This is a genomic window from uncultured Virgibacillus sp. (assembly GCF_947495635.1).
In the GTDB taxonomy this organism is placed as follows: Bacteria; Bacillota; Bacilli; order Bacillales; family Amphibacillaceae; genus Virgibacillus; species Virgibacillus salarius.
In genome coordinates this window covers 1-55,708 of sequence record NZ_CANMAB010000015.1, presented here as the reverse complement: position 1 = coordinate 55,708, position 55,708 = coordinate 1, and the positions used below count along the sequence as shown (strand labels likewise).

43 protein-coding genes and 2 pseudogenes are annotated in these 55,708 nt (G+C 37.7%); 12 read left to right on the top strand and 33 right to left on the bottom strand.

Features of this window, described 5'->3' with window-relative positions; genetic code table 11:
* Positions 1–317 precede the first annotated feature (317 nt).
* The 5 genes from Q1A47_RS05515 to Q1A47_RS05495 all read right to left on the bottom strand — a co-directional run bounded on the left by Q1A47_RS05515 (position 318) and on the right by Q1A47_RS05495 (position 6,166).
* A complete protein-coding gene (locus Q1A47_RS05515) occupies positions 318–485 on the bottom strand; it encodes a DUF6903 family protein (protein ID WP_162986489.1) in 168 nt (55 codons plus the stop codon).
* On the bottom strand, positions 475–2,646 hold the full coding sequence (gene gnpA, locus Q1A47_RS05510) for a 1,3-beta-galactosyl-N-acetylhexosamine phosphorylase (RefSeq protein ID WP_166530237.1): 2,172 nt from the start codon (positions 2,644–2,646) through the stop codon (positions 475–477). Before gnpA ends, Q1A47_RS05515 begins: the two co-directional genes overlap by 11 nt.
* Before the next feature lie 9 nt (positions 2,647–2,655).
* Positions 2,656–3,537, bottom strand: coding sequence for a carbohydrate ABC transporter permease (locus tag Q1A47_RS05505; protein WP_026679853.1), 882 nt, complete (start codon positions 3,535–3,537; stop codon positions 2,656–2,658).
* Positions 3,538–3,554: 17 nt separating this feature from the next.
* Positions 3,555–4,445 (bottom strand): carbohydrate ABC transporter permease, encoded by an 891-nt coding sequence (locus tag Q1A47_RS05500; RefSeq protein ID WP_026679852.1) that lies wholly within the window; start codon positions 4,443–4,445, stop codon positions 3,555–3,557.
* 371 nt (positions 4,446–4,816) lie between these two features.
* Positions 4,817–6,166, bottom strand: coding sequence for a carbohydrate ABC transporter substrate-binding protein (locus Q1A47_RS05495; RefSeq protein WP_121605763.1), 1,350 nt, complete (start codon positions 6,164–6,166; stop codon positions 4,817–4,819).
* 168 nt (positions 6,167–6,334) lie between these two features.
* On the opposite strand from Q1A47_RS05495, the gene Q1A47_RS05490 reads away from it, so the two are divergent.
* The 3 genes from Q1A47_RS05490 to Q1A47_RS05480 all read left to right on the top strand — a co-directional run bounded on the left by Q1A47_RS05490 (position 6,335) and on the right by Q1A47_RS05480 (position 9,261).
* Positions 6,335–7,180: an AraC family transcriptional regulator gene (locus tag Q1A47_RS05490; protein WP_026679850.1), complete on the top strand. Its 846-nt coding sequence runs from the start codon at positions 6,335–6,337 to the stop codon at positions 7,178–7,180.
* Between the two features lie 137 nt (positions 7,181–7,317).
* Positions 7,318–7,776, top strand: coding sequence for a CoxG family protein (locus Q1A47_RS05485; protein WP_166530232.1), 459 nt, complete (start codon positions 7,318–7,320; stop codon positions 7,774–7,776).
* A gap of 612 nt (positions 7,777–8,388) precedes the next feature.
* A complete protein-coding gene (locus tag Q1A47_RS05480) occupies positions 8,389–9,261 on the top strand; it encodes a YitT family protein (protein WP_026679848.1) in 873 nt (290 codons plus the stop codon).
* 816 nt (positions 9,262–10,077) lie between these two features.
* On the opposite strand, the gene ilvA is transcribed toward Q1A47_RS05480, so the two are convergent.
* From ilvA to Q1A47_RS05425, 11 genes are all read right to left on the bottom strand, one after another.
* Positions 10,078–11,037 (bottom strand): threonine ammonia-lyase, encoded by a 960-nt coding sequence (gene ilvA / locus Q1A47_RS05475; RefSeq protein ID WP_121605766.1) that lies wholly within the window; start codon positions 11,035–11,037, stop codon positions 10,078–10,080.
* 75 nt (positions 11,038–11,112) lie between these two features.
* Positions 11,113–11,694: a 3-isopropylmalate dehydratase small subunit gene (leuD, locus tag Q1A47_RS05470; RefSeq protein ID WP_026679846.1), complete on the bottom strand. Its 582-nt coding sequence runs from the start codon at positions 11,692–11,694 to the stop codon at positions 11,113–11,115.
* A 12-nt stretch (positions 11,695–11,706) separates the two neighbouring features.
* The gene (gene leuC / locus Q1A47_RS05465; protein ID WP_166530236.1) at positions 11,707–13,113 is read right to left on the bottom strand and encodes a 3-isopropylmalate dehydratase large subunit; all 1,407 of its coding nucleotides are present in this window, start codon (positions 13,111–13,113) and stop codon (positions 11,707–11,709) included.
* 17 nt (positions 13,114–13,130) lie between these two features.
* Positions 13,131–14,237 carry a 3-isopropylmalate dehydrogenase gene (gene leuB, locus Q1A47_RS05460; RefSeq protein ID WP_026679844.1) on the bottom strand — a complete coding sequence of 369 codons (1,107 nt, stop codon included), beginning with the start codon at positions 14,235–14,237 and terminating at the stop codon, positions 13,131–13,133.
* Between the two features lie 27 nt (positions 14,238–14,264).
* A complete protein-coding gene (locus Q1A47_RS05455; RefSeq protein ID WP_166530231.1) occupies positions 14,265–15,809 on the bottom strand; it encodes a 2-isopropylmalate synthase in 1,545 nt (514 codons plus the stop codon).
* Positions 15,796–16,839 carry a ketol-acid reductoisomerase gene (gene ilvC, locus Q1A47_RS05450; RefSeq protein ID WP_026679842.1) on the bottom strand — a complete coding sequence of 348 codons (1,044 nt, stop codon included), beginning with the start codon at positions 16,837–16,839 and terminating at the stop codon, positions 15,796–15,798. Before ilvC ends, Q1A47_RS05455 begins: the two co-directional genes overlap by 14 nt.
* An 18-nt stretch (positions 16,840–16,857) precedes the next feature.
* Entirely contained in the window at positions 16,858–17,376 is a 519-nt protein-coding gene (gene ilvN / locus Q1A47_RS05445; RefSeq protein WP_026679841.1) for an acetolactate synthase small subunit, read from the bottom strand.
* The gene (gene ilvB, locus Q1A47_RS05440; protein ID WP_166530230.1) at positions 17,373–19,094 is read right to left on the bottom strand and encodes an acetolactate synthase large subunit; all 1,722 of its coding nucleotides are present in this window, start codon (positions 19,092–19,094) and stop codon (positions 17,373–17,375) included. Before ilvB ends, ilvN begins: the two co-directional genes overlap by 4 nt.
* Positions 19,095–20,375: 1,281 nt before the next feature.
* A complete protein-coding gene (gene ilvD, locus Q1A47_RS05435; protein WP_026679839.1) occupies positions 20,376–22,061 on the bottom strand; it encodes a dihydroxy-acid dehydratase in 1,686 nt (561 codons plus the stop codon).
* A gap of 466 nt (positions 22,062–22,527) precedes the next feature.
* Positions 22,528–23,358: an aldo/keto reductase gene (locus Q1A47_RS05430; protein WP_166530235.1), complete on the bottom strand. Its 831-nt coding sequence runs from the start codon at positions 23,356–23,358 to the stop codon at positions 22,528–22,530.
* A 538-nt stretch (positions 23,359–23,896) separates the two neighbouring features.
* Complete coding sequence (locus Q1A47_RS05425; protein ID WP_162986491.1) at positions 23,897–24,166, bottom strand: hypothetical protein; 270 nt, start codon at positions 24,164–24,166, stop codon at positions 23,897–23,899.
* 192 nt (positions 24,167–24,358) lie between these two features.
* Between Q1A47_RS05425 and Q1A47_RS05420 the strand changes: the two genes are divergently transcribed.
* Both Q1A47_RS05420 and Q1A47_RS20865 read left to right on the top strand, forming a co-directional pair.
* Positions 24,359–24,508, top strand: a complete 150-nt coding sequence (locus Q1A47_RS05420) for a hypothetical protein (protein WP_161629287.1) — start codon at positions 24,359–24,361, stop codon at positions 24,506–24,508.
* Between the two features lie 109 nt (positions 24,509–24,617).
* Positions 24,618–24,815, top strand: a complete 198-nt coding sequence (locus Q1A47_RS20865; RefSeq protein WP_366141112.1) for an ROK family protein — start codon at positions 24,618–24,620, stop codon at positions 24,813–24,815.
* Here the strand turns inward: Q1A47_RS20865 and Q1A47_RS05415 are convergent.
* From Q1A47_RS05415 to Q1A47_RS05375, 9 genes are all read right to left on the bottom strand, one after another.
* A complete protein-coding gene (locus Q1A47_RS05415; RefSeq protein ID WP_166530228.1) occupies positions 24,792–25,652 on the bottom strand; it encodes an ROK family protein in 861 nt (286 codons plus the stop codon). The two genes, Q1A47_RS20865 and Q1A47_RS05415, sit on opposite strands and share 24 nt — an antisense overlap.
* Positions 25,653–25,684: 32 nt before the next feature.
* Positions 25,685–26,644, bottom strand: a complete 960-nt coding sequence (gene manA / locus Q1A47_RS05410; RefSeq protein ID WP_166530227.1) for a mannose-6-phosphate isomerase, class I — start codon at positions 26,642–26,644, stop codon at positions 25,685–25,687.
* Positions 26,645–27,020: 376 nt separating this feature from the next.
* A complete protein-coding gene (locus Q1A47_RS05405) occupies positions 27,021–28,970 on the bottom strand; it encodes a PTS fructose transporter subunit IIABC (RefSeq protein WP_166530226.1) in 1,950 nt (649 codons plus the stop codon).
* Between the two features lie 225 nt (positions 28,971–29,195).
* On the bottom strand, positions 29,196–31,115 hold the full coding sequence (locus Q1A47_RS05400; RefSeq protein ID WP_166530225.1) for a BglG family transcription antiterminator: 1,920 nt from the start codon (positions 31,113–31,115) through the stop codon (positions 29,196–29,198).
* 178 nt (positions 31,116–31,293) lie between these two features.
* Positions 31,294–33,207, bottom strand: coding sequence for a BglG family transcription antiterminator (locus Q1A47_RS05395; RefSeq protein ID WP_299631043.1), 1,914 nt, complete (start codon positions 33,205–33,207; stop codon positions 31,294–31,296).
* Between the two features lie 315 nt (positions 33,208–33,522).
* Entirely contained in the window at positions 33,523–34,905 is a 1,383-nt protein-coding gene (locus tag Q1A47_RS05390; protein ID WP_166530223.1) for a glycoside hydrolase family 1 protein, read from the bottom strand.
* Between the two features lie 23 nt (positions 34,906–34,928).
* Entirely contained in the window at positions 34,929–35,234 is a 306-nt protein-coding gene (locus Q1A47_RS05385; protein WP_026682575.1) for a PTS lactose/cellobiose transporter subunit IIA, read from the bottom strand.
* 42 nt (positions 35,235–35,276) lie between these two features.
* Positions 35,277–36,566, bottom strand: a complete 1,290-nt coding sequence (gene celB, locus Q1A47_RS05380; protein ID WP_166530222.1) for a PTS cellobiose transporter subunit IIC — start codon at positions 36,564–36,566, stop codon at positions 35,277–35,279.
* A 14-nt stretch (positions 36,567–36,580) separates the two neighbouring features.
* The gene (locus tag Q1A47_RS05375; protein ID WP_026682577.1) at positions 36,581–36,895 is read right to left on the bottom strand and encodes a PTS sugar transporter subunit IIB; all 315 of its coding nucleotides are present in this window, start codon (positions 36,893–36,895) and stop codon (positions 36,581–36,583) included.
* Between the two features lie 330 nt (positions 36,896–37,225).
* On the opposite strand from Q1A47_RS05375, the pseudogene Q1A47_RS05370 reads away from it, so the two are divergent.
* From Q1A47_RS05370 to Q1A47_RS05360, 3 genes and pseudogenes are all read left to right on the top strand, one after another.
* Positions 37,226–37,514, top strand: a pseudogene (locus Q1A47_RS05370) (DUF6262 family protein); the annotation flags it as partial.
* 419 nt (positions 37,515–37,933) lie between these two features.
* Complete coding sequence (locus Q1A47_RS05365; RefSeq protein WP_166530221.1) at positions 37,934–38,947, top strand: AraC family transcriptional regulator; 1,014 nt, start codon at positions 37,934–37,936, stop codon at positions 38,945–38,947.
* 127 nt (positions 38,948–39,074) lie between these two features.
* The gene (locus Q1A47_RS05360) at positions 39,075–39,869 is read left to right on the top strand and encodes an SDR family NAD(P)-dependent oxidoreductase (protein ID WP_166530220.1); all 795 of its coding nucleotides are present in this window, start codon (positions 39,075–39,077) and stop codon (positions 39,867–39,869) included.
* Positions 39,870–40,225: 356 nt separating this feature from the next.
* Here Q1A47_RS05360 and Q1A47_RS05355 read toward each other — a convergent pair.
* Positions 40,226–41,752, bottom strand: a pseudogene (locus Q1A47_RS05355) (S8 family serine peptidase); the annotation flags it as partial.
* 553 nt (positions 41,753–42,305) lie between these two features.
* Between Q1A47_RS05355 and Q1A47_RS05350 the strand changes: the two are divergent.
* The 4 genes from Q1A47_RS05350 (at position 42,306) to Q1A47_RS05335 (ending at position 45,761) form a co-directional block, all read left to right on the top strand.
* Positions 42,306–43,700, top strand: a complete 1,395-nt coding sequence (locus tag Q1A47_RS05350; protein ID WP_026679745.1) for an NAD-dependent succinate-semialdehyde dehydrogenase — start codon at positions 42,306–42,308, stop codon at positions 43,698–43,700.
* A gap of 425 nt (positions 43,701–44,125) precedes the next feature.
* Positions 44,126–45,205 (top strand): MBL fold metallo-hydrolase, encoded by a 1,080-nt coding sequence (locus tag Q1A47_RS05345; protein WP_026679746.1) that lies wholly within the window; start codon positions 44,126–44,128, stop codon positions 45,203–45,205.
* Entirely contained in the window at positions 45,202–45,462 is a 261-nt protein-coding gene (locus tag Q1A47_RS05340; protein WP_026679747.1) for a DUF3006 domain-containing protein, read from the top strand. Before Q1A47_RS05345 ends, Q1A47_RS05340 begins: the two co-directional genes overlap by 4 nt.
* Before the next feature lie 146 nt (positions 45,463–45,608).
* Positions 45,609–45,761, top strand: a complete 153-nt coding sequence (locus tag Q1A47_RS05335; RefSeq protein ID WP_299631034.1) for a hypothetical protein — start codon at positions 45,609–45,611, stop codon at positions 45,759–45,761.
* Here the strand turns inward: Q1A47_RS05335 and Q1A47_RS05330 are convergent.
* The 7 genes from Q1A47_RS05330 to Q1A47_RS05300 all read right to left on the bottom strand — a co-directional run bounded on the left by Q1A47_RS05330 (position 45,758) and on the right by Q1A47_RS05300 (position 55,410).
* Positions 45,758–47,611 (bottom strand): DUF1343 domain-containing protein, encoded by a 1,854-nt coding sequence (locus tag Q1A47_RS05330; RefSeq protein ID WP_299631033.1) that lies wholly within the window; start codon positions 47,609–47,611, stop codon positions 45,758–45,760. The genes Q1A47_RS05335 and Q1A47_RS05330 overlap by 4 nt on opposite strands.
* Before the next feature lie 53 nt (positions 47,612–47,664).
* Complete coding sequence (gene celB / locus Q1A47_RS05325; RefSeq protein WP_121603728.1) at positions 47,665–48,930, bottom strand: PTS cellobiose transporter subunit IIC; 1,266 nt, start codon at positions 48,928–48,930, stop codon at positions 47,665–47,667.
* Positions 48,931–48,947: 17 nt separating this feature from the next.
* Positions 48,948–49,250: a PTS sugar transporter subunit IIB gene (locus Q1A47_RS05320; protein ID WP_026679749.1), complete on the bottom strand. Its 303-nt coding sequence runs from the start codon at positions 49,248–49,250 to the stop codon at positions 48,948–48,950.
* Entirely contained in the window at positions 49,247–50,566 is a 1,320-nt protein-coding gene (locus tag Q1A47_RS05315; RefSeq protein WP_121603729.1) for a 6-phospho-beta-glucosidase, read from the bottom strand. Before Q1A47_RS05315 ends, Q1A47_RS05320 begins: the two co-directional genes overlap by 4 nt.
* A 290-nt stretch (positions 50,567–50,856) precedes the next feature.
* A complete protein-coding gene (gene ptsG, locus Q1A47_RS05310; RefSeq protein ID WP_026679751.1) occupies positions 50,857–52,905 on the bottom strand; it encodes a glucose-specific PTS transporter subunit IIBC in 2,049 nt (682 codons plus the stop codon).
* A gap of 340 nt (positions 52,906–53,245) precedes the next feature.
* Positions 53,246–54,088 (bottom strand): glucose PTS transporter transcription antiterminator GlcT, encoded by an 843-nt coding sequence (locus Q1A47_RS05305; protein ID WP_026679752.1) that lies wholly within the window; start codon positions 54,086–54,088, stop codon positions 53,246–53,248.
* Between the two features lie 227 nt (positions 54,089–54,315).
* Positions 54,316–55,410, bottom strand: a complete 1,095-nt coding sequence (locus Q1A47_RS05300; protein ID WP_166530218.1) for a nitric oxide synthase oxygenase — start codon at positions 55,408–55,410, stop codon at positions 54,316–54,318.
* Positions 55,411–55,708: the final 298 nt, after the last annotated feature.

Genomic DNA, 55,708 nt, shown 5'->3' with positions numbered 1-55,708 from the left:
AAAATAACTACTTGGCTTAACGCAGTCATTGCACTGATTTTATACTTTCTTAACTTAGAACAAAAGCGCAAGCGCCCAATTAGAGACGTAGCGACTGAAGTGAATCAACGGAGATAAAGGAATCATGGTGGGCTTGTGAGCCGATAATGACTTAGATTAGGACAATTCATGAAGTCGCCTCGTTTCTGGGTGCTTGAGCTGGACAAAGCTCAACACGCGCTTATTTATCACATGGGCAAATTTTATAATTTCCTAGATTATAAACAATACCTTGAGGAAATATATCCTAAAGGTTTTGCTCGCTTTTTACGCCGTGCTTAAGTGAATTTACGATTATAATTCCAAAGCAACAACAATAAACCTGATAGCCCGATTAATTGCGTAAACAATTCCCAATGACCTACTGTTCGCTGACCATTAAGAATCAGATACATACAAAAGAGAAAGAAAACTACCTTTAAGATGCGAAAGACTCTATCTTTCATTTGTGTAATCCTCCCATTTAATCTCACTTGCTTCTAATCGTACTTGATATTTTTCACCATTTTCTATATATACATCTGTAACTTGCTGTACATTTGAATTATTGACAACGGCAAACTTTTTAATTTCAGGGTATACATGTATTTCACAATGGACATTGGAAGTATGCCATTTGTATAAAGCCATCTCCTTATGAGCTGCGTAATACATCGCCCTTAGTAATAGTCTTGTATTCTCATGACTATAGGGAAGACCTGCAATGTACACACTACGCCCTTTACCGAAGGCTGTACTAGCGAGTTGCAACCCCTCATTCGTATGTTCAATAATATCCGTAACTTCCCTTAAGGCATACACATTTTTCATACCTTCTCCGAAATCAAATGCCTGTATATCCTGGGAAATAAAATGTGATTCGTTCTTTTCCGTAAAATATTTATTTGTCGATAAGCTAAAGCCTAATTCCTTTTCTACACCTAATACATCTGCTAGTTGAAAGTAGCGTCCTTCACGATGATAAGCAGTCGGTTCTCCAATACCGATAAATCCTCCTCCATGATAAACCCATTCTCTTATAACAGAAAGTAAGTCCTCTTCTTTCCATCGTTCTCCACCAGAGAATGCTGTACCAGCATCTCCGGCATTAATAAGGACATCAACATCTTTAGGCACACCATGCTGTATGACATCGTCAAAACTAATAAAATCTACGTCTACCGCTGAACCACTAAGAGCCTCTAAAACCCCCTGATATGAATAGGCCTGTTTATACCACTTTCCATGTGCTACCATATGGGTCTGCCATGTACGAATCCTTCCCCATGTATTTAAAATTGCCACCTTTAATCCAGTATAAGGCTTCACGCCATTTATAGTATCGTAAATTTCACGAAATTCGTCTGTAATCTTTTCTACATAAGCTACAAAATCGGGGAATTTATATGCCAAGCTTAGATATCCGCCATAGCCAATTCTGTCCAAAGGTTTACGCATTAGAGCTCTTCTCGCTGTCAGCCAATTGCTATTTGCTTCAATTACTGGGTTATTCTTATCATGAAACGTATCGGGAAAGAAGTAAGGTAGAAAACGACCTTCCGTATACTTCACATCTGGGATATCAGAAATCATTCGTAATGTTGCCCCATCTCCAACACTTCCAACTACAGCATCCATACCTGTCTCTTTGAAATAGGCTCCGTAAGGCTCTGTCCCTATCCAATTATCTCCCAAAAACATCATCGACTCCTTACCACTTGCATGTACAATTTCAACTAATTCTTTTACTTCCTTAGCAACAAATCGTTGAATAAAATCCATATAATCTAAGTAAGCTCTGGAGGGAATTCGAAAGGTAGAATTATAATAGCCTTTATCGACAATATCTTCTGGTCGCAGACGATATCCTTTTTCTTTTTCAAATGCTTCTAAAGCAGCTACAGATACACTAGCACCGTAACCGAACCAGTCAACAAATTTTTCTTTACCTAGATTGTTAAATACTAAGGTAAAGTGATAAAAAAACGTCGTAAAGCGAACAACATCAGTTGCTGGATTTTCTGCTAGCCAGGTTTTTAAATAATTGCGCATAAATTGTTTAGAATGAGGCTGCCGAACATCGAATGGAATTTCATGTGGCTTATCTCTCCAATCGTTCGTTATATGATTATACATTTGTGTCGGATCCCATTTCATAAATGCTAAGAATGAAACCGTATATTCATGCCATGGTTTGGCTTTAAATATAAGTAAGCTATTTGTCTCCTTTTTTACTATCCAATGATTTGCTGGCACAACCTCACCAGTAGTCCTATCGATTACTTCCCACCACTTTTTAGGGTCATGCAAATAATCTGGTTGAATCTGCTCTTCAAAATATCCTGTCAAGAAAGACACTTCCAGCTCAGTGTCTATTGCTGTATTATATTGTGACATTAAATATAGCTGTTGCATTTCCTCTGGATGCTGTTTAGCAAAGTCATTATGACTACGTGCTACAAAGTAAGTCGTGTAGATTTTCGCATCTAATTGTTTGATTTCTTCATCTAATTTTGTCCCATCACTATCTCGAAGCGCATCTGCTCCCCAGCGATCCATTAATTCTTTTGTTTCCTCCAAAAAATTCTGTTGACTCGGTAGCGTAACTCTTCCGGTTAACTTTTTCAATTGTGACACCTACCCTTTCACTCCTCCTACAGTCATTCCTTGTGTTAAGCGCTTTTGCACGATAATATATAAAATTAATGTCGGTAACATAACAATTACCATTCCCGCATACATTGGACCATAGTTAACAGCTGATCGTTCAGCAGCCATTAAGTTTAACAAACCAACTGGCAGCGTTTGATTCCCTCCTGGCATTAGTGTAAGTGCCATAATATATTCATTCCAAAATAACAAGAAATTAAAAAGAATGACGATAACAATACTTGGCATTGCCATCGGCAACATAATGGAAAACATGGTGCGATAATATCCTGCACCATCAATACTAGCGGCTTCTTCAAAATCAGAAGGCAATGTCTGAAAATAGCTTGATAGAAGATAAATCGTAAATGGTAAAGCAGTTGCGGCATAAACGAGTGCAAGTACAGCACGATTGTTTAATAAAAATCCATTATCTATTAAACTCTTTAATCCCATATCCAAATCTAAGAGCATTAAGAAAATTGGCACAGTAATATAGCTGACATTAATGAATAACCCTGCTTTAACAATCATGTTTAATAATTTATTCCCTCTAAAACTAAACCTGGATAAGACATACGCCGCTGGTAAGGCTATTACTAGCAAAATGAATAAAGCTAATACGGTAACCATTATTGAATTAAACAGATATTCTCCCATTCGCGCTTCCTGAAATGCTTCTATAAAATTTTGAAAATGAAAACCATGTGGTAAGCTCCATGGGCTTCCATAAAACTCGACGTTTTCTTTAATAGCAGCAAGGAATACCCAGGCAACTGGTATAACAATTGAAACCGCTAAGGTAATTAAAGCTACATAGATAAATAGTTTATATAGAGCATCGGTACTCCGTTCCTTTGAATCTTTCATGAGATATTAGCACCCCCTTAATACTCTAAGACGTCACGTTTCGTGATGTGACTTACAATCGCTGCTAAGGTAAAAGAAAAAATAAACACTACTACACCAATTGCCATTCCATAGCCAAAGGTAGAATTACCATAGGCTTGGTCATACATATAGGATAGGAATACTTCTGTTGATCCGTCAGGTCCTCCACCTGTCAATGCCTTAACTAACAAGAAGCTTAGATTAATCGTGCTGATGATATAAAATGTTAATGTTGTTCGAATATTATTCCATATCAATGGTAATGTAATGCTGGTAAATTGTTTTAATTTACTTGCTCCCTCCAATGACGCCGCCTCATAGAAGCTAGCTGGTATACTAGCCATACTTGACATATACATAACCATATAATAACCAATGGCTTGCCAGACTAGAGCACCCGCAAGACTATAGATAACTATTTTCTGATCACCTAGCCACATTTGCTGAAATGTATCTAATTGAAACATTCCTAAAACACTATTTAACAATCCATTGGAAGGATCATATATGGCTGAAAATATACCAGCTATAACTACAATGGATAGTATATTTGGAATATAAAAGATGACTCGAAAAAAGTTTCCTCCTCTGACCTTCTCTTTTGTTAGAATAGCTGCAAAAAACACTGCAAAAATAAATGTAAGAATTGCTACTACAACTATTAAGAGAATAGAATTCTGAAATGATCGAATGAAATTCATATCATTCCATAGAAGTCTAAAATTATCCAAACCGACAAATTGTTGTGTATTTGAAAATCCACCCCAGCGGTACAAAGACATCCGAAAAACCTCAAATGTTGGTATAAACATAAAAATAACCATCAAAATGAGAGCTGGTATTACACATACTCCGATAAATATATTTCGTGATTTCGTTTTACTCAAAAATGTTCACCTCTTTTTGGTCCCAACAAAGTGAAATTCATTCAGGCTAAACATCTAAAAAATAATAAAGGGAAACTTCAATTAATGGGATTTTGTCTATCCCTCACTGATTGTTAATAACATAAGGGTATAACCTAAAGGCCCTTGAACCAATCGGACATTTACTGGCAGTTGATCCTCCCCTCACCAATATTGGTTTCGCTTTATTACTTGAAGTGGGATCTTACTGCCAGTTACATGCGGGGTAAACTATTTCTTACATCCATTTCTCATGATGGATTCATCTAATAAAAACGGTAAGAAATCAAACAAGCTTACCGTTCTATTATCATCAACTAATAAGCGATCAGAACCCCCTATATAGCTTTGGATTAGTTCATAGCCGGTCTTAGCTTATCACTTACTTCTTCCATTTCGGCTTGCCACTCTTCGAAAGAAGTTTCACCACTCATTACACTGTCAATTGTTCCGTACAGTGTATCCCCCATGCTCGCTCCTGGTACAGGTTCTGTAGAAGCAAATGTCCCCATTGCTGGAAGCGCTCCTTCCTCTTCATAAATGCTATAAAATGTTTGTTTCTGTCCCTCTAGCTTTTTCGTAATACCATTAATTGGTTGTACTGCACCAGCATCAAGGAAGATAGATGCTGCTTCATCAGAATACATATATGTTATAAATTCCTTCGCTTCATCCTTATGTTTAGCTGCAGCTGGAATCCAAATTTGTTCAAAGAATGTGAATGCATAACGATCACCACTTTTCTCAAATGCGGGTATAGATGTCATCCCCCATTGGAAATTTTTTGAACGTGGAGCTTCTTTCATTTCATCTACAACCCAATTACCGTTCGGCATAAATAATGCTTTGTTATCTAGGATGAATTGCTGGTTTTTTGTGAAATCATTCGGATTTGCATTTGCAACAGTGTCCGAATGCGTATACTCTGCTAATTTTTCTATCGTTTGTAATACTTGAGATGCCTCTTCTGTTTCCCAAATTCCGTCCTCATAAGTCATTGCAGCATTGTAAAACTCCGGACCACCTGCAGCATAAAGCATGGAGCCAACTAAAGTATCAAAATACCCTGTTGTAGGATACGTAAACAAAGAGATACCTTCTTTTTTCGCTTTTTCACCTAGCTCCCACATTTCATCCCATGTTTCAGGAACTTTCCAGCCTTTTTCTTCAAATAGTCCAGCATTAAAGAATAATCCAGTTGGACTATAGAACATTGGAGCTAGATAGGTCTCACCATTAGCATATGGATTAGTTGCAAGCGTATCGGTAAATCCATCTAAAAGTTTTTTATTAACTGTCACTTTTTCGGTTGGTATGTTCATATTCAATACATCGCTTATATTTTCTAGACCATTTTCTTTAATTAATGTTTCCGTCAATGCCTCTGGTCTATTGGTAGCCAGTAATAATACGTCTGGATACTCACCTGCCTGCATATTAGGTCGAATTACTTCCTCTAGATTCTTTTCAATTGTTAATTCAATATTAATATTTTTATTAGCTGCCTCATACGATTCAGCAATCTGGTCCCACATTTCAGTTCCATAAGCTGACTCTAAGGCAGCAACATGTAAGGTTGTTTCTTTGCCACCTCCACTCTCCTCTGATTCCTTTGAATTAACATCCTCTCCTCCTGAGCAAGCCGCTAAGATAAGTCCTACAAATAGAAAAGAGATTAATATTATCGATTTCTTGTTTTTCACGATACGTAAACCCCCTTATTTAATAATAATATATCTTTATCGTACCTATATTAAAACGCTTACACAATCAACATCTTGTTGACTTTTTTATAAATATTGCTTTTTAAGCTTTACTCCTATAAAATTAATAATTGATAGAAATTTCAAATAATAGTAAGGGGTGGAGCAATGTCCTACGAAGTTTATAAAGTGAAGGAATTTGCTACAAGAAATGTGCCATTTAAATTACTTTATATCACACATTCAGAATACGACCGAGGCTGGCATAGTACAAAGCACACCCATCACTTTACAGAATTATTTTATATCGTTAAAGGTAAAGGATCATTTCTGCTTTCCAATCATGAAATTCCAGTTAAAGAAAATGATTTAGTAATAATAAATCCAAATGTTGAACATACCGAAAAATCCAATCTGTACGACTCACTTGAATATATTGCTCTAGGAATTGAAGGACTAACCTTTGCTCATGTTAAAGAAAATAGTTCGCAAATGGGCTTATATACTTATCAGGGCGATCGTGAGAATATTCTCTTCTACCTGCATAGTTTACTTAACGAAGTGCAGCAAGGGAATGAAGAGTATGAAGTTATCTGCCAAAATATCATTGAAATCTTGATGGTAAAGCTTCGAAGAGGCAAAATGTTAGAAATTCAAAAAACAGAACCCAAAAATATCAACAAAGCCGCCGCATTTATTATGTACTATATAAATCAGAATTACAGAGAACCAATCACCCTTGATACATTGGCAGAAATCGGGCATATCAATAAATATTATTTGGCACATACATTTAAAAAAGATATGGGAATATCACCAATTGAATATCTAAATCAAGTACGTATACGAGAAGCAAAAATACTATTAGATACAACAGACTATCACATTGGTAATATTGCTGAATTCACCGGCTTCTCTTCTCAATCGTTTTTCACACAAGCATTTAAACGGGCTACAAATCAAACACCATCCGCTTATCGTAGACAGAGGAAAGAAACGTTGGTCGTTAAATAGCAAGCAAAATATCAGGTGATCTGTAATACGAATATTTGGATTCACTAAAATGGAAGCTTTTATTCTAATTAAGGAGTTATTGCATATACTTGAAAGGGTGTATCATCACTTTAGGTTTATGGGGAGGTAATGTTGCTTTGCCAAGCAGTATTTGTGAACGAAAGGTAGATATTCCTATTGAAGAAATATGGGACTTTGTTAACGATATCAATAATTGGGCTAGCCTCGTTCCAGGATATCAGCAACATACGATGATAAATGCTAAACAATCGATTTGGATATGCAAAGGAGATATTGGCTTTATGGAAAAAAGTGTTCGATTATCATTATCCGTCACGGAATGGCAAAATCCGAATAAAATAGCATTCACTTTAGCTAGTACGAACAACCATGTCAAAGGAAGCGGCTATTTTCAAGCCCATAAACTAGCAGAAAATCAAACGAAAATGACAGGTTCACTCTCTATAACAGCTAAGGGCATTGCTGGTTCGATGATTAACTCTTGCTTAAGACCATTTTTATCCAAAGTAACGGCTGATTTCACAGATAATGTCATCGAACATATTCAGACAAGAAGGTCCGCGGTTATGCAATAATAGTTATTATTCCACTGCTTTTTATCGTGAGCTTGCAGGAGTTTAGATTTACGAACGGGCGATGAAAAGTATACCCGAATTCCGTCAAAGACTGGGAATCGCTAAAGAACAGTAGAGAAGCAGGAAGCCTTCTCAAAAATGATCTAGGCATTTTCTTCGTGCCATGTCTAGCAGAGCGGTCTTCCTCGCCCTGCTGGAAAAGCAATAGCGAAACTCCGTAAGAAGCCATGTTTGTTCTAAACGTGTATATCCACTTTTACCAGGGGTGAAAAATAATTAAAACTTTGTTAAATATGTAAAAGAAATTTCCAACGTGAGAGTACTCCTATAAAGTGAAAGCTTCAATAAGTTTGGGGGTTTTGTTTATCCCCACGGATGGTTAGTACCACAAGAGTATGACCTAAAGGCCTTTGAACCAATTGGACTTTACTGGCAGTTAATCTCCCACTTACCAATAGTACTTTCACTTTCTTGTTGAATTGGGTGGTATTACCGCCAATTAAAGGTGTGATAAATACTTAACAGACTATTTTCTATGTCAAAGTTCGACAGTATAGATCCTTCATGATAGAATAAATCCGTTACTAGGCTATCAGGAAAGGATCTTTTGTTATGTCAGGAATTACAAAACACATAAATAAAACCGTATTATCTTATGCGCAAATTATTTTTGGAGCTACACTTGTTGCTCTATCCTATAATTTATTTTTGCTACCCTCAAAGTTAGCTGCAGGTGGTATTTCTGGGATTAGCACAATTCTCTTTGAAATGTATTCCTTAAGCCCAGCTTATACGCAGCTTCTAATAAATATCCCTATCTTTATTATCGGCTGGCTAACACTTGGAAAAGATTTCAGTTGGAAGACATTAGTAGGAACATTTTGGGTACCGTTTATAATATGGGCAAGTGCTAATATTCCGTATACGATAACAAACCCAATTCTAGGAGCTATCTATGGAGGAATTATTCTCGGAATAGGTCTAGGCATTGTTTATAAAGGTAATGGTTCTACTGGGGGTACAGCAGCAATTGCTCAAATTGTAAAGAAATTCACAGGCCTATCAAGCGGTTATTCACAACTCATTGTTGACGGTTTTGTTGTTATCTCATCCATTATTGTATTTAACCTAGAATTAACCCTATTTGCGCTCATGTGTATTTACATTACAAGCAAAACGATCGATATTGTGCAGCTACAAACTTCAGCTACCAAACTAATATTAATTATTACGGAAAAAGAGCAACATATTCAGTCACTAATCCGTGACGAAATTGATCGTGGGTTGACAAAGGTTCGTTCAGTTGGAGGGTATTCACATAGCGATAAAACAATGATACTTTGTGTAGCTGAACAACAAGAAGCCTTTCATTTAAAGAAAATTTTACAAAGAGACGAACCGGATTCCTTTGTCATCTTTATTAATGCATCGGAGATTTTAGGTAGAGGCTTTTCTTTGGATAAGTATTATGGTCAAAAGCTTTAACGATACCTTCAATAAAGGAATCATGATAAATCTTCAGGTTGTCAAAACGTCTCGATGGCCAGCTTTTATTTAAATTACGGGGATTACATGTTTCAATCCAAAAAGATATCGTATAACATGTAACGATAAAGTGAAACTTCAATCGGTTGAGGGTTTTGATTATCTCCACGGATGGTTAATACCACAAGAGGATGACCTAAAGGCCTTTGAACCAATCGAACATATACTGGCAGCTATCCTCCTACTACCAACATTCGTTTCACTTTACTGCTTGAAATGGAGGTCTTACTGCCATTTATAGGTGGGATAAAAGAAATTGCAGCAAAAGAAACACTTACTTATTGAGCTTAACCACTACATCAATTTTTCGTATAACCCTGAAAAAGCTTGAGGCTAGGACAAAAGAATCTTTAGGAACAAAAGTGCAAGCGCCCGATTTGAAACGTGTGACTGGAGCGAGTCAACGAACATAAAGGAATCATGGTGAGCTTGCGAGCCGATGATGACTTAGATTAGAGCGATTTATGAAGTCGCCTCGTTTCTGGGTGCTTGTGCTGGACGACGCGGCTCAACACGCGTCTATTTATTCACATGGGCAAATTTTATCATTTCCTAGACTAAGATAAAAAACCCAAACCTTATCTGAAATCATTTAGATAAAGTTTGGGTTTTTGTTTTAGAGATAGATAGTTCATTCATCGCTTAGTCAAAATGCTTCGCTTTCCTGCGGGATCTTCAGCTCGTACTTTTGCCGCGGATTTTTTTCGAACAAGGAAAAAATCCCAGAATATATCTACCTCACCCAACGATTTATAATTAAGAATTTACTAATACCGGATGGTGTAAACGATTGGCCAGCTGCTGAATGTTGGCCATTGCACCAATATCCATATTCCCACCACTAACAATTAGCCCACAGTGTCGTGATTTGATTTGATTATTATGGGCAAACAATGCTGCTAATGTTGCTGCTCCCGCTCCTTCCATTAACGTCTTGTTACGCTCAAGCATATAGACAATTGCTGCAGCAATTTCTTCGTCCGAAACAGTCACAAGATCATCAACATACTTCTTAATAAGTGGCAAGGTTCGTTTACCAGGCTTTTTCACAGCAATTCCCTCTGCAATGGTATCCACCGATTTTAAATTTTGTATTCGATCTGAATGAAAACTATCATATATGGCAGCTGCCCCGCTAGCTTGCACCCCAATAATTTTGATATTGCGATTCACATACTTAGCAGCGATTGCTATTCCACTTATTAAGCCTCCACCGCCGACTGGTACAAGAATTGTATCCATTCGATCTTCTTGCCTGAGCATTTCCATGGCGATAGTTCCTTGACCTGCCATTACATCATAATCATCAAAAGGATGAATATAAACCGACCCAGTCTGCATTTGTTTTTTTAATGAAGCTTCATATGCCTCCTGAAAGGTTTCTCCCGTTAGAACCACTTGAGCACCATAGTTGCGTGTTGCATTAACTTTGGCTAAAGGTGTTTTCTCCGCCATGTAAATGGTAGCCTTCGTTCCAAGTTTAGCCGCTGCATACGCAACGCCTTGCGCGTGATTCCCTGCTGACGCAGTAATAACTCCTCTTTTTAATTGTTCCTTTGTCAGTTGCATCAACTTAAACGTAGCTCCTCTAAACTTAAAGGCGCCCGTTTTCTGTTGATTCTCCATCTTGAAATAGACATGTTTACCAACGAAATTATTTGTTGTTTGCGAAGTTAATAGTGGTGTCCGATGCACGATTGGAGTCAGTCGCTGCATGGCGGTGTGAACCTTTTCACCTGTTAAGCAATTCCCAATTCCTTCACTCTCCTTGTATGTTTGCTCGTTGTATGATCAATTATTGCTATTCTCATAGATTTCAATCTTTTCTTCATGCAGAAGCGTTAAGGCGATATCATCCCAACCATTTAATAGTTTCTCCTTATGATATGCGGGTATCTGGAAATGATATTCCTTATTTCCCTCAAATATTTTTTGATCTTCCAAATCTATTGATAACGATAGATTCCCAATGTCTGCTTCTTCAAGCCATTGCTTTACCTGCTCTTCTTCTATCTTAATTAAGATAATTCCGTTCTTTAAAGCATTATTATAAAATATATCTGCAAAGCTTGGAGCGATAATTACTCGAAAACCATAGTCTAGCAATGCCCATGGAGCGTGCTCTCTAGAAGATCCACAACCAAAATTTTCTCCTGCCACTAAAATCGATGCATGTTGATAACGCTCCTTATTAAGACTAAAGTCTTGGCGTTTATTTCCTTCGTCATCAAATCGCCAATGATAGAATAAAAACTGACCGAATCCTGTGCGCTCAATTCGTTTTAAAAACTGCTTTGGAATAATTTGATCAGTATCAATATTTGTTCGATTCAATGGATACACAAGTCCTGTATGGTTTTTGATCGCTTTCAACTTTTTCCCTCCTTACAACGCCACACCTGCATAATTGCGAACGTCTACAAAATGTCCTTCAATAGCTGCTGCCGCTGCCATTTCTGGACTTACAAGATGTGTACGTGCACCATTTCCCTGTCTTCCTTCAAAATTACGATTTGATGTAGAGGCACATCTCCCCTCCGGAGGAACGATATCATCATTCATCGCAAGGCACATGCTACATCCAGCTTCTCGCCATTCAAATCCAGCATCCTGAAAGATTTTATCTAATCCTTCCTGTTCTGCCTGCCTCTTTATGCTAAATGAACCTGGCACAACAATAGCTCTAACATTAGCGTGAACATGTTTTCCTTTAACAATTTCCGCAGCCCTTCGCAAATCACTTAAGCGCGAATTTGTACAAGAACCGATAAATACATGATCAATATGAATAGAGGAAATTGGTTGATTTTCGTTTAATCCCATGTAATGTAGGGCACGTTCAACATCTTGCTTATATTCCAAGTCATTCAAATTTGGAGTTGTTCCACTAACCGGTACACACATTCCTGGATTCGTTCCCCAAGTTACCTGCGGCTCCACTTCGTCACCGCGGATTGTTACTGTCTTGTCATAAACCGCTCCATCATCTGTTGCTAAAGCTAACCAGTCCTGAGCTATAGTTGTGAAGGCTTCATCCTTTGGTACATGAACCCTTCCTCGTAAAAATTCAACTGTAGTTTCATCAGGACTGATCAAGCCAGCCCTTGCACCTGCTTCAATTGACATATTACATACTGTCATTCTTCCTTCCATAGAAAGGTTACGAATTGCTTCGCCTGTATACTCCATCACGTATCCAGTACCAAAACGAACACCAAATTTCGCAATAATTGCAAGAATTAAATCCTTTGCTGTTACTCCTGCACCAAGATCACCTTCTACATGCACATTTAACGTTTTTGGACGTTCTTGCCAAATCGTTTGTGTTGCTAAAACATGCTCTACTTCACTTGTTCCAATTCCAAAAGCTAACGCCCCAAAAGCACCGTGTGTAGAAGTATGACTATCACCACAGACAATGGTTTTACCAGGCTGCGTTAGACCTAGTTCAGGTCCAATAACATGGACTATACCTTGATCTGGATGAAACATATCTGCTAATGGAATATTATTTTCCTGACAATTTTCCTTTAATGTTTCCATCTGTTTACGGGATATCTCATCTTTTATTACATCTCGATTTCTCGTCGGTACATTATGATCCATCGTTGCAAAAGTCAAGTCAGGTCTTCGTACCTTTCGTTTGTTTATCCGCAGACCTTCAAAAGCCTGTGGAGAAGTCACTTCATGAATTAAATGCAAGTCGATATAAAGAAGATCTGGTTTTTCTTGCTCTTGATAAACCACATGTTTTTCCCAAATTTTTTCAATAATTGTTTTTGACCGGCCCATCATTTTACACCTCCATCTCAGGCATAGGAATTACAAATACAATTAGAAACACTATTCGTAGACAGGTTTCCAATCACGATATCAGTCATTTCCTTTGTGCTAACTACTATCCCATCCTCAATGGCCAAATCAGCTGTATAATACCCTTGATCTAGACTAGTCTGTACAGCTCTTTCAATTTCATCTGGCTCTTCGTGCATGTCAAACGAATGGCGTAGCATAAGGGCCGCAGATAAAATCATTCCTAATGGGTTGGCAATTCCTTTACCAGCAATGTCTGGCGCTGATCCATGAACTGGCTCATAAAGTCCAATACCATCCGTACGAATACTCGCTGATGGTAGCATCCCTAAAGAACCAGTTAGCACAGAAGCTTCGTCACTAAGAATATCACCAAATAGGTTTTCTGTGACTATCACATCAAATTGATTCGGTTGGGTGATTAATTTCATTGCTGCTGCATCAACTAATAAATGCTCAACCGCGACATCTGGATATTCTTTACGTTTTGCTTCAACGATTTCTCGCCAAAAACGACTTGACTCTAGAACATTGGCTTTATCGACAGATGTCAATTTTTTGTTCCTATGCTGTGCACTTTGAAAAGCTTTATCAATAATCCGTTCCATCTCAGTTCGGTGATAATATAACGTATCTACCACAGCATTCCCTTTTTCGATTCGTCCCTTTGGCTCACCAAAATAAAGTCCACCCGTTAATTCTCGAATGATTAGAATATCACTACCCTTTATTACCTCCTCCTTTAATGGAGAAGCATGAAGTAATGGTAAAAACCCCTTTATAGGTCTTAGATTGGCAAATAAGCCTAGTGCTTTACGTATTCCTAATAGTCCTTTTTCAGGTCGTTGATCTCCAGGTAATGAATCCCACTTTTCACCACCAACAGCTCCTAATAAAATGGCATCCGCTTCCTCACAAGCTTTTACCGTTGTGTCTGGTAATGGTGTCTGAAATTGGTCAATTGCACTACCGCCAATGGCATGCTCTGCAAAAGTAAACTGATGACCGAACTCTGTTGCAATGGTTTGCAGGACGATTTTTGCAGATCCCATTATTTCTTTACCAATTCCATCACCAGGTAACATAACAATATGTCTCTTCATCATTACGCCTCCTTCCTGTTTAAAAATTTATTTTACTACCTCTGCTTTATTGGAATTTTGATGCTGGATGATAAATCGATTGACCGCATTCAAGTATGCTTGCACCGATGCTTCCATTACATCCTGTGCAGAACCTCTGCCGTTAACCGTTTCTCCATTCACAAGTAACTGTACCCGTGATTCTGCTAATGCATCCTTTCCTCCACCTACAGAATTTAGCTGATAATCAATTAATCTCGTATTTTCTTCTGTTAACGTGTCTAATGTTTTATATAAAGCTTCCACACTCCCCTGACCAGTACATGCTGTTTTAACCGTTTTGCCTGTAGGGGTTATTAACTCAACAGCAGCTGTTGGGATATTATTGGAGCCATATTGTAATTGAAATAATTTTAGCTGGTATTTATCGACTGATGCTGTGTCTGTTTGCACTTCTGTGACAATGGTAAAAATATCATCATCCGTGACTTCTTTTTTGTGATCAGTAAGCTGTTTAAATAAATCAAACGCCTTTTTAATATTTTCTTCAGATACATTTATTCCAAGCTCTTTGATTTTATCCTTAAAAGCATGGCGACCAGAATGTTTCCCTAAAAATAGCGTGTTAGCATTAACACCTACGAGCTCAGGTGTAATAATTTCATAGGTGGATGCGTGTTTTAAAACACCATCTTGATGAATACCTGATTCATGTGCGAACGCATTCCTTCCTACAACCGCTTTATTCGCTTGAATATACATTCCCGTTAGCTTAGCAACCATATCACTAGTACGCTTAATCTCTTGTAAATTTAGATTCGTAGCATACGGATAATAGTCTGAGCGAATCTTCAATGCTACAGCAATTTCTTCCAGAGATGCATTTCCTGCTCGCTCACCGATCCCATTAATCGTGCCTTCCACCTGTGTTGCACCATTTTCGACAGCAGCAATTGAGTTAGCAACTGCCATACCGAGGTCATTATGACAGTGACAGGATAATGTTACTCGGTCGATATTAGGCACAGAAGAACGGATAAATTGAAACATGCTGCCATATTCTTTCGGTGTCGTATAACCAACTGTATCTGGTAAGTTAATTACGGTTGCTCCCGCATCAATCACCCTTTCGATTATCTGAGCCAAAAAGCTCAAATCTGATCGGGATGCATCCTCAGCTGACCATTCTACTTGTGGAAACTTCTTCCTTGCATAGGAGACCATATTTACCGCTGTTTCAATTACATCATCTGGCGTTTTCTTTAATTTGTATGTCATATGAATTGGTGAAGTAGCAAGAAAGATATGCAGACATGGTTCATCCGCACCTTTTAATGCCTCCCAAGCGATATCAATATCCGACTGCACAGTTCTAGCTAAGCCTGTTACGGACGTATGCTTGATGGTATCGGCAATTGCCTTAACAGCTTGAAAATCTCCTTTGGAAGAGGCGGGAAAACCAGCCTCCATTCGATCTACACCAAATCGTTCTAACTGCTTTGCAATTTCCAGCTTTTCAAGTTGATTTAGATTGACACCCGGTGATTGTTCTCCATCTCTCAATGTCGTATCGAAAATTTTAATTTGTGACATGAACCTTCACATCCTTTTGTTTCTTTTGGTCGGTTTGCAATGGCTGTTTAACAAAAGGCATTAACTCTCGTAACTCCTTCCCTACTTTTTCTATTGGATGCTGATTTTCTTTAGCGTTTATTGCTGTAAATTGTGGACGATTTGCTTGATTCTCCGAGATCCAGCCTTTGGCAAACGCTCCAGATTGTACTTCTGATAAAATTTCTTTCATACGTTGCTTTGTCTCATCATTAATAATTCTTGGTCCAGAAACGAAGTCACCCCATTGTGCAGTATCTGAAATAGAATAACGCATATTTTCTAATCCACCTTCATAAAGAAGATCAACGATAAGCTTCATTTCATGTAAGCATTCAAAATAAGCTACTTCTGGCTGATAACCAGCTTCCGTTAATGTTTCAAACCCTGCTTTTACAAGACTTGTCAGTCCACCACATAACACAGCCTGCTCACCGAAAAGATCTGTTTCTGTTTCTTCTTGGAACGATGTTTCCAAAATCCCTGCTCTCGCTGCTCCAATCCCCTGTGCATAAGCAAGTGCTAATTCAGTGGCTTCCCCTGATACATCTTGAAAAACACCGTATAATGCAGGTACTCCTGCTCCTTCCTCATACGTACGACGTACCAAATGCCCTGGACCCTTTGGTGCTACTAGAAATACATCCACATTAGACGGAGGAACGATCTGATTAAAATGAATATTAAAACCATGCGCGAATGCTATTGCATTACCAGCCTCTAAGTTTTCTTCTATGCTTTCTTTATATACAGCGGTTTGCAACTCATCAGGAAGTAAAATCATGACAACATCAGATTGTTTAACAGCTTCTGCAACAGAAAGTACAGTAAACCCATCTTTTTCAGCCTTAACCTGTGAGTTCCCAGGACGCAAGCCAACGACTACTTCATATCCACTCTCTCGTAGATTAAGAGCGTGAGCATGACCTTGTGACCCATACCCAATTATGGCAATTTTTTTCTCCTTCAAAACCTCTGTTTTTACATCTTTTTCATAAAGCACTTTTGACATTTTCATTTCCTCCTCAAATTAAATAGTAAATGAATTTATTTCAGCAACTTGCGAGGGCTGTTGCCCTCTTAAGAAGGCAGTTACACCAGTTTTTGTTAGTTCCTTAATTCCATATGGTCGAAGCAGTGCGATTAATGCTTCTACCTTATCCGGTCTTCCGGTAACTTGAATTGTTAGACTATCTTTACTTACGTCAATGACGGAAGCACGGAATGGTGTAATAATACCTTGGACCTCCGCGCGGAGTTGACCACTTCCACCAACCTTTATCAGGGCTAATTCTCTAGCAACGATGGCCCTCTCCGTTATATCGGAAACTTTTAATACATCGATTTGTTTATTCAATTGTTTCGTTAGCTGTTCAAGCTTTTGATGGTCTTTTACGTCAACAACAAAGGTCATTTTTGAAATTCCTTCTGTTTCTGAGCTGCCTACAGAAATACTTTCGATATTGAATTGTCGCTTATGAAGCATACCTGTTATTCGATTCAGTACGCCACCTCGATTTTGTACTGTTGCAATGATAATACGCCTCATTTGCTCACCCCAATCATTTCATGAATTCCTTTTCCTGGTGCGATCATAGGATATACACACTCCTGCTGCACTACTCGACAATCTACTAGTACTGGGCCATTAAAAGAGAAAGCCTTTTTTAATACGTCTATGACTTCTGTTTCTTTATCAACACTCATCCCATGAATTCCATAACTCTCAGCAAACTTTATAAAATCGGGATTCTCCATAAACAATGATTCAGAATACCTTTCCTCATAAAAGCTTTCTTGCCATTGTCTTACCATTCCTAGTGCTTGATTATTTACAATTATTATTTTGATTGGTAATTTCCGCTCTTTTACAACTGCTAATTCCTGAGCAGTCATTTGAAAGCCACCATCACCTACAATAGAAACCACTAATTGATTTGGTTCCCCCAACTGTGCACCAATCGCGGCAGGGAACCCGAATCCCATCGTGCCAAGTCCTCCAGATGTTACCCAACGATTCGGTTTTTCAAACGAATAATATTGAGCCGCCCACATTTGATGCTGCCCTACATCTGTGGTTACGATGGCTTCTCCTTGAGTTAAACGATGAACCGTTTCTAGCAGCCATTGTGGTGATATTTCTTTATCCGACCGCTCATACCAAAGCGGATAGTCCTGTTTATAACGTGTTAGTTTTACTTTCCAATCTTGATGATCAGGAAAAGTAATTGAACGAAGCAACAATGCCTGCAACGCTTCTTTTGCATCAGCTACCACCGGTATTTCTGTCTGCACATTCTTCCCAATTTCGGCTGGATCGATATCAATATGAGCTATTCTAGCTTTTGGAGCAAAGTGCTCTAAGCTTCCTGTTAAGCGGTCATCGAACCGAGCACCAATATTTATTAATAAGTCACATTCGTACATTCCCATATTTGCTGCATAGGTCCCATGCATCCCACCCATTCCTAAGAACAGTTCATGTGAACCTGGAAACCCTCCTAGCCCAAGTAACGTATTAATAACTGGAAGCTGATACCTTTCCACTAATTCCTTTAATTCCTCTGTAGCTTCAGCAAAGAGGATACCAGCACCGGCTAAAACAAGTGGCCGCTTAGCACGACTCAATGCATCGGCAAGTTTAATAATCTGCAATGGATTTGGCGTTTTATTTGGTTGGTAACCTGGTAGTTCAAATGTTGCCTCATGTACAGCCGATGAAAGCTCTGCCGAAACATCTTTTGGTATGTCGACAACAACAGGGCCAGGCCTACCTGTAGATGCTATATGAAATGCTTCCTTCACAACCTTTGGCAGCTCTGATAGTTCTTTAACTTGATAATTGTACTTCGTAATAGGAGTAGTAATTCCCATTACGTCTGCTTCTTGAAATGCATCTGTACCAATAACATTACTTGCCACTTGACCAGTGAAAATAACAATTGGCAAAGAATCCATCATTGCATCCGTAATTCCAGTTATTAAATTCGTTGCGCCTGGTCCCGATGTAGCTATTACTACCCCTGGCTTACCCGTAACTCGTGCATACCCTTCGGCTGCATGAATCGATCCTTGCTCATGCCGGGAAAGTACATGTTCGAAACTTGCTTCGCTCCGATAGATAGCATCGTAGATAGGTAACACAGCTCCACCAGGATAACCAAAAATCGTATCTACTCCAGCATCGACTAATGCATGAATTAACACATCAGCACCCGTTAATGTTTTTTTTGTACTTCCCACATCATGCTTTGCCTGAACTTTCACTGCTGCATGCCTCCTTTTAATAACTAATTTATAAAGAAATCCTGCCCATCCATACTGGCCAAGGTATTCTTATTGCCTTTTAACCTACTTAAACAAATCTAATAAAGTGAAACTTCAATCAGTAGGGGGTTTGTTTATCATCCACTGATTGTTAGTACACAAGGGTATGACCTGAAGGCCCTTGAACCAATCGGATATTTACTGGCAGTTATTCCCCCTCTTATCCATATTGTCTTCACTTTATTGCTTGAATTGGGGGCTTATTGCCAATTATATGCGGGATAAAAAAAAGACGCCTTGAATCCCCATAACTGCATACATGTTTACAGATTATATGGGGAGAAAAGCGTCTTCTTTTCACGGTACCACCCAGATTCTTAGTACTCTTGCGAATACCAACTCATGGGGACCAATATATTGGCCCCCTTAGATAACAGGTACAGATATTGCACCTGGCCGGCCTATTAAGTAACCCCGTTCAGTCCGGCACTCAGAGATGATGTCAGAATATAGTGTACTTCCAGGCTCGCAGCAACCCTGGATCTCTGTGAATACACAGGTTATATTCCTTTTTTCCCGTCATAGTGTTAACAATATTTTATTTTTGGCTGACCCTTTATTTATCGTGTTTGTTAGGTTTGAATTTTTTATAAGTTAATATTGCCGTTAATAATATACCGTTTTAAACAAAGAGTCAACAGATATTTTAAAGTTTTTTGATATTTTTGATTAGTGAATTTTCTTGTATACGCTTACAAACCTTTCACTTCTGTTTTCTCTGAAATGTTACAAAATGATTACATTCTAATATATTGCATAATATGCCTAAAAATTAACTTTTTATTTTCATAAATCTAAATTAATATATCAGAATGTATTAATTTGCCTTAAATTGCTCTTTTTCCAAATCTATATTAACTAATATATTGATTGGTTATTCACATTTTTACAGAACATCGAATGATTCATATTTGTAGAAGTGTTTTCCATGAGGAAGTCTCGAGGAAAGTGTGTAATATCGTATTCAGGCTGATAGATCAAAAAGCTTGTAGAAAACTAAAGAGCATCTCGATACGCTGGGTTATGACAGAATTTTTAGTTAAAATGAAGAGGGGGGAACGAACAATAATTGTTCCTATCATTGTTCGCTTTTTGCCTCTTAATTACGTTTGTCGAAGCCTCTTTCTGCTGTAAACTTTGTTAGATTTCAAAAAATCTATTGTTTGTCTATACAGGCAAGTGTTTACGCTAAGTCCTATCCACTTTATGCTTCATGTCTTGCTACTCCGTTAAATAGTCCGTTACGGCACCAAGCGAGGAGCAAGAGACATTATGTGCATATTTACCTAACACACCCTTTTTATACAATGGGGGTGCTAACCACTCTTTCTTTCTTGCCTCCAATTCGCTCTCTGTAACCTTAAATGAAATCTCCTTTTTCTCAGAATCTATTGTTACCATATCGCCCTCTGCTAAGAAGGCAATTGGCCCCCCATCTTGCGCTTCTGGTGCGATATGTCCTACCACTAGCCCATGTGTTCCTCCAGAAAATCTCCCATCTGTTAGTAAAGCTACCTTTTCGCCCAAACCTTTTCCTACTAAAATTGCAGAGATTGATAGCATTTCTGGCATGCCTGGGCCACCCTTTGGACCAACGTAACGAATAACAAGTACATCCCCTTCATTAATTTGATTACTCATTACCGCTGCTGTTGCTTCTTTTTCAGTATTAAATACTCTTGCAGGACCACTATGCCGCTTTACTTTCACACCAGATACCTTCGCAACACCACCGCGTGGAGCTAGATTACCTTTTAATACAATTAATGGACCATCTTCACGTTTTGGCTTATTAATAGGCATAATAACATCCTGCCCTTCTGTTAATGAAGGTGTGTCAGCTAAATTCTCAGCAATCGTTTTTCCAGTTACTGTTAAGCAGTCTCCATGGAGATAACCAGCTTCATAAAGTAGCTTCATCACAGCCTGTACACCTCCTACCCGATGAAGATCCTGCATAACATATTTACCACTAGGCTTTAGATCTGCCAAATGAGGAGTTTTTTCTTGAATACGATTAAAATCATCAATTGTTAAATCTACTTCGATAGCATGTGCAATAGCTAATAGATGTAATATCGCATTTGTAGAACCTCCCAAAGCCATCACAACCGTTATAGCATTTTCAAATGCTTTTTTCGTCATAATATCCTTTGGAAATATTTCTTTTTCAAGCAAATGATAGACAGCTTTACCAGCTTCTTTGCAGTCTTTTGCTTTTTCGGCGGATTCGGCAGGATTAGACGAACTACCGGGCAAGCTCATACCAATAGCTTCCATTGCTGAAGCCATTGTATTTGCTGTATACATCCCTCCACACGCACCAGCTCCTGGGCAGGCATGACATTCAATGGAACGCAATTCCGTATCATCAATATCACCATTGTTATGCCTGCCAACACCTTCAAATACTGAAACGATATCAATATCTTTACCATTCACAGAACCGGGAGCAATGGTTCCACCATACACAAAAACTGCTGGTACTCCTGCATTTGCTATGGCAATCATACAACCCGGAATGTTCTTATCACAAGCTCCAATAGCAACCAATCCATCTAAATTCTCTGCGCCAACTACTGTTTCTATTGAATCACCAATCAAATCACGACTTGGCAATGAATATCTCATCCCTTGTGTCCCCATGGAGATTCCATCTGAAACCGTAATTGTATTAAAAATTAAAGGAACACCGCCTGCTTCACGTGCTCCTTTCTTGGCCTGTACAGCCAGATCATCTATATGTATGTTACACGGGGTGACCTCACTCCATGTACTGGCTACACCGATCATTGGCTTTTGAAAATCTTCATCTGATAATCCCACAGCCCTTAGCATAGCACGATTTGGAGCCTTCATTGCTCCCTCACTAAACACGTGGCTTTTAATGCGTAAATCTTTTTCCAATGGATTCCCCACCTTTCTTTCGAATTATTATATGACTAATTATCAAATAGTTCAATGAATTTTTTTAATTATGATGATTCAATGTCGTCATTCAAGTCGTTTTGTGAAAATCCGAAAAACCTGTATGCGAGTGATTATCACAACAGACGGATGCACATCAGTAACAGATTCTTTTTTCTTTTTGCGTACATGGGGATTTATTTTCGATCAGACATATTCTAGATAGGGGAGATAAGATTCTATTGCTTATGGTTGATTAAGTTGGTTGCAAATCTTTTATGTATGAAGCTCCTTTTATTTATAGTGGTTGGAGGACTTTTCTGGATATTATAAATAAATGGTACTGCGCGTTGGAACGGACTATTTCTTTAATTGATCTAACAAGATCGGATTGAGATAGCTTTAATCTATCTAGGAATAATTAAAAAACCTCTTGAAACGATGAATCAAGAGGTTGTTCCTATTATTATGCATCATAGCTATCAGGATTAGAGCCGCTTCGTTCGTTTTTATTTAAACTACTTATTTGCTTCATTTCACCTTCCGTTAACGAAAAATCGAATATTGCCGCATTCTCAATAATTCGCTCTTCTTTTGTAGATTTAGGGATAGTTATAACATCGTTTTGAAGATCCCACCGTAAAATAATCTGAGCCGCACTCTTTCCATATTTTTTACCAATTTCTGTCAATATCGCATCCTCTATTAGTCCACCTCTTTTTAATGGTGACCATGCTTCAAGTTGAATACTCTTGCTCTTACAGTAATGATGTAATTCTTGTTGTGTTAAGTGCGGATGATATTCCACCTGATCAATTACTGGCTTTACGGTACTTCCTCTCATCAAATCTTCCAAATGATGCTGATGAAAATTACTTACACCAATTGCACGAACCCTACCATCTTTGTAGAGCTTTTCCATTGCCCTCCATGTTTCTTTATATAATCCTTTCACTGGCCAATGAATGAGATACAGATCAAGGTATTCCAATCCTAATTTTTCCATACTATCTTCAAAAGCCTGCATTGTGCGCTCATAACCTTGTTGGTCATTCCAAACCTTTGTCGTAATAAATAGTTCTTTACGAGCTACTCCAGATTCTCTAATTGCTTCACCAACACCAGTCTCATTGTCATAAAACGAAGCTGTGTCTATACTTCTATAACCATGTTTTATTGCAATCTTAACAGCTTCTTTAACCGTTCGTCCATCTTGCACTTTATATACACCTAATCCAAACCCAGGCATTTCCACACCATTATTTAACGTTACTGTATCTTGTAAGTGCTTTATCATCATTATTCCCCCATCCTTTTACTCATCTATCATACCGTATACAATGGGATAAAGTGAAACTTCAATCCGTGGGGAGTTTGTTTATCCCACGAATTTGGTAAGTATCACAAAGGTATAACCTAAAGGCCCTAGAACCAATCGGATATTTACTGGCAATTAATCCCTACTCGCCAATATTAGGTTCTCTTTATTGCTTGAAGTGGGATCTTACTGCCAGTTATATGCGGGATAAATAATATTAAAGAGGCTTAGACAAAATAATGTAGAAACAGCAGAAAAATGAACGATAATTACTTGATATTAATTATCGTTCGTTTTTAAAGCCTAGGGAATTATAAAATTTGATTCTGTGGATAAATAGGTGCGTGTTGAGCTGCGTCCAGATCCAACGCCCAGAAACGAAGAACTTCACGAATCGTCCTATGATAAGTAATCATCAGCTGGCAAGCTCACGTGATTCCGATAATACTCCTATTGATAAAAAAGATTATTCGTATTTTGTAAAGTAGCTGTGTTTTGTCTCCGCCTCCGTCACTGTTTAATCGTGTTTTTCACTGTGAACTGTTCCCTCATGAATTGTTTCAGATTTAGCATGATCATGCACATCACAATAATATACAATGGTTTTCAACTTCTGATATATCTCACATGTCCGTTTGTGGCGCATAAAATTTTTCCAATACTTATATTCATGTGTACCTGTTTTTATGAATGACGTTTCCGTATGATATTCTTGCCAGTTATGTTCTGTATGTTTGTCAATTACATCAGGTGCAGCGTTTACCTCTGTCAATTGTACAAACAGCATTAGAAACATTATAAAACAAATGCCTATAGCCCTGTTCCTCATAACATTTCACCACTTTTGTTAGAATAATTTTCCTTTCTTTTTAAGATGGACATATACGGGAAATTTATACCCAATTAAAACCCAACGTACATCTCAACAGACATACGGAGAAATAAAAATTTATTAGGAGAACGTTGGAAGGGCTCTCCTATGAATAAAAATCATATTTATTGTATTACAATTGGTACAGGAATCGGTGGAGCTTATTACCATCACGAACTAATGGACGGATATTATCAACAAGCCAATTCAGTTGGCTATTTATTATATGATTCGGTCACGAAAACCAATTTTGAATAGAGGGCGGCTACTTCTGCGCTTCGTTCAATGATTAAACAAGTATTTGGAGAAGCAACTACACCAGAGAATATTTCAACGTGCAAAATCTGGAGAGCAAGCATGTATTTCTATGATCAATAATTGGGCAAAGCAAATAGCTGCGGGTCTGGCACAAATAATTTTACTATTTGATCCTAAATGTTTACTTATAGGGGGCGGTTTATCACAGCAAGGTGACTACCTGCTTAATTACGTTAAAACTTCTTACCTTCTTGTTCGTCATAACGATAAGCGTTTAAGGTTATTATCTCCCTTTTTCAATTGCTAATGCAATTGCACCTTTAACCCCTTGTTCATCTTTTAATTTAGGTGAAGCTATAAATTGTTCGATATCACCAACGTCTATGTAATTATTCATAAGATTGGTAAAAGCTTTACGAATTAGTTGATATAAACGTTCCTGCTTCATAACTCCTCCACCAATAATCACTCGTTGTGGGGAAAGTATTAAAGAATAATTCATAATTGCTTGAGCCAGATAACTGGCCTCTATTTCCCAGACATCTATACGATTTGAAAGCAAATGACCTTTTTGACCATACCTTTTTTCAATTGCTGGTCCCGATGCCAATCCTTCTAAACAGGCACCATGAGAAGGACAAACTCCCTGAAAGTCATCGTCTACATGTTTTTGTACCAGAATATGTCCCATTTCCGGATGGCTTTTCCCTTTATACGTTTTTCCATTATTTACGAAACCAGCACCTATCCCTGTCCCTACAGTAATATATAAACAGCTGCTCACGTCCTTTCCAGCCCCATACATATATTCACCTAATGCAGCTGCATTTACATCTGTATCCAGATGGACAGGAATCGAAAAGTGCTTTGTCAAATGCTCTAGTAGCTGAAATTCCTTCCATCTTAGTTTAGGCGTATTCAGTATCATACCATAGGTAGAACTTGTTGTATCTAAATCGACTGGACCAAAGCTACCTACACCTAAAGAACTAATGTTGTAGGAAGAAAAAAAGTCATAAACATGCTGTAACGTTTCTTTCGGATCACTTGTAGGAAATGTTACTTTATCCAATACTTCTCCAGATTCATTTCCTACCGCACAGACAAACTTTGTCCCCCCTGCTTCAATCGCTCCAACCAACATAACCTCTCTCCCCCTTAACTGAATCAGTCTTATTACGTATGCGAAACGATTAACTGAGCATTTCCATTTAGTTTAACATTCTCTATTCCAAAAGGTATGATAAAGTGATCGCCTTTTACGATTTCAAATGAATTGTCATCAACAGTTAGCGTAGCAGTCCCACGAATCACACTACACTGAAGAAAGTCCTTATCCATTTGTTTAGTTACCTGCCCAACTAATTCCCAGTGATAAACAGTAAAGTACTGTTCACTAACTAGCTCTTTAATCGTCAGATCAGCTATTTTTTCTACCTGCTGTTTTAACTCAGGCTCATAATGGGGAACGGTCGTAACTTGTTTCGCTTGTGTAAGATGCAGTTCTCTTGTATTCCCGCTCTCATCTCTCCGATCATAATCGTACACGCGATATGTTATATCAGAGCTCTGTTGGGTTTCAAGAATCACAATTCCCTTACCAATCGCATGAATGGTTCCACTAGGTACATAGATAAAATCCCCTGCTGCTACTTTTTTGCTTTTTAAGAGACTATCCCATGCACCATTATCAACGCTAGCTTCAAAATCTTCTCTAGTGTCTGCATGGTGTCCTAAAATGATTTCAGAATTTGGCTCTGCCTGTAATACATACCAGCATTCCGTTTTACCATAAGGATGCGCTTCAACAGACCGTGCGTATGCATCATTAGGATGTACTTGAACAGATAAATCTTTCGCTGCGTCTAATATTTTTACCAATAGCGGATATGCTTCCTTATTCATAGGATCTTTATGAAATAACTCACCATGTTCTTGCCAAGCTTCCGCCAAAGTCTTTCCTTTTAAAGGACCATTCATAATTCTACTTGGTCCGTTAGGGTGAGCAGATATTCCCCAAGCCTCCCCTGTCTTATTGGTAGGGATATTATAGTTATATAGATCACGTAATTTTTCCCCACCCCAAATACGTTCCTGAAAAACAGGCTTTAAAAATAAGGGTTCTCTATATTGCACAATTATTCCTCCTAGAAGCTATTAATAGCTATCATTATAGCAAACTTAGAAGTAGCTTCGTTAATAATTTTCAATAGAATTTAATGAATAGTAAGAACGAGTTGTAACAGGTTACCCAAAACTGCGATTCAGCCTCCTAGTTGACGAAAAACTCAGGTGTCCCACATATTCAAATTCATTCCTGTATCCTAACGAATAGTATGAGACACCCTTATAAAGTGAAACATCAATTAGTGGGGGTTTGTTTTTCCCCTACTAATTGTTAGTAACACAAAAGTATGACCTAAAAGCCTTGGAACTAATCGGACATTTGACTTGCAGTCGATCCCCTAAATGAGGGTCTTACTGCCAGTTAATTGAAGGATAAATACATACTTTATTGAATTTCATCTAGTAGCTGATATGCCTCTTCTTTATTTGCTACATCTAAAAGCTGTTTTCTGAATTGGTCGTCCATAAGCTTACGTGAAAGCATTTGTAGTATTTTCAAATGCTCGTCTCCTGCATTCTTTTCAGGGACCGCAATCATAAAAATTATTTTTGCAGCAGTATGATCTAAACTATTCCAATCAACACCATCATGTTTTATTCCAAATGCTACAGCAGGTTTATTAACAGCTGAAGATTTTCCATGTGGGATCGCAATGTTCATTCCCATACCAGTTGTTCCTTCTTTCTCTCTAGCAATAACAGCCTGTCTATATATCTCTTTGTCGCTTAGAATACCATCTCTATCCATTTTGTTAATCAATTCATCAATAACTTCATCTCTTGTTGCTCCTTTAAGGTCCGTATCCACTAGATCAACGGTTACAATATCGGTTAACTTACGTATATATAATTTTTTATCTTGTTCATTTCTAGTGTTCAGAGAACTTATTTGATCATTAACTGCTTCGGTTTGTTTGTTAGATTGGCTATCGAGTGTAGAACTAACTACATCCTTTTTTAGTAGATTAACTAAAATAGCTGTAACTAATGTACCAATAACGGCAGCTAAGAAGAACATTAGTACATTATCAACCGCCCCTAACACAGCTACAATCGGACCACCGTGGGCTACACGATCACCTACATTACCTAACATTGCTAGCATAGATCCTGTCATCGATCCGACCACGATACTAGGTATAACACGTAATGGATCTTGGGCAGCAAATGGTATAGCTCCCTCTGTTATACCGAATAATCCCATTGTAAAGCTTGCCTTTCCTGCTTGTTGCTCAGCAGGTTGATACTTTCTTTTATTAATAAAAGTAGCTAGTCCCATTCCAAGAGGTGGTATACAAATGGCTACCGCAATTGGTCCCATGATTTCATAATTTCCTTCTGCAATCATTGCAGAACCGAATAAAAATGCCACTTTATTAAAAGGTCCCCCCATATCAACTGCAATCATCGCACCAAGAATTAGCGCTAATAAAATGGAGCTGGCACCTTGCATGCCCTCAAGCCATGCTGTTAACGATTCAAACACCTGTGAAACCGGCGCACCAATGACATACACAAATAATAAGCCAACAATTAACGTTGCTAAAATTGGAATAAATATAATTGGCATAACAGGTTGAAGAGCTTGCGGCACTTTAATTTTTTTAATAGCTAGCGTAATATAACCAGCAAGAAAACCAGCGATGATCCCACCAATAAATCCAGCACCCGCTTCACTGCCATAAAAACTACCATTTGCAGCAATGAAACCTCCAATAATACCTGGTGCCAAGCCTGGACGATCTGCAATACTAACCGCAATAAAACCAGCTAATATCGGAACCATAAAACTAAAGGAGGCAGCACCAATATCTTCAATCTTTTTCCAGAATGAATCTTCTGGTATTACGATTCCTCCAGGTGTTTGTTCACCGCCAAGTGTTAAAGCAATAGCTATGAGTAATCCACCTACAACAATAAACGGAATCATGTAAGATACGCCACTCATTAAGTGCTTATAGATAGGATTCTCTTTTTCCTTTCGCTTCTTTTTAACGCCTTCAGCAGAAGCTAATTGTGCTTGATAAACGGAAACATCCCCTGTTTGAATTCGTTTAATTAATTGTTCCGGATTTCTAATACCTTCTTGGACTCCTGTTGCAATAAGCTTTTTACCAATAAATCTATCTTTGGAAACCTCCTTATCACTGGCGATGATAACTCCATCAGCCTCCTCAATATCTTTTTCGGTAAGTGCATTTTCTACACCAATGGACCCTTGAGTTTCAACTTTAATAGTAACACCGAGTGCTTCACCTGCTTTTTGTAAATTCTCAGCGGCCATATACGTATGGGCAATACCTACTGGACATGCAGTTACAGCAACTATCTTCATAATATATCCTCCTGTATCTGAAAAGATTCGTAATCGCTTTCTTGAATATAGTATATATCAGATAAACAAAGGATAAATGTCTCTTTTCTTCCACAACTACGGTAAGATTGTATTTTATCCCACATATAGCTAGTAGTAAAACCCTCACTGATTAAAATTTCATTAGGGAAATCATCCTGATCTTTTACTGTTTAAAGTAGGCATAATAGCTTAACTAGATTACATCTAATTGTAACTTTTTATATTCGTGATAAAGGACTGCTTATCTGGTGCTTTCATTAATGCATTAAACGTAATCGGATCTTGAGAAATAGAAGATATTTGATTAATAATTGTTTTTATAGGATTGGATTTATCATTGGCTATAGCAAGCATAAAAACAATTGATACCCTTTCGCTTCCCCATTCTATTGGTGTATCAAGAACGGCCACCGCTATGGAGGTTTTTCGCACTAGACTAGGATCTCCATGTGGGATAGCCACACCACCCCCAATAGATGTAGCAGATTTTTTCTCACGTAATAGGGCATGATGAACATATTCTTGCTTAATATTACCTTTAGCTAATAATTGGTTGCCAAGCATTTCTACAACTTGGTAACGATGCTCTGCTTTAACATTTATGAATAAGAGTTCTTCACTCATTAAATCAGCTAGAAAAGAACCTGACGAATTCGAACTATCACTTATCGTACCTTGTTTAAAGAATTGAGCCAATTTATCTTGATCCTCCTGTTCAAGTAAAGGAGAAATAATAATGGTTGGAATACTACTATTACTTAGTGCTGTCGTAGAAATAATCAAGTTAACCTCATGATGCTGAATGAAACGAGGTACTTCTGATTTACCTATTGCACCAACGATTTGAATATCCTTATATTGTTGTTCTATTTTCACTTGCAACAAATGAGACATTCCTACACCCATATGACATACAATTAATACCTTTGGAACCTTCCTCCTCTTCTTTTGGATTCTTTCAAGCGAAGCTTGGAAATGAAGAACAAGGTAAGCAACTTCATCTTCTGGAAGATTCATATAAAATTGTCTCTTTACATTTTCTATTGCTAACGTCACCATACTAAACATATATGGATACATCTTTTTAATATTACCTAACAAAGGATTTGTGATTGGAAATCCATATTTAAGTCGATGAATGACTGCATCTAGATGAATAGCTAAGCCATTCAATAATTGCTCATCTTCTTCAAAGGATATCATCGTTAACCGTTTAATCTTACTGGTTATTGCAGAAGCTACCTGTACAGTTTTCGGATGCTGTTTATTCAAAGGAGTTGATTGATCTTCCCTTTTTTTACAACTACGTACATGCCATGTAAAGTAAATAATTTCTGCTTTAGAAATAGATATACAAAACTTCAATTCCAATTCTTCTAAAAACTTTTCAGAGGCTTTATATTCTCTTGTTTTAAAAAATGCTTCGTCAGGAGTATTTGAAATAACGATAGATGCATGTTGTTTTGTTCGTTTCACCAATATAAGTGCATGCATCAAAAGACCGTCCAACGCACTATCTGCAAAAGGGATGCCACTTGATAGCCTCATATTGTCCAACGCATTATTTATAGTAGAAATTTCAAATGGTAAAAATAAATCAAATAGGTAATTTCTTGTGTTATCAACGATAAATTCTTGTAAATGTGCTAAAGCAATACGTTTATTAATCTCTTCACCTTCTATAATATGCCCTAGTTTCTGCCTAGAAGTTAATAAAAGATCAAAGTTCTTTATCCACTCAGCTATTCGTTTCATGTCAGCTTTAATAGCTGCTTTATGAATGTGATGTTCATCTGCCAATGTTTGTAATGTAACTGGTCGTTTACTCTCCAATAAGCGATAGGCAATTTTCATTGCTCGCTCATCTTCAGATATTGTCTCCGCAAATAGTTCCTGGAATAATTTTTTTCGTTCGACATTATTTATGTCTAGATAGACGCCTGTACCAGGCTTACGAACTATTGAGGCGGATGAGAAAGTCCTTACATAATCTTCAATCTGTTTAAGATCATTACGCACTGTCTTCTCTGAACATTGAACATGTGTTGCAAGATCCTGTATAAGAAATGGCTTACTATCATTTGATAATAATATCTCAATTAGCTCTCTCTGTCTGTTATTCATTGCAGCACCAACTTCTTACAAAGCTTGTCCGTTAACCAAAACAAACTGGAGAAGCTTTGTTGTATTTTACTGATTTGCTAGAAATTTGATACGATCTTTATTCGTAGCAAAACAGCTATATACAACTAGAATAGCAAAAGGAAGGACTTTTTTCCTTATTCACATCGTTCTTACTTTTTTAACGTAAGGCAGACATGAATGAATCAAAGGTCGATGCCTTGATTAATTGGTGTATCATTGTTTCCGAGTTTACCATTCTCCCCAACAGATCATACATATGTTGCAAGTCTTCCTGACTATCTTTCTTGACATTTAAAAGGCAGACAAATTGGACAGGTTTATTTCCCCAGGTAATTGCTTTTTTCAAAGTACAAACAGTTAAGAACGTTTTATTTGTTTGTGGAGTTATCGGATGTGGAATGGCTACTAGGTTGCCGAACGAAGTAGGAGCTATTGCTTCTCTGACATATAGATTATCTAGATAGCTCTTATTTACATGTCCTAACTGAAGTAGCTTTTGATGTAAAAAATGCAATACTTCCTTCTTTGTTTCAAAATCTTTCTGTAAGAATATGAGATTTTCTTGAAAATAACCAGATATATTTCGTTGATTACCAATGAATTGCCCAATTTTTTTCATATCATTATTTCCAAGAATAGCATTTACTTCGATAACTGGAACTGATAAATTCTCTATAATAGGAACTGAACTAATAATCAAGTCAACGTTGTTTAAATTATAAGCTTTTAATTTATACAATTCTGTAATACCTACTACATCAAGACTCTGTCTGAATTGTGTTTTTACTCGATAGTAGATCAATTGTGCAGTCCCAAACCCAGAAGCACAGACAATTAAACATCGTTTAGGTCCGGAATTTAAGTTCCTTCTTTCGATAGCTGCACCAATATGCAAGGCAATATAGCCAATTTCATTTTCATCAATTTTGGTATCTGTTATTTTTTCAATCATTAAACCACCAAGAATAGCCGTTTCAAATGCTAATGGATACTTCTTTTTAATGTCCTCCAATAATGGATTTCTAATATTCATACCATATTTATAGCGATTAATTGCAGGTTTTAAATGCAAGCTTAGTGCAATAATTAGTTCCTTATCATGCTCAATACCTAAGCGATACTCTTCCTCAATTTTAGCTAACATTTTTTTACTAATAGCCAGAATAGTATCGTCAATCATTTGTTCGTTAAGCACGTCTACTTTTGTAGGCTGCGAAAGCATTTTCGTTCCCAATAAATGAATAGCAATATAAGCGGTCTCCTCCTTTGGGAAAACAACGTTAAAATGTTCTTCTACATCCTTTACAATTTTTAAAGCTACTTGATATTCACTCTGCTTTTCTATTTGGCTACGTTCACTTGGTTGTAAATTAACATGATTTCCACTACGAATTCTTTTGTAAGCGATCGCAATATGAATGAGAAGGTTATTAATAGCAATATCTGACATACTAATTTGATGTTGACTAATTTGCTGCATAATAATTGCTGATATGGCATGGAAATCTGTTGGCATCAAACTAGAAGATAAGCCTTTCATCCCATTTTCGGTACAATCACTACTTCGATCAACAACATATTCTGCCATACAAAAACGTAATTTAAGCTCGTCTCCTCTAAGCTCAAGTCCGTAATTAGGTCTGGAATGTAATTGAATAGAGTAATGATTTAAGATGGACTTTACCTGTTTTAAATCATTTTGAACAGTCGATTTACTCACGTACAATTCGTCAGCCAATTGCTCGATCTTTACATAATCATCACTAACTAATAGCTTTCGAATAATATAAGCTTCTCTTTCTTCAGGCGATTGAGGTTGTAGATAATCCTTTGACAATTCTGGATATGCAATATGGTGAAGAAATTGGCGAAATTTCTTTTCCTGAAAAACAACCAATTTATAACCTTTTCCCATAAGGGTTTGGATTTGTGCACCATGATTCATAACCAACGCATCTAGCTTTTTTATATCCTCCCTCGTTGTTCTAGATGTAACGTTATTTATATCAGCCAAAAATTCACCTGTAACAGGTGCATCTATAGTCATTAACTTTTTTAAAATTACTCTCATTCTCGAGGTAAGCATACCCATTTGCTCCTTACTCGGATCGATGTAATAAAGTGAAACCTCAATCAGTGGGAGTTTTGTTTATCCCCCACAGGATGGTTAGTACCACAAGGGTATGACCTAAAGTCCTCTAAACCAATCGGACATTACTGGCAGTCGCTCCCCACTTATCCATATTGGTTTCACTTTTTCACTTGAAGTTTGGGGCTTACTGCCAGTTATATGAGGGATAAAGGGCGTTCTGACTCGTTCAAAATCAAAACTCCTTAATCGATATTTTCATTAAAATCATTATCGGATAGCTAGCAGCTTTGCTGTCTAAAAACCATTATTTTCTGCTACATGCTTTATCCAATGCGCACTTTTCTTCGGTGTTCGTTTCATTGTCTTTAGGTCTACAGCAAAAAAACCATAGCGATTTTTATAAGCATTCATCCACGACCAATTATCCATGAAAGCCCATAAATGATAGCCTTTTACATTACAATTTTCTTGTATAGCCTGATGCACCCATTTCAAATGCTCTTTTATAAATTCTATTCGATAATCATCCTGAATTTCTCTATTTCTTAGAAATCGTTCTTCATTCTGAACTCCCATGCCATTTTCCGAAATAAAAGATTCAATATTTCCATAGTTATCTTTTAAATTTTTCAAAATATCATAGATTCCTTTTTCATATATCTCCCACCCACGATACTTATTCATTTTTCTACCTGGCATTTCATAGCTATCAAAATACATATCGGGCATAAACGGAGCATACGGGTTTGGTAAATACTCTTTTGCTTTCACACGACGAGGCTGATAATAATTCACACCGAGAATATCAACCTTGTTCTCCCTTAATAATTCTTTATCTCCGACTTCTGTATTCGGTAATAGTCCATGTTCATTTAAAATCTCTATTAGCTCGCTCGGATACTCCCCAAGGACCGCCGGATCCAAGAAGCTACGATTGAAAAATAAGTCTGCTATTCTAGAAGCTCTTAAATCAGCTGGATTATTACTTCTAGGATAGGACGGTGTTAGATTTAAAATGATTCCAATTTTACTTCCATTGTCATTGTATGTACGAAATGCTTCTACTGCCTTTGCATGTGCAATCATTGTGTGATAAGCAACTTGAGTGGCCTTTTTAGCATCAACGATATTCGGATAATGAAAATCATACAAGTATCCACCTTCAACTGGAACAATTGGTTCATTAAATGTAAACCATTTTGTCACACGGTCGCCGAATAATTGAAAACAAGTCTTCGCATAGTCTACATATTTCTCAACTACTTCTCTACTTTCCCATCCGCCTTGCTGTTGCAGATCAAAAGGCATATCAAAGTGAAACAGATTTACAAACGGCTCAATGTCTTGAGCAATCAATTCATCAATTACATGATTGTAAAAGTCTGCCGCTTTTTGGTTTACTTCACCATAAGGCATAAACCTTGACCATGATATAGATAAACGAAAGGTATTATGACCAATTTCTTTCATTAATTTTATATCTTCTTTATATGTGTGATAAAAATTAGAGGTAGTATCAGGGCCAATTTCATCAAAAAATCGGTTTGGCTCCTTCTCATACCAATGATCCCAGATGTTTTTCGCTTTACCATCTTCTTTCGCAGCACCTTCTATTTGTGTTGCTGACGTTGCACTTCCCCACCAAAAATCTTCAGGAAACTGAAAGTTGATTGTCACCGCTAGTTCCTCCTCTTAACTTACTATTTATTTCTGTATATTTCGATAATCTCTATCGCAAGGTCCCTTACTGTCATTGATGTCATTAAATGATCTTGTGAATGAATAAGCATGACATTAATAACATTTTCTTCACCCTTTGCTTCCTGTTGTAATAGCTGGGTTTGGTATTCATGCGCCTTTCCTAGTTCTTCTCCAGCCTGTTCAACTAGTTCATCGGCTAATGTAAAATTACCGATCTTTGCCTCTTGAATGGCTTCCATTACGTTTGATTTTCCATTACCGGCGTGCAATATTATTTGAAATGCAATATTTGTTGTTTGATCCACGCTTTTCACCTCTTAAGACTGCTTAAAATACTGTTATTATGATTAGCTTTTCTTTACCTTCGTTTCTTTTTCATAGTAACTCTTGTCCATAATCTTTAAGAATGGCCACCAAATCGCAATTACTATAACTAAATTTACTGCCTGTAGTACCCCTCCTTGCCATGCATTACCTGTTGCTAAAAATCCATTTAAAATAACTGGTGTTGTCCATGGGACAATTACCCCAGCAGGTGGCGGAACTAATCCAGTCGACATAGCAAAATATGTAATAATGGTAACTACAACTGGAGCAACAAGCCATGGAATAATAATTAATGGATTCATGATAATCGGTAAGCCAAAGATAATAGGCTCGTTTACATTAAATACCCCGGCAGGTGCACCAAGCTTACCTAATTCCTTCAATTGTCTACTTCTACCAATTAGAAATATTAGAATGATAACAGCTAACGTCATGCCTGATCCTCCCATACCAACAAGGAAAGAGTCGACAAATTGCTTCGTCACAATGTTTGGTAATTCAGTCCCCGCCTGAAACGCTGATAAATTTTGATCATTTAATGCATACCAGATTGGATCAAATACTGAATTCACAATGATTTGGCCATGTAATCCAAAGAACCAGAAAACCTGAATCAACAGTACCGCAACAATAGTTGCTGGCAATCCACTACCAAGTTCAGTTAATGGTTGTTGGATTATAGTATAAATAAAATTCTGTACTGTCTCAAAATTGGTGTAACTAAATAGAATGCGGACTATTAAAAAAATGGATAATGTTAGGGTAATCGGAATTAATGCACTAAATGATTTTGACACTGCCCCCGGAACCCCAGCTGGCATTTTAATTGTCCAATCTTTTTGTACGAAGAAACGATATAACTCAGCTGAAATAAATGCAGTAAAGATACCAAGAAACATTCCTTGGGCTCCTAGACTTGCTGTAGGAATAACTCCAGATACTCCTTCTAATACCTGTGGCGTTAATATCAAGAAAGCTGCTAGTGCAACTACACCGCCATAAATAGCCTCCCCTTCGTAATGCTCTGTTAACTTATAACCAATCCCAACGATTACAAATAATCCCATTATGCTTAAGGTGGCAGCTGAAGCTGGTCCTAATGCATTTTGGTATGCCTTATAGGCTTCCTCACTAATCATACTATCGAGGAAGGGAAAATTTGCAATAACAACAAATATAGAACCAAAAATAATAAGTGGTAACGCAACCATAAATCCGTCACGTAAAGCGGATAAGTAACGGTTATTGTTTAACTTATCAGCAATCGGTAATAAGAAGTTCTCCAACATTTCCATAAACTTCCCATTCATCTAAATCTCCTCCTTTAACTATTTTCATTAAGCAATTCCAATGCCTTATTTAACACTGCTTCTCCGTCGATTCTTCCATAAGCAATTGGATCAATTACATCAATCGGTACATTCCATTCACTCGCCGCTTTAGAAAGTTTCTTTTTTAAAAAACGCATTTGTGGACCGATAAGTAGTACATCCGCTTTTTCCATTTCCTGCGTTATCTTATCTTGTGCCACAGCCCATATCTGAACCTCCATTTCCGTTTCAGATGCTATTTCTTCCATTTTTGCTACTAATAAACTCGTAGACATACCAGCTGAACATGCTAGAACAATATTTTTCATGGAAAATCCCTCCTAAGTTGATGTTTGTTAACTTATCTATAAGTTTAAACGAATACAAACAGCAACTACACCTATACTTTTTCCGTCATGAAACGGAAATAATTAAGCGCTTACACGTGATTACATAGCACCTCACCAGCTGTTTACCTCCCTTCATATAAGAATAACCTCCGTGTTTTCACGAATTTTGGAACGATATTACGTTATGAAATGGTTTTATGGACGTCTTGATCGCTTAAGAAGAGAACTAGAACGAAAAGGAAAAAGCGGTGCTTAAACATGGGTGATTATGATCGCATGGAACATTGAATACACGTAAAAAAGGGGGGTGAAGCGATTCAAAGACTCATCCGAGCCAATGAAAATGTTAATTTCAATAGTGTTGCAGAGGAAGCAGGTGTAGCAAAAGCAACATTGTACAACAATCCTGAAATTCGTGAGAAAATTGGATTATTAAGGAAGCGGAACTCGCAAATGCCAACACCAAACAATTAAAACGAGTAATGAATGGAAGCAATAAAAATGCCATTATAGATTCACTAAACGGAAAATCGAGAAACTAGAAGATGATAACCAACAACTACAAAAGCAGTTAAATGTAGCTTATGGGAAGGTGTAAGTTCTACTTTTTTAAAACTATTTAGGTTGAAGTAACGATACCAACAAAACATTCTCATACTATTTGGCAAACAGGCCAGATTGTAAATGATAGACATATTGAATACTGGATAAATTAATTTAATGCTAAGATCAATTTAAGCCCAAGATTATAGTGAGTGACTTTCTGATTGGGTAGGTACAAATAACAAAAACACTAAAACATATTTAAACCGCTTAGGTAAATAGGATTATTTAGATGCCTTTTAATAGTACCTATTACTAACAGATTTATTCGACGTAGTTGGCTAGTAAAATGTCACCCTTTGCTAGTTACAATGCTAGATTGAATAGGTATTATAATATCTGTCCCATTAACTAGGCAGAACACAATCACAAGCAAAACTAGTGAATGTTTAGATAGCTAAAGGAGGACCCTTTATGAAGTCTTATACTCGTATTAAAATCCCGGCAGGATTTTGGGCAGGCATACATCAATTAGGGATTGCCCCCCACGACGTGGCTCGAAAAGCACGACTACCGCTCACCATTATTACTGACCCAGTTGTCACTACCGATCAATATTTCGCGATTTGGCAGGCTTATTCGGATCTCATTGATGACACTGCCAAAGGAATTATCAAGCTTATGACCGTCTTTGAAACAGCGCATTATCCACCCACAGTATTAGCGACTTACCATGCTCGTGACTACCGTGACGCTCTAAAACGAATGGCACGGTACAAACAGATGTGTCCCCCTGAAAGCTTACATATCACCGAGGGAGGTGAGAAATGTACAATTGAACTAGATTGGTTGTATACCGAGCAACCAGGTCCACCGATGCTGGTGGGAATCACTCTGGCATTTCTTTTGGAGCTTGGACGTCGGGGCACAGGCCAACCGTTGATGGCGAAATTTGTCGAATTTACGCACTCAATGGGCGACCTACAGGCACTTGAAGCTTACTTCGGCTGCCATATCCGGATTGGCGCAAATTGTAACAGGTTGACGCTACATCGAAGAGATCTAGACCTCCCTTTTGTCTCGTACAACGAAGAGTTGCTGGAGATTCTGACACCCGTATTAGACAAATCGTTGGATGAGCAGCAACGCAGTCGCTCAATCACCGAAATGGTCAAGTGGATTATGAAACGTAACCTAACAGGAGGGCGCCCTGACATTCAGACTGTCGCAAGCGAGTTTGGGATGAGCGATCGTACCTTGCAGCGACGTCTTACTGACGAAGGCACGAACTTCAAGCATCTTTTGACACAAGTCCGACATGAGTTAGCTCGAGAGTACCTCGCAGATCCCTCGTTCGATATTAAAGAAGTAGCCTTCATGATTGGATATGAAGACCAGAACTCGTTTTACCGCGCCTTCCGCATTTGGGAAGGTGATACTCCCTTAAATTGGCGTACTGAACAATTAGGTACAAACTCAAGAAATTAACTTTGTCTTAAAATAAATTTTTTAACACTATATTAAAAAAGAATAACCTAATTATTACCCCAAAGTGTAGAAGCGCGTTTATTTTAACTTATTATCATAAAAGATAAATGAAATGGAGAAATGTATTATGGATATGGGATTAAACAATAAAACAGCTTTAGTTACAGGATCAACGAAAGGTATAGGTAAAGCAATTGCCATTGAACTTGCCAAAGAAGGTGTCAATGTGCTAATTAATGGACGAAATTATGAAGAGGTAGAACGAATCGTAAATGAAATTAAATCGAATTTCCCGGCTACCTCTCCTCAAAATGCTACAGCCGATATTGTCGATATTCTACAAAGAGAAGCCTTATTTAAAAAATACCCCACTATTGATATTTTAGTTAACAATATGGGTATTTATGAGATTATGCAATATGAGGACATTGACGATGAAGCATGGGAAAAATACTTCCGTACTAATGTTCTTGCTGCAAATGGATTATCTAAGTTTTATTTACCTAAAATGTTAAAAAACGATTATGGTCGCATTATTTTTATTGCCAGTGAAGAAGCAATTATGCCTTCAGGACAAATGCCTCAGTATTGTATGACAAAATCCATGCTATTATCATTGTCAAAAAGCTTATCTAAATTAACAGTAGGAGCAGAAGTTACAGTTAATACAATCATGCCAGGACCAACACTCTCTGAAAATGTTCATCAAATAATTGAGGGTATATACTCTCATGCTGATATGACTTTTTCAGAAAAAGAGAAAGAATTTATGACTACAAACCTACCTCAATCTGAAATACAACGATTTATCAAGCCAATTGAAATAGGTAGATTAACTACATTTTTGTGTAGTCTTTATGCATCCGCATTTAAAGGTTCTCCAATCCGCATGGATGGGGGAATGGTACCGACTATTTTTTAGTATTTTTCTATTTCAAATATTGTATATAAGTTTAACAAAACGTAAAAGAATAGGATGCTCTAATACTATAGAAGGGCGCGATTGAAACAAAAGGAGGCTGAGGCCGCGACCGCGGAAAGCAAGTATATTTTCACGGTGCGGCGATGATACTCCTATTGATAACATGATTATTCGTATGTTGAGTAAAGAAGTTGTGTTTCGTCCCAGCCTCCTTATTTTATAAATTTTTCAATTTAGGTTTTGATAATCGTGGAACTGTTGAGACAGCTATTTCGATCGAATGGTTCCTAATTTTGGGCTAATTATCTCATTAGTGCTGTTCGATGATCATTTAAGAAAAACATTGATTTTTGCATTCCTAAGCTCAGAATTATCGAAGAAACAGCGTCATATGCGTTCACTAATCCATAACCATATCCATTATTCGGTGAATTTGGAAATTCGTTATCAGTTAATGGTGTGGCAGTAGCTAGTAGAGCTTCTTCTATTTCATTAACAGTTAAGCTACTATCAGCTTGTTTCATCAAAGCCACAACTGCTGAAACAGCAGGACCTGCCATTGATGTACCATTCCACCCGCCTTCATAACCATTGCCTGGAACACTAGAACGAATATTTACACCTGGTGCTGAAATATCGGGTTTAATTTCATCATAAGGGGACGGACCTTGTAATGAAAAGCTTCCTAGCGAATCATTAGAATCGGTTGCACCAGTAGCAAATGACTCTGGATAGTTTGCTGGTACCGCAATCGACTCTGGACCACCTGGATTATAGATCGACGTATTCCCTGCAGAGAATTCCGGGAATATTTCTGCTGCTCTCCAATTTCTTACAACGTCTCGATACCATTCATTAAGACCCGGACCACCTCCCCACGAATTATTTACAACATCGGGCGCCATATCAACGCGTGAATTTCCTTGTGCATCTGTAGGAGCTAAAATCCACTCCGCTGCTTCGAGAAGATCAGTATCGGTACCTCCAGTTGCTGAAAAGGCTTTTACAGCGATCCAATTTGCTCCTGGAGCAACACCTACTTGGTTTGAGCCATCTGGCTCACTACCTACCATTGTTCCAGTAACGTGTGTGCCATGACCTTGATCATCATAAGGAGCCGATTCCCCTGCTGTCGCATCAAACCAATTAAAGTCATGATTCACTTCTCCGGAAGTATTATCATAGCCTCGATATTTTTCTTGTAGCGCTGGATGATCCCATTGAACACCTGTATCTATACTAGCAACGGTTACACCTGATCCATCAAATCCCATATCCCATACTGTCGGGGCTCCAACACGCTCAACATTCCATTCGACATTCGCGATTTTTGAAGCAGGTGCTTCTGCATCTTTTGTAATTGTAGTAAACAATTGTCTTCTTTCATTTGGCAGTATCTTTTCTACCTCCGTAAAAGCTGCAAGCTTATTAGCAACTTTCTTCGTTGCTGTGACAGCCATTCCGTTTACAATATGATACGACTTAAATGTGTCTACATTTCCTTTTTCGACTTCTGCTTCAAGGAACTGCCTAACTTTCTGCTGAGAATTTAAGGATGTTTCCTTTAATTCTGTTAAAACGGCAGTTCGTTGGGTTAATTCAGCCTTCTTTGCAGATAACTGCGCTTTCTGACTAGAGGCTTTCGCCCGTTCAGCTATTTTCATAGTATCTGCTTTTTCTTTAAATTTGACTAGGAAGGTTAACTTATCATCGCCCTTAAACTCTTTAATCAACCGCTTACTGACTTTTTCTTTTACCATTCGGTTCGACATACCGTTCGACTCTGCATTCGTTACTCCAGGTACAATTAATGAAAATGTCAATAGTACTGTTGCGGCAAAGCTAAATGCTGTTCTCATTTGACGTCTACGTTTAGCTTTCATGACCATTCCTCCCATCAATTTTTGACACATTTCCAATGCAGATAAGAATCAAATCCATATAGAACACTTTGCCTCCTTTCTTCACTCATTTCGTTCTTATCTGACTATGGTGCTTTTCTGTCGTATCTAGGTTGTTACTCAATTATAGAAGATGAAAAAGGGAGAAATATGTCAAACAACGTCGAAAAAAATTCTCATTTTGAAGATTGATAGATTAGTCATAAATTTTCTTAAAATATTTCTAGGTATTTTTAAATAGATTTGCATCATAGATATCCAAATAAAGCTAGCATATTATTTGATTTTAACGTAATTACAAATTTATATCTAAATAATAATAATTTTCTATTTTTTAAGAAAAATGATAAAATAAACCTATACATCCTTCTTTATTTACCATTTCACTTTCTTAGCGAAAGAAAATAAAGACTTTGTAAGTAAATGTATAGGATTTATTATTTTAATTTATAGTTCATATGTTTTTATCGATGAATAACTAGGGAATATAATAAATATAATAGAACGTTATATTAATGAGCAAAGGAGTTTTATAATGGCTAACTCGATTATTGTTACAAACCCAGCTACTGGAGAAACTATTAAAGAAATTAAGAAACATAGCAAAGAAGAAATTCAAGCAGCGCTTAAAAAAGGACATGACTATTTCCCAAAATGGTCAAAGGTTAATGCCCATAAAAGAGCCGAATTATTAAATACGTGGGCGAAAAAAATTCGTGATGCCAAAGATGACATTGCCGAGCTGATGACACTTGAAAATGGAAAACCATTAAAAGAATCCTCTGGTGAAGTAGAATATGCTGCAAGCTATATTGATTGGTACGCAGAAGAAGCAAAGCGAATATATGGTAGGACCATTCCAGCAAATACGGAGTCCAAACGCATTATTATTAGTAAACAACCCGTTGGTTTAGTCGCCGCGATCACTCCTTGGAATTTTCCAGCAGCCATGATGACTCGTAAAGCTGCGCCAGCACTTGCTGCAGGTTGTACATTCATTGTTAAGCCAGCCTCTGAAACACCATTGACTGGCATACGAATTATTGAATTAGCTCATGAAGCTGGCATCCCAGAAGAAGCAATTCAATACGTTTCTGGTTCTGGTAGTATAATTGGTGACCTATTTACCAACAGCGACTATGTACGAAAAATAACATTTACTGGATCTACATCTGTTGGAAAAGAATTAATAAAAAACAGTGCCGATACAGTAAAGCATGTAACGATGGAGCTTGGTGGACATGCACCATTGATTGTAGCCAAGGATGCTGATATCGAGCTAGCAGCCAAACAAACAGTAGCTACGAAATTCCGTAATGCTGGTCAGACCTGTGTTTGTGCAAACAGAATCATTGTTCATGAAGATGTCGTTGACAAATTCGCTGAAAAGTTTGTTGCAGAAGTAAAGCAGCTTCAAGTAGGAAATGGATTACATGAAGGTGTTGATATCGGCCCAATCATTAATCAAGGTGGCTATGAAAAAATCATTTCTCACATTACTGATGCCAAAGAAAAGGGTGCACAAGTACTGTTAGGAGATCAATTTGATGCAAATGACGACAAAGGATACTACTTTGTTCATCCAACTGTACTTAAAAATGTAACTGAAGAAATGGATATTATGCACGAAGAAACATTTGGTCCTGTTGCTCCAATAACCACGTTTACAGAAATAGATGAAGCTGTAGCGATGGCGAATCACACACCGTTTGGTCTTGCTGCCTACTTCTTTACTAATGACTATCGCACTGGCACATATCTTCATGAACATTTAGACTATGGAATTATTGGCTGGAATGATGGTGGACCATCAGCGGCACATGCCCCATTTGGTGGAATGAAAGAGAGTGGACTAGGACGTGAAGGCGGCTTAGAAGGAATCGAACCTTATTTAGAAACTAAATACCTGTCTATTGGAAACTTAAATTAAAGCTTTCGCTTGAACAGCGCTTATCAATTATGTTGCTCCATCTGTAAAGCATCTCTAGATACTAGCTGATTCTCATTATATGTAAGGCTCTCTCACTTAGCAGCAGTTGCTAAACGGAAGAGAGCCTTTGCTTATCTGATACACGTAAACAAGATAACGAAGGAATCATCCAAAGACTGAGAACCAACTGCAAATCTCTCTGATTATTTGTTGTATCTATATTGATAACCCTTTTTAGATCGTGGAGATAACTTCCTCGCTCTAATAGCCTTGTGACATCAGAACAATTATGATGACTGTTTAATTTAGTCACTTCACCCCCCTATTTTCACTCAGAATATTTAGTTATTATAGCCGCTATTCTTTCCTTTTCCTTTCGATACCAACTTATAATACTATTAAGGTAAAGAAGGGGGACATGTTACATGAAGCGTCATTGGCTGTTTTTGATTATCATTGGATTATTTTGCTTCGTAACGGCTTGTGGTAAATCACCCACACAATCAGATAGTGTTGCACACTCAACGTCTTCAAATGGGCAACTGGATGTTCATTACATAGATGCTGGCCAAGCAGATGCGACGCTATTTCGCTATTCAGAGGATCAACAAACCTATACGATTTTATATGACACTGGTGATTGGAAAAGTAATGATGTAAACGAATATTTAGCGTCCCAAGCTATTAATAACATTGATTTAATCATTATTAGTCATCCAGATGCTGATCATATTGGACAATTAGCAGAAATCCTTCAAACATACGAAACAGAGGAAGTATGGATGAGTGGTAATGAAAGCTCTTCTCAAACCTTTCAAAAAGCTTTAGAAGCAGTAATTGATAGTGGCGCTAACTATGAAGAACCTCGAGTAGGAGAGCAGTTTGTAATCGGGCCATTGGAAATCGACATCCTCTATCCTAAAGAAATCACAGGTGAAGCAAATAAAGAGTCTCTTTCCGTTCGATTATCATATGATCAAATGCGTTTTTTGTTTACAGGGGATGCAGGTAAAGCAGAGGAAAGAGAAATGCTTACGATGAATGATTCGATCGATGCGGATTTTCTCCAGCTTGGACACCACGGTTCCAATACATCTACCGCAGCTGAATTTGTAGAAGCAGTTAATCCACAAGTAGCTATTTATAGTGCAGGAAAGGATAATAATTATGGACACCCACATAAAGAAACAATAAAAAAAATCAAAAATGCTGGAATTGACTTATATGGTACAGATAATGATGGTACCATTATCATAACTACAAATGGAACAGAATATCAAATTTCTACGGAAAAAGGGAAAGATGAATGTATTGCCATTAACCAAGCTTCACATGATGACTTACAAAATATTATTCATATTGGCTCAGAGCGGGCAACTGCATTAATTGACTTACGACCGTATCAATCACTAAATGATTTGACAAAGATAAAAGGTATCAGTACTGCAACATTAGATGATATAAAAAAACAAGGATTAGCCTGTATGAAAGGAGCCGACAAATGAAAGGTGTCTTAGATCGCTTTGAAGATAATGAAAAAGCAGTCATCTTAGTGGAAGATAAACAAAAGGAAATTCTTATCGCTAAAAACCTGCTTCCAAAGGGAAGTGAAGTAGATACCTGTTTTGACATTACTGCTAAAGATGGAAAATATCAATTAGAAATAGACAAGGAATGTACAAAACACCAAGCAGAGAAGATATCAGAGCGCTTGGGAAAACTTCGCCAACAAAGGTCAGATAGTAAATTTAGAAAGAAATAGCGACCACAAAAACAGGGATTTAATTATCCCTGTTTTTACATGCCAATATGTTATTTGTAGCAGTATTTTATGAATCAAAACAGAAGTATCTGCTACTCTATCTATAAAGTGAAACTTTAGTAGGGATTTTGTTTATCCTCCACTGATTGTTCGTACCCCAAGGATATGACCTAACGGCCTTGGAACCAATCGGACATTTACTGGCAGTCGATCTCCTACTTATCCATATTGGTTTCACTTTATTCCTTGAAGTGGGAATCTTACTGCCAGTTATATGCATGATAGATATGCACGGCTAATTTTCTCCATCATGCTGCAAATCTAATACGATTCGCGAAGCATATGTTGGTGTTTCTACGTTTACAGCCGTTTGTTTTACATGCAATTCTGCTGAAAAGTTTTCTCCCTCTATTTGATAATCGATGCGCTCGATCACTGGACTATTCCCAATTAAAATGCTCCCTCCTCCCTTTTCTAACTCTCCAGCTATTTCTCCATAGGGGATAGAAAATAACAGGCGGTGATCTTCTTCTTCAACAGCATAATTGCTGACTGTCTTATTTAAATCAAACACAACACGTGTATAGGAATCATGTACTCCAAAGCGAATATTTTGAACTAAAATTGCTGATATATCTATAGAACGTTCTGATTTTTGCTTTTGGTAGATTGCAATAATTTTACCAACACCATCTTTTAGCGCATGAAATTGGCTATCCTCAACATACCCTAATCCATCTGTAACTTTCCAGTTAATATCATCCGAATTTATTTCTAATTTTTCTCCATTCTTATCAAAGCCTTGTAACGATAAAGGAATGCTTTGTCCAATTGCCGCGGATAAATCTAACGGTAAGATACCAAGTACTGTTTTCCCTTTATAAGGCTTTGCACCCTTCGGATAGGGTCCATAAAGTAAGTAGTGATTTCGTACCTCAAGCTTCCATTTCATTAATTTCCTTTGCCAACTATCTATAATTTTCTCTATCGATTCATTATTTCGAATCATCGCTGGCACTTCTGGGTCACCAATAAGATTGGCGTATTTATCTGTCATCATAAATTGATCTGGGTCTTGATCACGCATCGCATCAAGAAGCTGTAATCCTAAATTTACTAAATCTATTTTCTGCCGATCAATTATGTGTACCTGTACACCACCAATGCGCTCCCCTTCATATTTACCAAACATTGGTGTGAAGTAAGCAGAACGAAAACGGACGCCATCTATGTTTCTATCATTCATTTCTTCTGCTAATTGATTCCCATTAATCCAGGGTGCACCTACAAGCTCAAATGGCTTTGTTGTTCCTAGACCAGTTGTTAATGTTGTATCATCCAATAGTTCTGTTCCTGCATATAAATAAGCTGTTTCTTGCGCTGGAATATTAGGAGAAGGTTGAATCCATGGTAACTGTGTGTCTTCAAAATGCATGAAGCGCTTCCAACCTTTCATTTTCGCTACTTTTAACGATACTCCCAAACTATATTCATGATTCCACATTGTTGCTAGTTCACCAACAGTCAGGCCGTGACGTACAGGCAAAAGAAATCTTCCCATAAAACTAACCGTGTCCGCTGAACGAAGAGGTCCCTCTACTCGTTCGCCACCAATTGGATTTGGCCGATCCAGAACAATAATCTCTTTCCCCTGTTCTGCGGCCGCTTCCATTGCAAAACCAAGTGTATAAATATAGGTATATACATTAGAACCGATATCTTGGATATCAAATAACAATACATCAATATCTTCAAGCATTTCTTCTGTCGGCTTCCATGTTGGTCCATACAGGCTGTAAACAGGTAAACCCGTCTTTTCATCTACATACGACTCAACATATTCACCCGCTTCACGGTTACCACGAATACCGTGTTCAGGACCAAAAAGTGCAGTTAGATTTACATCTGGATGTTCATACAATAAGTCAATTGAACTTTTTAAATTTCGATCAACGCCTGTTGGGTTTGTAATTAGACCTACTCGTTTTCCAGCTAACCAATTCAAATGTTCTTCTAATAAGACTTCAATACCTGGCTTTACTATTCGCTTTTCTTTACGACTCGCTTCTTTATCTGCATGAACGGTTTGCTGTTGAAATATGACAGCAAGCAATGCAATTGTCGATAAACATAATACCTTGATTTTCACCAAAACACTCCCATTTCATGAGTAATTTTTCAACCATGTAACAATACCTTGCACTATGTATCATCTGATCTAATTGATTCCTCTTCCTTTACAAGCTGGCGATCATACATTTTGAAAAACGGATAATAAATGACCATCGCTACAATAATATTTACAATCATCAATAGACCACCTCGGAAATCCCCCGTTGTTAAAACGCCTGAGAACGGGGGTGGTGTTGTCCATGGTATGATCACATATGGCTTCCCTACCAAACCAATTGACATAGAAAAATAGGTTAGGATTCCAACTGCAAGTGGTGCAAGAATAAAGGGGATAACAAGGATCGGATTCATCACGACTGGAGCACCAAAAATAACTGGTTCACTAATATTAAAGGCACTTGCCCATACTGACCCTCTTCCCAAGCTTTTTAAATGCTTGGATCGCGCGCGCCAAATAAAGAGCAGCGTCAGGGCTAAGGCCATACCAGATCCACCAACAGCCCACCAAATTGCCATAAACGGCTGGCCAACAATATGAGGCAATGCCTCACCAGCTTGATGTGCCGCAACATTTTCTTCCGTTAAGCTGTACCAAATTGGTGCCATTACACTGGCAACGACGGAGATACCATGGATGCCAAACGACCATAGTAAATGAATAAGAATAATCGCTATAATAGCTCCCCAAAAGCTTCCTCCTAATTGCTGTATAGGCTCTCTTAATACAGCACCTACGACCCCATGCAAGGACAGGTCCCAAGCGATTTTTAAAAACAAATCGACTCCCCAAACAATAGCAATAATAGCTGCACCTGGAATTAATGCTGTGAATGCCCGCCAAACAGACGGCGGGACTCCATCTGGCATACGGATGACAATATTTTTTTTCGTAAAAAAACGATACACTTCAACCGTAAATATAGCTAATAAAATTGCAATAAACAGCCCTTCACTGCCCATTAAATTTAGAGGAATATTCCCTTCTTCTGTTAGAGGTGTTGCTACAAAGAATGCTGCAACACTGAGCACACCTGCAGATAGACCGTCCAGGTTATAGCTTCTTGCTAAATGATAAGCAATCGCAAATACAGCAATCAATCCTAATAGCCCAAATGTTGCGTTTACAGGTATACTTAGAGTTGGTGTAAATGGCTTCATAAATTCTGTCCAGGATTTAACAGGCGGTGAAGAAATAATTAAAAAGATACTCCCAATGATTAGTAACGGCATCGTAGCAATAATTCCATCGCGAATTGCCCGTAAATGTCGCTGCTCAGCTAGTTTTCCAGCAACCGGCATAAAGTAATGCTCCATAAACGCTTGAAATCTCCTCATATACTCTCCCCTCCATTCTAGCGTAATAACTCCAAGGCTTGATTCAATACCTTATCTCCATCCATACTCCCATATGCTTTCATATCAATTACTGCAAGTGGTACCCCAACAGCTTTTGCTTTTGCTGATAGTTCTCTTTGTTTATATCGAATTTGTGGTCCAAGTAAGATAAGATCCGAGGTTTCAAGCTGCCCCTCTAAGTCATTAACCGAATGTGCTTCAATTTGGATGCTCACCGATCTTGCTTTAGCCGCTTTTTTCATTCTCTCTACGAGCATACTTGTACTCATCCCTAATGCACATAACAGCGTAACTTTCATACATGATCGCCTCCGAAATATAGAATTGGCTGGAAATAGGCTTCATTTGCAATTAACATATCTTGTAATAATTCATGTGCTTTCTTTGCAGATGGAATTAACGGATGAATTGTCAATGCTTGTAAAGCAGTTCCTATTTTTCTTGTTACGGCAGCCTCCACGGTTAACTCTTCATATGCCTTAACAACTTGCAATAATCCCCTTATTTGTGGAGAAACATTTCCTGTTTGAATTGGTGTAATTTGCTGATTTTCAACTATGCAATTTACTTCAATGCAGACATCATTAGGTAAACAAGAAATGGCTCCATTATTTCTAACGTTTACTGTGTGAATTTGCTTATTATCTAAATGAATTGAGGTAAGGAGGTTTACAGCCGCCTCCGAATAATAGGCACCTCCACGTTGTTCTAATGCATCAGGTTTTTCCATAGTAGATGGATCTTCATAAATCGTAAATAGCTCTTTTTCGACTTGTTGGACTTGATCAGCTCTTGTGTAGCCTTTCTTGTAATTATTTAACTGCTCAGCTAAAATTTGGTCTGTCTGATAATAGTATTTATGATAGCCGCAAGGGATGGCTCCGAGTGATTGAAGAAATATGGGATCCCATTCAAGTCCTGGAATATTCTTTGCTTCATAACTCGCAGATACACCAGCTAACACATCGTTTAATCTTGATTTTCCTTTAATATAGAAATCGGTTATCCAATTTAAATGGTTGATACCGACAAACTGGATACTTACATCCTTCATCGGAACTTGATAGTCCTTAGCAAATTTTTTATAGAAGTTTATTGGATTATTACAAAGCCCAACGACTTTAACATTGCTATGCTTCAAAATAGCTTCTGTTATAATACCTGCCGGATTAGTAAAATTGAGCAGCCATGCCTCTGGAGCTAGTTCTTCTATGTCTTCACAAATATCCAGCATTACCGGAATCGTACGCAATGCCTTCATAAAGCCGCCAGCTCCGGTTGTCTCCTGACCAATAACCCCGTGCTTGAGCGATAAATATTCATCTGATCTGCGCATGTCCAATTGCCCCACTCTAATTTGTGTAATCACATAATTAGCATCTTTTAGAGCTTCACGACGATCTAATGTTTCAACGATCTTGATAGAGCAATCAGCTTGTGCTATCATTCGTTTTGCTAAGCCTGCGATAATCATTAACTTTTCTCTTCCTTCTAAAATATCTACAAGCCAAATTTCTGAAACGGGCAATACATCGTAATTATTAATGATTCCTTCTATTAATTCCGGTGTATAAGAAGATCCTCCCCCAATGATGACAATTTTTAACGATTTCATATAATACTTCCTCTCTGTAGTAAAAGTCCTTGGTAAAGTTTATTAACGAGGGAAGTGATTTAGTAGAAGTTTCGATATTTGTTAGAGGATTGTGCGAATTGAGCAACAGCATGAAGTACGTTATCATTTTTATCATACCGTGTGCTTTTATTACAGGATTTGTGGATATGCTCATACTTGGAGTGCTCGTAATCGATTCTGACGTCGCAATCGGGAGGTAGTAAATAGAAAAATGGGCAAAATCATTCGTCGATGACTTTACCCACCACTAAACGTAGTATGTTTTTCTCTTATAGCTTCATTATATCTGTTTCTTCCTTCACTACATTTCCTGATTTTTGTAGGGTCACTTGCTCCCCTTCACTTAAATTTGTAAATACTATCGGAGTAATGATAGGCAATCCTTTACTTTGAATGAAAGAAAGATCTGCTTTTAAAATAGGTTGGCCTGCTTGAACAGCGTCACCTTCTGTAACAAGTGCTTCAAAGCCATCTCCCTTTAAATTTACTGTATCAATACCTACATGAATGAGTATTTCCTTTCCTCCTTCAGACATCATTCCAATTGCATGCTTGGTCGGAAAAACATTTACAATTTTTCCGTTCACTGGAGCAACGACGATCCCATCTTTTGGCATAATAGCAAAGCCATCTCCCATCATTTTTCCAGAAAACACTTGGTCTGGCACTTCTGTAATTGGTAGAAGCTCACCAGTCATCGGAGAAACAATTGATTCATCCTTCAGCTCATTTTGCATGGCAGCCGGATTCACTTCTTCTATTTGCTGTTTTATTTCAGCTTCTTGATTAACCTCTTCTTCCCGAGGTATTTTTCCTGAAATAATATCTTGCATTTGCCCCTTTATCGTTTCTGAACGTGGGCCAAAAATGGCTTGAATATTATTTCCAACCTCTAGTACTCCAGAAGCTCCTAGTTTTTTCAATTGCTCCTTGTCTACTTCATTGATTGAATTAACCGAGACACGCAAACGAGTAATGCAAGCATCCAGATGCGAAATGTTCTTTTCTCCACCCATTGCTGCTAATACATCATATGCAAACTCACCTGTTCTACCTTCCTTAGTTGCCGCCTCTTCTCCATCTTCCTCACGTCCTGGTGTCATTAGGTTAAATTTCTTAATGAAGAAACGGAAAATGACGTAATAGATAACTGCAAAGATCAATCCAAGTATAATCGTAATCCACCATGGTTCTTGACCTGGCAAAATTCCAAATAACGCGAAATCAATCGCCCCGCCGGAAAATGTATAACCGATATTCACACTAAATATGGTCATTAATACGAAGGATAGCCCATCTAATACGGCGTGTAAAAAGAATAGTAATGGTGATACAAACATAAATGAAAATTCAAGTGGTTCTGTTATACCTGTTAAGAATGACGTTAATGCTGCTGATCCTAATAAGCCTGCTACGAGCTTTTTCTTCTCTGGACGAGCAGCATGATACATCGCCAAAGCTGCAGCTGGCAAACCAAACATCATTATTGGAAATTCACCAGCCATGAAATTACCCGCTGTAATTTCTACACCATCTTTTAATTGGGCAAAAAATATCGTCATATCACCCCGCACCAAGTTTCCAGCCTCTGTGGTATACGAACCGAATTCATACCAGAAAGGTGCATGGAAAATATGATGTAGGCCAAACGGAATAAGTAAACGCTTTATAAAACCGAAAAAGAATACAGCGAGATAGGTTCCTTCTTCAATTAACCAATACGACGCGTCGTTCATTGCTTCTTGGACAGGTGGCCAGATGAACAGCAAAACAAACCCTGCTACAAATGACATAGCCGCGGTCGCAATCGGTACAAATCGCTTACCAGCAAAGAATCCTAAAAATGAAGGCATTTCAATATCATGATAGCGATTATAACAAAATGCGGCGATTAAACCGACAATAATTCCACCAAAAACACCAGTTTGCAATGTCGATATTCCTAAAACAGATGCGAAACTAGGGTCAGATTCAAGCATATCTGGGGTTACACCAATCCAAGACCCCATTACTTGATTCAATACTAAATAACCAACAAGTGCAGCAAGTCCAGCAGCTCCATCACTTGCTAAACCTATTGCAACACCAATTGCAAAAATTAACGGTAAGTTATCAAAAATAATTCCACCAGCATCTTCCATCACTGTAGCAACGAGCTGTATCCAATCTGCTCCTAAAAATGGCAGATATTCAAGCATTGTTTCCTGCTGTGCTGCATTACCAAAACCTAAAAGCAGACCTGCTGCTGGTAATAATGCAACTGGAAGCATGAGTGCCTTACCAACTTTTTGTAATACACCGAAAGCCTTTTTAAACATGTTTATTCCTCCCTCTCTTCAATTAATACATAAAAAGTACAACATCCTATCTGCCAACTTAAACCACCATATCCTAGTAGTTACTTTATCTTTGCTTGTCCTCTAATACATCAACCATGTTGTGGTCTTCTTTCCATCCAAAATGAAGCTATAGGTATGAGAAGTATAAGTTGAAGCTAGATTATACAAACGTAAACTTTGTACTTTCCTGTTTTGAAAAAACCAACAAAAAAAGCATGAGCAGAGATCACCAATAAGGAGATAAGGAAAAACAATTCCTTACCCTCTTATTAGTAATCTTTCCACTCATGCCTGATCGTATCAGTAACACGTAAAAGTTTTATTCATATTTTTGATATAAGCGTTGCAAATGCATCGTTAAATACACAGCTTCCGCTTCATATACTGGTTTTTTCATTGTTTGCTGCATAATTTTAACAAGCTTCCAAGCAAGATTATAGCATGTAGGGTACTCTTTTTTCAATAGAGAAGCAATTTTTTCAGGCTCTTCGATGGCCTCACCTTTTAAAACTCTCTCAATTGTATAGCGAATATGCCTTACAAGCCTAATATATTCTATACCTTCACGATCTATCGTAATCTTTAATTGATCTTCTATCATATCAATTAACTGGGTTACTAATTGCGAATATTTATTAACCTCGGATAGGTTCTTATCTGAAATGGCACTATGCACATGTAATGCAATAAAACCTATTTCACCTGCTGGCAAATTAATTTGGAGACGGTGATTAATAAATTCAACTATTTCGGAAGCAATTTCATATTCAAAAGGATAAAGTACTTTCGTTTCAGAAAGAAACGGATTTTTAATTTCTAATCCCTTCTTCAACCGATTTACTGCAAAAAGAATATGATCAGTTAGCGCAACATGTACAGCTTCATTCAGCATCTCATTCGCCCTATTCCGAATCATACCGATCGCTTGGATAATCGATTGCAGCAGATTCTCATCGATGTTTGGGAGCAGTTTTTTATATTGCTCCTGCTCTTTTTCATTTCGCAGGACAAATAACTTTTCAACTGCTTTTGCATCAATCTTTTGTTTCTTTTTATGGTGAAAACCGATACCATTTCCAATTAACACTACTTCTGATTGACGCTGGTCTAAGGCAATTAATACATTATTATTAAGAACTTTTTTCACGGTAAATGTATTCAAAGTTGTCCGTCCCCTTAAATCGGTATTTTTGCAGTGTGTTTGATTATAACATGTTTCATCTTTAGGAAAAACTATCTAGCAGGGGTATAAAAGATTATGAATGAAGTTTCCAATAAAAGGGTAGTAAATAACGATGTTAATTGGATCACACGTTAAAGTTTATGAATCATTAGCAAGGAAAAAAAAGCATCCAAATTCTAGCTGATAATCCGGATGCCTTTTTACACTTATTCCCAAAACCTGTCTTGGTAAAAATAGTTAGGTTTCTTTGTTGTATTATCGTATGGTTTATGAAAAATATGTGTAGTTGCAGGTGACAGTGGAGGAATAAGCCATGCCCATTTACCAGTCACGCTTCTTCCATGTTTAGCTTCTTGCTTCTCAAATATTTCAAATTGCTTCGCCGCTGTATGATGATCGACAATCGAAACACCTGCTTTTTTATAGGACGAAAGAACAGCAGCATTTAATTCTACCAGTGCACGATCTTTCCATAATGTACTTAAGTGCTTTGTATTTAACCCCAATTGACTTGCAACAAGCGGAAGAAAATTATAACGATCTTCATCTGCAAAATTTCTTGCACCAATTTCAGTACCCATATACCAACCATTGAAAGGTGAAGCCACATAGCTTAAACCACCGATCTCCAAACGCATATCAGAAATAATAGGAACTGCATACCATTTAACTTCTCTTCCAGCAAAGATGTCAATGGTTGGATGCTGGATAGGTACCTCAATAACTACATCATCTGGGATTTCCTGCCACTTTGGAGGTTGATCGTTCACTTGAACTACCAATGGTAACAAATCAAAATGTGTACCTTTCCCTTCCCAGCCTAGCTTTTGGCATACCTTGGTAAACTCTATTGAAGCAGGATCTCCAACAATTCCTTCATCCGTTTCATAGCCTGCATACCGCAGCAGCTGATGATTCCAAATCTTTACTGGACTAGCTCCGGATTGAATCACCTCGGGTTGAAAAATGGTAATCATTGGTTTAACTTTACCACCGTTCGTTGCTTTCTTTATATGGTCAATAAGATAAGCAAACACTTCTTCATTTGTTGTTGCCTTTCTTGCATCAATGACGTCCATTCGTTCCCAAAATAAGCGGCCAATACAACGATTGGAATTACGCCAAGCCAATTTAGCACCGTACATAAGCTCGTCATAAGTATGTTGGTACGTACCATACACATCTATTTCTCGTTTTACCGCCTCACACCTGTTTTTAAAATCGGTAAATGCTGTCTCTAATTCCTGATGATACTGTGTAAGATAAGCCTCTGCTTCTTCCCAAAGTTTTAGTTTATTCATTTCCGTATGCCTCCGACTTTTGTCTCTATTCAGTCTACCAAATCTCTATCTATTTTGTGTGACAAAGTAGGAACAATCCATTTAAAATGTGTATCATTTCTAATGTAAGCAAAACCTTTTCTCCATATATCTTTTAAGGGAAACAAGCGAAAGATTAATTTGACATGATATGAGAGGAAATTAAAAAAACTGAGCAAAATTCGCTCAGTCCTTATCACCAAATGCTCAGATTTACGCTTCCTCTAGTAGCTATTATGGAATAATAGCTACTGCTTGCTTGACCACCACTCCGGCTGCC

Excerpts from the sequence above, each read along its gene's own strand:
- Q1A47_RS05515 (WP_162986489.1), bottom strand. The coding sequence starts at position 485 with ATGAAAGATAGAGTCTTTCGCATCTTAAAGGTAGTTTTCTTTCTCTTT.
- Q1A47_RS05505 (WP_026679853.1), bottom strand. The coding sequence starts at position 3,537 with ATGAAAGATTCAAAGGAACGGAGTACCGATGCTCTATATAAACTATTT.
- Q1A47_RS05490 (WP_026679850.1), top strand. The coding sequence starts at position 6,335 with ATGTCCTACGAAGTTTATAAAGTGAAGGAATTTGCTACAAGAAATGTG.
- Q1A47_RS05480 (WP_026679848.1), top strand. The coding sequence starts at position 8,389 with ATGTCAGGAATTACAAAACACATAAATAAAACCGTATTATCTTATGCG.
- ilvA (WP_121605766.1), bottom strand. The coding sequence starts at position 11,037 with ATGCAGCGACTGACTCCAATCGTGCATCGGACACCACTATTAACTTCG.
- leuC (WP_166530236.1), bottom strand. The coding sequence starts at position 13,113 with ATGGGCCGGTCAAAAACAATTATTGAAAAAATTTGGGAAAAACATGTG.
- leuB (WP_026679844.1), bottom strand. The coding sequence starts at position 14,237 with ATGAAGAGACATATTGTTATGTTACCTGGTGATGGAATTGGTAAAGAA.
- Q1A47_RS05455 (WP_166530231.1), bottom strand. The coding sequence starts at position 15,809 with ATGTCACAAATTAAAATTTTCGATACGACATTGAGAGATGGAGAACAA.
- ilvC (WP_026679842.1), bottom strand. The coding sequence starts at position 16,839 with ATGTCAAAAGTGCTTTATGAAAAAGATGTAAAAACAGAGGTTTTGAAG.
- ilvN (WP_026679841.1), bottom strand. The coding sequence starts at position 17,376 with ATGAGGCGTATTATCATTGCAACAGTACAAAATCGAGGTGGCGTACTG.
- Q1A47_RS05430 (WP_166530235.1), bottom strand. The coding sequence starts at position 23,358 with ATGATAAAGCACTTACAAGATACAGTAACGTTAAATAATGGTGTGGAA.
- Q1A47_RS05425 (WP_162986491.1), bottom strand. The coding sequence starts at position 24,166 with ATGCTGTTTGTACAATTGACAGAGGTAAACGCTGCACCTGATGTAATT.
- Q1A47_RS05420 (WP_161629287.1), top strand. The coding sequence starts at position 24,359 with ATGAATAAAAATCATATTTATTGTATTACAATTGGTACAGGAATCGGT.
- Q1A47_RS20865 (WP_366141112.1), top strand. The coding sequence starts at position 24,618 with ATGATCAATAATTGGGCAAAGCAAATAGCTGCGGGTCTGGCACAAATA.
- Q1A47_RS05415 (WP_166530228.1), bottom strand. The coding sequence starts at position 25,652 with ATGTTGGTTGGAGCGATTGAAGCAGGGGGGACAAAGTTTGTCTGTGCG.
- Q1A47_RS05405 (WP_166530226.1), bottom strand. The coding sequence starts at position 28,970 with ATGAAGATAGTTGCTGTAACTGCATGTCCAGTAGGTATTGCCCATACG.
- Q1A47_RS05400 (WP_166530225.1), bottom strand. The coding sequence starts at position 31,115 with ATGAATAACAGACAGAGAGAGCTAATTGAGATATTATTATCAAATGAT.
- Q1A47_RS05395 (WP_299631043.1), bottom strand. The coding sequence starts at position 33,207 with ATGAGAGTAATTTTAAAAAAGTTAATGACTATAGATGCACCTGTTACA.
- celB (WP_166530222.1), bottom strand. The coding sequence starts at position 36,566 with ATGAATGGGAAGTTTATGGAAATGTTGGAGAACTTCTTATTACCGATT.
- Q1A47_RS05375 (WP_026682577.1), bottom strand. The coding sequence starts at position 36,895 with ATGAAAAATATTGTTCTAGCATGTTCAGCTGGTATGTCTACGAGTTTA.
- Q1A47_RS05365 (WP_166530221.1), top strand. The coding sequence starts at position 37,934 with ATGAAGTCTTATACTCGTATTAAAATCCCGGCAGGATTTTGGGCAGGC.
- Q1A47_RS05360 (WP_166530220.1), top strand. The coding sequence starts at position 39,075 with ATGGATATGGGATTAAACAATAAAACAGCTTTAGTTACAGGATCAACG.
- Q1A47_RS05350 (WP_026679745.1), top strand. The coding sequence starts at position 42,306 with ATGGCTAACTCGATTATTGTTACAAACCCAGCTACTGGAGAAACTATT.
- Q1A47_RS05345 (WP_026679746.1), top strand. The coding sequence starts at position 44,126 with ATGAAGCGTCATTGGCTGTTTTTGATTATCATTGGATTATTTTGCTTC.
- Q1A47_RS05340 (WP_026679747.1), top strand. The coding sequence starts at position 45,202 with ATGAAAGGTGTCTTAGATCGCTTTGAAGATAATGAAAAAGCAGTCATC.
- celB (WP_121603728.1), bottom strand. The coding sequence starts at position 48,930 with ATGAGGAGATTTCAAGCGTTTATGGAGCATTACTTTATGCCGGTTGCT.
- Q1A47_RS05320 (WP_026679749.1), bottom strand. The coding sequence starts at position 49,250 with ATGAAAGTTACGCTGTTATGTGCATTAGGGATGAGTACAAGTATGCTC.
- Q1A47_RS05315 (WP_121603729.1), bottom strand. The coding sequence starts at position 50,566 with ATGAAATCGTTAAAAATTGTCATCATTGGGGGAGGATCTTCTTATACA.
- ptsG (WP_026679751.1), bottom strand. The coding sequence starts at position 52,905 with ATGTTTAAAAAGGCTTTCGGTGTATTACAAAAAGTTGGTAAGGCACTC.
- Q1A47_RS05300 (WP_166530218.1), bottom strand. The coding sequence starts at position 55,410 with ATGAATAAACTAAAACTTTGGGAAGAAGCAGAGGCTTATCTTACACAG.